This window comes from Mesorhizobium sp. CA15, from assembly GCF_020165215.1.
Taxonomy (GTDB): domain Bacteria; phylum Pseudomonadota; class Alphaproteobacteria; order Rhizobiales; family Rhizobiaceae; genus Mesorhizobium.
This window is the reverse complement of the sequence record NZ_JAIUHQ010000001.1, coordinates 619281-675618: the sequence shown is the minus strand read 5'-3', so window position 1 is coordinate 675618 and position 56338 is coordinate 619281. Positions and strand designations below refer to the sequence as shown.

The 56338-nt window shown below is 64.0% G+C and carries 54 protein-coding genes and 1 riboswitch (1 of these 55 running past the window's edge); of the genes, 28 read left to right on the top strand and 26 right to left on the bottom strand.

Annotated features, from left to right (window positions below):
* The 3 genes from LB515_RS03235 to recJ all read left to right on the top strand — a co-directional run.
* On the top strand, nt 1–1239 hold the 3' portion of the coding sequence (locus tag LB515_RS03235; protein ID WP_095765056.1) for a homoserine dehydrogenase. 75 nt of this gene lie to the left of the window's left edge; 1239 of the gene's 1314 nt are visible here — the last part of the coding sequence; its start codon lies off the left edge, out of view; its stop codon occupies nt 1237–1239.
* Nucleotides 1240–1381: 142 nt separating this feature from the next.
* Complete coding sequence (glpX, locus tag LB515_RS03230) at nt 1382–2365, top strand: class II fructose-bisphosphatase (protein WP_224706726.1); 984 nt, start codon at nt 1382–1384, stop codon at nt 2363–2365.
* Nucleotides 2366–2501: 136 nt separating this feature from the next.
* Nucleotides 2502–4286, top strand: a complete 1785-nt coding sequence (gene recJ, locus LB515_RS03225) for a single-stranded-DNA-specific exonuclease RecJ (protein ID WP_224706725.1) — start codon at nt 2502–2504, stop codon at nt 4284–4286.
* Nucleotides 4287–4312: 26 nt separating this feature from the next.
* Here the strand turns inward: recJ and LB515_RS03220 are convergent, their stop codons facing one another.
* The 3 genes from LB515_RS03220 to folE all read right to left on the bottom strand — a co-directional run bounded on the left by LB515_RS03220 (nt 4313) and on the right by folE (nt 6497).
* Nucleotides 4313–5278 (bottom strand): patatin family protein, encoded by a 966-nt coding sequence (locus LB515_RS03220; RefSeq protein ID WP_140840548.1) that lies wholly within the window; start codon nt 5276–5278, stop codon nt 4313–4315.
* Nucleotides 5279–5362: 84 nt separating this feature from the next.
* Nucleotides 5363–5821 carry a phosphoribosyl-AMP cyclohydrolase gene (gene hisI / locus LB515_RS03215; RefSeq protein WP_224706724.1) on the bottom strand — a complete coding sequence of 153 codons (459 nt, stop codon included), beginning with the start codon at nt 5819–5821 and terminating at the stop codon, nt 5363–5365.
* Between the two features lie 43 nt (nt 5822–5864).
* On the bottom strand, nt 5865–6497 hold the full coding sequence (gene folE, locus LB515_RS03210) for a GTP cyclohydrolase I FolE (protein ID WP_095765060.1): 633 nt from the start codon (nt 6495–6497) through the stop codon (nt 5865–5867).
* Nucleotides 6498–6734: 237 nt separating this feature from the next.
* Here folE and LB515_RS03205 point away from each other — a divergent pair, with 237 nt between their 5' ends.
* Nucleotides 6735–7181 (top strand): iron-sulfur cluster assembly scaffold protein, encoded by a 447-nt coding sequence (locus LB515_RS03205; protein WP_140627330.1) that lies wholly within the window; start codon nt 6735–6737, stop codon nt 7179–7181.
* Between the two features lie 9 nt (nt 7182–7190).
* On the opposite strand, the gene LB515_RS03200 is transcribed toward LB515_RS03205, so the two are convergent.
* On the bottom strand, nt 7191–8096 hold the full coding sequence (locus LB515_RS03200; RefSeq protein WP_224706723.1) for a LysR substrate-binding domain-containing protein: 906 nt from the start codon (nt 8094–8096) through the stop codon (nt 7191–7193).
* 92 nt (nt 8097–8188) lie between these two features.
* Between LB515_RS03200 and LB515_RS03195 the strand changes: the two genes are divergently transcribed.
* From LB515_RS03195 to LB515_RS03175, 5 genes are all read left to right on the top strand, one after another.
* Nucleotides 8189–8392, top strand: coding sequence for a hypothetical protein (locus tag LB515_RS03195; RefSeq protein ID WP_224706722.1), 204 nt, complete (start codon nt 8189–8191; stop codon nt 8390–8392).
* 16 nt (nt 8393–8408) lie between these two features.
* Entirely contained in the window at nt 8409–8789 is a 381-nt protein-coding gene (yidD, locus tag LB515_RS03190) for a membrane protein insertion efficiency factor YidD (RefSeq protein ID WP_224706769.1), read from the top strand.
* A gap of 145 nt (nt 8790–8934) precedes the next feature.
* Nucleotides 8935–9747 carry a class D beta-lactamase gene (blaOXA, locus tag LB515_RS03185; protein ID WP_224706721.1) on the top strand — a complete coding sequence of 271 codons (813 nt, stop codon included), beginning with the start codon at nt 8935–8937 and terminating at the stop codon, nt 9745–9747.
* Nucleotides 9748–9912: 165 nt separating this feature from the next.
* Nucleotides 9913–11886 (top strand): threonine--tRNA ligase, encoded by a 1974-nt coding sequence (thrS, locus tag LB515_RS03180; RefSeq protein WP_224706720.1) that lies wholly within the window; start codon nt 9913–9915, stop codon nt 11884–11886.
* Between the two features lie 83 nt (nt 11887–11969).
* A complete protein-coding gene (locus LB515_RS03175) occupies nt 11970–12911 on the top strand; it encodes a lysophospholipid acyltransferase family protein (protein ID WP_224543704.1) in 942 nt (313 codons plus the stop codon).
* Between the two features lie 9 nt (nt 12912–12920).
* On the opposite strand, the gene LB515_RS03170 is transcribed toward LB515_RS03175, so the two are convergent.
* On the bottom strand, nt 12921–13886 hold the full coding sequence (locus LB515_RS03170) for a hypothetical protein (protein WP_095765067.1): 966 nt from the start codon (nt 13884–13886) through the stop codon (nt 12921–12923).
* A gap of 162 nt (nt 13887–14048) precedes the next feature.
* Between LB515_RS03170 and LB515_RS03165 the strand changes: the two genes are divergently transcribed.
* Nucleotides 14049–14633, top strand: a complete 585-nt coding sequence (locus LB515_RS03165) for a nitroreductase (protein ID WP_095765068.1) — start codon at nt 14049–14051, stop codon at nt 14631–14633.
* 76 nt (nt 14634–14709) lie between these two features.
* Nucleotides 14710–15384, top strand: coding sequence for a methyltransferase family protein (locus LB515_RS03160; protein WP_224706719.1), 675 nt, complete (start codon nt 14710–14712; stop codon nt 15382–15384).
* A 2-nt stretch (nt 15385–15386) separates the two neighbouring features.
* On the opposite strand, the gene LB515_RS03155 is transcribed toward LB515_RS03160, so the two are convergent.
* Both LB515_RS03155 and LB515_RS03150 read right to left on the bottom strand, forming a co-directional pair.
* Complete coding sequence (locus LB515_RS03155) at nt 15387–16268, bottom strand: HpcH/HpaI aldolase/citrate lyase family protein (RefSeq protein WP_224706718.1); 882 nt, start codon at nt 16266–16268, stop codon at nt 15387–15389.
* Nucleotides 16268–16720 carry a MaoC family dehydratase gene (locus LB515_RS03150; RefSeq protein ID WP_224602701.1) on the bottom strand — a complete coding sequence of 151 codons (453 nt, stop codon included), beginning with the start codon at nt 16718–16720 and terminating at the stop codon, nt 16268–16270. The genes LB515_RS03155 and LB515_RS03150 overlap by 1 nt, the downstream gene beginning before the upstream one ends.
* Before the next feature lie 153 nt (nt 16721–16873).
* On the opposite strand from LB515_RS03150, the gene LB515_RS03145 reads away from it, so the two are divergent.
* Nucleotides 16874–17995, top strand: coding sequence for a DUF2336 domain-containing protein (locus LB515_RS03145; RefSeq protein WP_224706717.1), 1122 nt, complete (start codon nt 16874–16876; stop codon nt 17993–17995).
* A gap of 16 nt (nt 17996–18011) precedes the next feature.
* Here the strand turns inward: LB515_RS03145 and LB515_RS03140 are convergent, their stop codons facing one another.
* The 3 genes from LB515_RS03140 to parE form a co-directional block, all read right to left on the bottom strand.
* Nucleotides 18012–18449 carry a VOC family protein gene (locus LB515_RS03140; RefSeq protein ID WP_224525367.1) on the bottom strand — a complete coding sequence of 146 codons (438 nt, stop codon included), beginning with the start codon at nt 18447–18449 and terminating at the stop codon, nt 18012–18014.
* An 81-nt stretch (nt 18450–18530) separates the two neighbouring features.
* Nucleotides 18531–20612: an FUSC family protein gene (locus LB515_RS03135; RefSeq protein ID WP_224706716.1), complete on the bottom strand. Its 2082-nt coding sequence runs from the start codon at nt 20610–20612 to the stop codon at nt 18531–18533.
* Between the two features lie 42 nt (nt 20613–20654).
* A complete protein-coding gene (parE, locus tag LB515_RS03130) occupies nt 20655–22709 on the bottom strand; it encodes a DNA topoisomerase IV subunit B (RefSeq protein ID WP_224706715.1) in 2055 nt (684 codons plus the stop codon).
* Between the two features lie 255 nt (nt 22710–22964).
* Here parE and cpaB point away from each other — a divergent pair, with 255 nt between their 5' ends.
* The 9 genes from cpaB (at nt 22965) to LB515_RS03085 (ending at nt 32254) form a co-directional block, all read left to right on the top strand.
* Entirely contained in the window at nt 22965–23879 is a 915-nt protein-coding gene (cpaB, locus tag LB515_RS03125; protein ID WP_224706714.1) for a Flp pilus assembly protein CpaB, read from the top strand.
* Nucleotides 23880–23908: 29 nt separating this feature from the next.
* A complete protein-coding gene (locus LB515_RS03120) occupies nt 23909–25348 on the top strand; it encodes a type II and III secretion system protein family protein (RefSeq protein ID WP_224706713.1) in 1440 nt (479 codons plus the stop codon).
* A 4-nt stretch (nt 25349–25352) separates the two neighbouring features.
* Entirely contained in the window at nt 25353–25625 is a 273-nt protein-coding gene (locus LB515_RS03115) for a hypothetical protein (protein WP_224706712.1), read from the top strand.
* A 13-nt stretch (nt 25626–25638) separates the two neighbouring features.
* Complete coding sequence (locus LB515_RS03110) at nt 25639–26853, top strand: CpaE family protein (protein ID WP_095765078.1); 1215 nt, start codon at nt 25639–25641, stop codon at nt 26851–26853.
* A complete protein-coding gene (locus tag LB515_RS03105) occupies nt 26850–28271 on the top strand; it encodes a CpaF family protein (protein ID WP_140840376.1) in 1422 nt (473 codons plus the stop codon). Before LB515_RS03110 ends, LB515_RS03105 begins: the two co-directional genes overlap by 4 nt.
* 4 nt (nt 28272–28275) lie before the next feature.
* Complete coding sequence (locus LB515_RS28245) at nt 28276–29241, top strand: type II secretion system F family protein (RefSeq protein WP_095765080.1); 966 nt, start codon at nt 28276–28278, stop codon at nt 29239–29241.
* A gap of 1 nt (nt 29242) precedes the next feature.
* Nucleotides 29243–30205 (top strand): type II secretion system F family protein, encoded by a 963-nt coding sequence (locus LB515_RS03095; RefSeq protein ID WP_224631835.1) that lies wholly within the window; start codon nt 29243–29245, stop codon nt 30203–30205.
* A 228-nt stretch (nt 30206–30433) separates the two neighbouring features.
* Complete coding sequence (locus LB515_RS03090) at nt 30434–30907, top strand: hypothetical protein (RefSeq protein ID WP_095765082.1); 474 nt, start codon at nt 30434–30436, stop codon at nt 30905–30907.
* A 174-nt stretch (nt 30908–31081) separates the two neighbouring features.
* A complete protein-coding gene (locus LB515_RS03085; RefSeq protein ID WP_224706711.1) occupies nt 31082–32254 on the top strand; it encodes a GGDEF domain-containing protein in 1173 nt (390 codons plus the stop codon).
* Between the two features lie 7 nt (nt 32255–32261).
* Here the strand turns inward: LB515_RS03085 and gcvP are convergent, their stop codons facing one another.
* The 4 genes from gcvP to LB515_RS03065 all read right to left on the bottom strand — a co-directional run bounded on the left by gcvP (nt 32262) and on the right by LB515_RS03065 (nt 36985).
* A complete protein-coding gene (gene gcvP / locus LB515_RS03080) occupies nt 32262–35072 on the bottom strand; it encodes an aminomethyl-transferring glycine dehydrogenase (RefSeq protein WP_224706710.1) in 2811 nt (936 codons plus the stop codon).
* 16 nt (nt 35073–35088) lie between these two features.
* Nucleotides 35089–35457: a glycine cleavage system protein GcvH gene (gene gcvH / locus LB515_RS03075; protein WP_095765085.1), complete on the bottom strand. Its 369-nt coding sequence runs from the start codon at nt 35455–35457 to the stop codon at nt 35089–35091.
* Nucleotides 35458–35464: 7 nt separating this feature from the next.
* The gene (gcvT, locus tag LB515_RS03070) at nt 35465–36565 is read right to left on the bottom strand and encodes a glycine cleavage system aminomethyltransferase GcvT (protein ID WP_224706709.1); all 1101 of its coding nucleotides are present in this window, start codon (nt 36563–36565) and stop codon (nt 35465–35467) included.
* Nucleotides 36566–36714: 149 nt separating this feature from the next.
* Nucleotides 36715–36801, bottom strand: a riboswitch (glycine riboswitch).
* Nucleotides 36802–36829: 28 nt separating this feature from the next.
* Nucleotides 36830–36985 carry a hypothetical protein gene (locus LB515_RS03065; protein ID WP_224706708.1) on the bottom strand — a complete coding sequence of 52 codons (156 nt, stop codon included), beginning with the start codon at nt 36983–36985 and terminating at the stop codon, nt 36830–36832.
* Between the two features lie 38 nt (nt 36986–37023).
* Here LB515_RS03065 and LB515_RS03060 point away from each other — a divergent pair, with 38 nt between their 5' ends.
* Nucleotides 37024–38028, top strand: coding sequence for a hypothetical protein (locus LB515_RS03060; RefSeq protein WP_224706707.1), 1005 nt, complete (start codon nt 37024–37026; stop codon nt 38026–38028).
* On the opposite strand, the gene LB515_RS03055 is transcribed toward LB515_RS03060, so the two are convergent.
* From LB515_RS03055 to LB515_RS03020, 8 genes are all read right to left on the bottom strand, one after another.
* Nucleotides 38025–38456, bottom strand: a complete 432-nt coding sequence (locus LB515_RS03055) for a GNAT family N-acetyltransferase (RefSeq protein WP_224706706.1) — start codon at nt 38454–38456, stop codon at nt 38025–38027. The two genes, LB515_RS03060 and LB515_RS03055, sit on opposite strands and share 4 nt — an antisense overlap.
* Nucleotides 38456–39247 (bottom strand): molybdopterin-binding protein, encoded by a 792-nt coding sequence (locus LB515_RS03050; RefSeq protein ID WP_095765089.1) that lies wholly within the window; start codon nt 39245–39247, stop codon nt 38456–38458. Before LB515_RS03050 ends, LB515_RS03055 begins: the two co-directional genes overlap by 1 nt.
* A 1-nt stretch (nt 39248) precedes the next feature.
* Nucleotides 39249–40121, bottom strand: coding sequence for a cytochrome b/b6 domain-containing protein (locus LB515_RS03045; RefSeq protein WP_224706705.1), 873 nt, complete (start codon nt 40119–40121; stop codon nt 39249–39251).
* Nucleotides 40122–40219: 98 nt separating this feature from the next.
* Entirely contained in the window at nt 40220–40891 is a 672-nt protein-coding gene (locus tag LB515_RS03040) for a DUF1345 domain-containing protein (protein ID WP_095765091.1), read from the bottom strand.
* 26 nt (nt 40892–40917) lie between these two features.
* On the bottom strand, nt 40918–41385 hold the full coding sequence (locus LB515_RS03035; RefSeq protein WP_224706704.1) for a YaiI/YqxD family protein: 468 nt from the start codon (nt 41383–41385) through the stop codon (nt 40918–40920).
* Between the two features lie 65 nt (nt 41386–41450).
* A complete protein-coding gene (gene gfa, locus LB515_RS03030) occupies nt 41451–42020 on the bottom strand; it encodes an S-(hydroxymethyl)glutathione synthase (RefSeq protein ID WP_224511451.1) in 570 nt (189 codons plus the stop codon).
* 23 nt (nt 42021–42043) lie between these two features.
* Nucleotides 42044–42304, bottom strand: coding sequence for a hypothetical protein (locus tag LB515_RS03025; RefSeq protein WP_224706703.1), 261 nt, complete (start codon nt 42302–42304; stop codon nt 42044–42046).
* Nucleotides 42304–43431, bottom strand: a complete 1128-nt coding sequence (locus LB515_RS03020) for an S-(hydroxymethyl)glutathione dehydrogenase/class III alcohol dehydrogenase (RefSeq protein ID WP_224706702.1) — start codon at nt 43429–43431, stop codon at nt 42304–42306. Before LB515_RS03020 ends, LB515_RS03025 begins: the two co-directional genes overlap by 1 nt.
* A 268-nt stretch (nt 43432–43699) precedes the next feature.
* On the opposite strand from LB515_RS03020, the gene LB515_RS03015 reads away from it, so the two are divergent.
* Nucleotides 43700–45712 carry an acetyl/propionyl/methylcrotonyl-CoA carboxylase subunit alpha gene (locus LB515_RS03015; RefSeq protein ID WP_224706701.1) on the top strand — a complete coding sequence of 671 codons (2013 nt, stop codon included), beginning with the start codon at nt 43700–43702 and terminating at the stop codon, nt 45710–45712.
* Between the two features lie 113 nt (nt 45713–45825).
* A complete protein-coding gene (gene dnaE, locus LB515_RS03010) occupies nt 45826–49350 on the top strand; it encodes a DNA polymerase III subunit alpha (protein WP_224602670.1) in 3525 nt (1174 codons plus the stop codon).
* Between the two features lie 146 nt (nt 49351–49496).
* Here the strand turns inward: dnaE and LB515_RS03005 are convergent, their stop codons facing one another.
* A complete protein-coding gene (locus LB515_RS03005) occupies nt 49497–50384 on the bottom strand; it encodes a DMT family transporter (RefSeq protein WP_224543741.1) in 888 nt (295 codons plus the stop codon).
* A gap of 180 nt (nt 50385–50564) precedes the next feature.
* Here LB515_RS03005 and LB515_RS03000 point away from each other — a divergent pair, with 180 nt between their 5' ends.
* Nucleotides 50565–51068, top strand: coding sequence for a hypothetical protein (locus LB515_RS03000; RefSeq protein ID WP_224706700.1), 504 nt, complete (start codon nt 50565–50567; stop codon nt 51066–51068).
* Between the two features lie 4 nt (nt 51069–51072).
* Here LB515_RS03000 and LB515_RS02995 read toward each other — a convergent pair whose 3' ends face one another.
* Nucleotides 51073–52401, bottom strand: a complete 1329-nt coding sequence (locus LB515_RS02995; RefSeq protein WP_224706699.1) for a DNA polymerase IV — start codon at nt 52399–52401, stop codon at nt 51073–51075.
* 65 nt (nt 52402–52466) lie between these two features.
* Here LB515_RS02995 and LB515_RS02990 point away from each other — a divergent pair, with 65 nt between their 5' ends.
* Nucleotides 52467–53042 (top strand): GNAT family N-acetyltransferase, encoded by a 576-nt coding sequence (locus tag LB515_RS02990; RefSeq protein ID WP_224706698.1) that lies wholly within the window; start codon nt 52467–52469, stop codon nt 53040–53042.
* Between the two features lie 127 nt (nt 53043–53169).
* Nucleotides 53170–54747, top strand: a complete 1578-nt coding sequence (locus LB515_RS02985) for a hypothetical protein (protein WP_224706697.1) — start codon at nt 53170–53172, stop codon at nt 54745–54747.
* Between the two features lie 9 nt (nt 54748–54756).
* On the opposite strand, the gene LB515_RS02980 is transcribed toward LB515_RS02985, so the two are convergent.
* Together LB515_RS02980 and LB515_RS02975 are read right to left on the bottom strand one after the other, a co-directional pair.
* Entirely contained in the window at nt 54757–55410 is a 654-nt protein-coding gene (locus tag LB515_RS02980) for a hypothetical protein (protein ID WP_224706696.1), read from the bottom strand.
* On the bottom strand, nt 55407–55706 hold the full coding sequence (locus LB515_RS02975) for a DUF3572 domain-containing protein (protein WP_224543752.1): 300 nt from the start codon (nt 55704–55706) through the stop codon (nt 55407–55409). The genes LB515_RS02980 and LB515_RS02975 overlap by 4 nt, the downstream gene beginning before the upstream one ends.
* Before the next feature lie 240 nt (nt 55707–55946).
* Between LB515_RS02975 and LB515_RS02970 the strand changes: the two genes are divergently transcribed.
* On the top strand, nt 55947–56318 hold the full coding sequence (locus LB515_RS02970) for a response regulator (protein ID WP_027166515.1): 372 nt from the start codon (nt 55947–55949) through the stop codon (nt 56316–56318).
* The last annotated feature ends 20 nt before the right edge of the window (nt 56319–56338 follow it).

Sequence of the window (56338 nt, the reverse complement as noted above, 5' to 3'; positions counted from 1 at the left end):
AAGGCGGCCGAGCTTACCCGGCAGTGCGGTCGCGACATCGTCGTGACCGCCGTTTCGGCCCGCGATCCGAAACGCGACCGAGGTATCGATCTTGGCGTCGCCAAATGGTTCGATGATCCGGTCAAGCTGGCCGAAAAGGCCGATATCGACGTCTTCGTCGAGCTGATCGGCGGTGACGAGGGGCCGGCGCGGCTATCGGTGAAAGCGGCGCTCGAGGCCGGGCGCCATGTCGTGACCGCCAACAAGGCGCTGCTTGCCAAGCATGGCGTGGCGCTTGCCGAGATCGCTGAGAAGAAGGGTGTGCTGCTCAACTACGAGGCGGCGGTGGCCGGCGGCATCCCGGTCATCAAGACGATGCGAGAGGCAATGGCGGGCAACGCGGTGACCCGCGTCTTCGGCATCCTCAACGGCACGTGCAACTACATCCTGACGCGCATGGAGGCCGAAGGCATCTCCTTCGACGTCTGCCTGAAGGACGCGCAGCGGCTGGGCTACGCCGAAGCCGATCCGACCTTCGACATCGAAGGCCATGACACGGCGCACAAATTGTCGATCCTGACCAGCCTTGCGTTTGGGACGAAGATCGCCGCCGGCGACATCTATATGGAAGGCATCGCCAACATCACCCAAGCCGACATCCGCGCGGCGGGCGATCTCGGCTACCGCATCAAGCTGCTCGGCGTCGCGCAGCGCACCGATAGCGGCATAGAGCAGCGTGTCCATCCGACCATGGTGCCGACGGCGTCGGTCATCGCGCAGGTGCATGGCGTCACAAACGCGGTGGCGATCGAGACCGATATTCTGGGCGAGCTCTTGCTCTCGGGTCCTGGCGCGGGCGGCAATGCCACCGCCTCGGCGGTCGTCGGCGACATCGCCGACATCGCCAAGAGCCGACCGGGCTTCCAGCATGGCCCGGTCTTCGGCTGGCCGGCGAAGGAATTGAAGCCTTACAAGAAAGCGCAGATGCGCAGCCATGCCGGCGGCTATTTCATCCGGTTGACCGTGCATGACCGCACGGGCGTCTTCGCGGCCATCGCCAAACGCATGGCCGACAACGACATCTCGCTGGAATCGATCGTCCAGCAGGCGGCCGGCGCGGAAACGCAGGCGCAGAAGACGGTCATCCTCGTTACCCACGAGACGACGGAAGCGGCGGTGCGCAAGGCCGTCGAAGGCATCACCAAGGACGGTCATCTGACCGACAAGCCGCAGGTGATCCGCATCGAGCGGGCGGAATAAACCAAGTCCGGTTTCGTCTTCAATCGATTGATTTTGCTGTCATTTCAAAAATTGACGGGGCAAGTCTTGCCGTTGTCATGGAGCTTTGTCAGAAGAAGCCCACCTCTGGCGGGAGGTTGAGTTTCACGAGGAATTTCTCTCCATGAACATAGCCCAGGACATCACCGCCGGTCTCGACCGGATCCTTACGATGGAAGTCGTGCGCGTCACTGAACGGGCCGCCGTCGCGGCGGCAAGGCTGCGCGGGCGCGGCGATGAGAAGGCTGCCGATCAGGTGGCGGTCGACGCCATGCGCCAGGAGCTCAACCGGCTGGCCATCAAAGGCACGGTGGTGATCGGCGAGGGCGAGCGCGACGAGGCGCCGATGCTCTATATCGGCGAGGAGGTCGGCACCGGCAAGGGTCCGGCCGTCGACATCGCGCTCGATCCGCTCGAGGGCACGACGATCTGCGCCAAGAACCTGCCCAACGCGCTTGCCGTAATCGCAATTGCGGAAAAGGGCAGCCTGCTGTTCGCGCCCGATGTCTATATGGACAAGATCGCCATCGGCCCCGGCTATCCCGAAGGTCTGATCGACATCGACGCCTCGCCGGCCGAAAACCTCGCCAATCTGGCCAAAGCCAAGGGCGTGGGCGTCTCCGATATCACCGCCTGCATCCTCGACCGGCCGCGTCACGCCAAGCTGATCGACGCCGTGCGCGCCACGGGTGCGGCGATCCGGCTGATCGGCGACGGCGATGTCGCGGGCGTCATCCACACCACCGATCCGGACGAGACCGGCATCGACATCTATCTCGGCACCGGCGGCGCGCCGGAGGGCGTGCTGGCGGCGGCCGCACTTCGCTGCACCGGCGGACAGATGCAGGGCCGGCTGATCCTCGACACGCCGGAGAAGGTGACGCGCGCGCACCAAATGGGCATTTCCGACCCGAAGCGGATCTATCGCGCCCAGGACATGGCGCGGGGCGACGTGCTGTTCGCGGCGACCGGCGTCACCGACGGCAATTTGCTCGACGGGGTGAAGTTCGGCCGCACCTTCATCACCACGCACACCATCGTGCTGCGCTCGTCCTCGCGCACCGTGCGCGAGATCAAGGCGCGTCACCAGGATCTGGATAAGTTCTGATTTCGCTTCGTCCGGGCGTTTTGCCGCAATTCGAGGAAGCGTTCCACACCTTTCCCGGTTTGCCCGCTTTCCCGCAATTGCTCCGGCCGTCGCATGTTGATATCTGCGCAATGATGATGTGCAGACGGCGCGTCGCATGACGGGCGAGAAACGGTTCTTCCTCGATGTCAGGCAGTCGGCGACCGGTGTTTCCTGGGAACACCGGCTGACCGAGCGCCAGGACATGGCCGCCTTGGCCATGGCGCAGGGCCATGGCGTGCCCGACATCGTGGCGCGGGTGCTTGCCGGGCGCGGCGTCAGCGTGGAGCAGACCGCGCGCTTCCTCGATCCGACCATTCGCGAGCTTCTGCCGAATCCAGCATCGCTGACCGATATGGAGAAAGCGGCGGCGAGGCTGGCCGATGCGGTCGTCGCCCACGAAAAAGTGGCGATCTTCGGCGATTACGATGTCGACGGCGCGGCCTCGTCGGCGCTCATCAAACGCTTTCTCACGCATTTTTCGGTGTCGTCGGAAATCTACATCCCGGACCGCATCTTCGAAGGCTACGGGCCCAATCCGGAAGCGATGCGGGACTTGATCTCGCGCGGCGCGAAGCTGATCGTCACCGTCGACTGCGGCACCAACAGCGCGACGTCGATCGACGCGGCCAGGCAAGCCGGCGCCGATGTCGTGGTGCTCGATCATCACCAGGTCGGCGGTCCGTTGCCGGCGGCGGACGCCGTGGTCAATCCCAATCGCGAGGACGACCTGTCGGGGCAGGGACATCTGTGCGCCGCCGGGGTCGTCTTCCTGTGCCTGGTACAGACGGCCAAAATGCTGCGCGAGAGGCTGCCGAATGCCGCACCGGTCGACCTGCTTTCGATGCTCGATCTGGTGGCGCTGGCGACGGTCTGCGACGTGGTCCCGCTCACCGGCGTCAACCGCGCCTTCGTCGTCAAGGGGCTGCAGGTGTTGCGCCAGCAGAAGAATGAGGGGCTGGCGGCACTGGCGCGGGTCTCGCGCATCGGCGAGCCGATCAACACCTTCCATCTGTCCTTCCTGATCGGCCCTCGCATCAATGCCGGCGGCCGCATCGGCGATGCCGCGCTCGGCAGCCGGCTTCTGGCCACCGACGATCCCGTCGAGGCGGCAGGCATTGCCGAGACGCTGGACCGGCTGAACCAGGAACGGCAGCAGATGGAACAGGAGATGCTGGCGCAGGCGCGCGCCGAGGCCGATGCGGAACTTGCGGGCGGCAACGGCCCGGCAGTCATCGTCACCGCCAGCAACAGCTGGCATCCGGGCATCGTCGGACTGATCGCCTCGCGGCTCAAGGACTATGCGCGCCGGCCGGCCTTCGCCATCGCCTTCAATTCGACCGGCATCGGCACAGGTTCCGGCCGTTCGGTGACCGGCTTCGACCTCGGCCGGCTGGTGCGCGAGGCTGCCGAGGCCGGGCTGATCGTCAAAGGCGGCGGCCACGCGATGGCTGCGGGCATCACCGTCGAGCGCGCCAAGCTCGGCGAACTGCGCGCCTTCTTCGAGGAGCGCGCCGCGGCCGACGTGTTCCGGCTGCAGAATGAGGAGAGCCTGGCGATCGACGGCGCCTTGGCCGCCGAGGGCGCCACGATCGCGCTGCTCGACGCGCTGGAGAAAGCCGGGCCGTTCGGGGCCGGGCACATCGCGCCGGTGTTCGTGCTGCCGCGCCATCGGCTGACCGACGCGCGCGCGATCGGCACCAACCACATCCGCGTGGATCTGCAGTCGCAAAGCGGCGGCAACATCCAAGCCATAGCGTTCCGTGCGGTCGACACCGCGCTCGGCGAATTCCTGTTTAAGAACAGGGGCAGGACCGTGCATATCGCCGGTTCGTTATCGGGCAATTACTGGAACGGCAACCGCATGGTGCAGTTCCGCATCAGCGATGCGGCACTCGCCTGAATCTCAACACAACTCAAGGATTGCGATCAGACCAGGACGGACTGCAGCCGGGTCAGTTCGTTGATCTGGGACTTCGTCGCCTGATAGCCGAGGCTGATCGCCTCGTCGGCGCGATGGAATTCCGTCAGGCCGATATGGCTGAGTTTGGGCTGCAGCGACATGTCCGGCGGATCGCCGGCAAGCCTGGCGCGCGAAATCCGGTCCTGGATGATGTTGAAAGCCTCGACCATGACGCCGGTGATGCCAAGGCGGGTATGATGGGCCTGATGCTCGGGCTGGCCGAGTCTCGGCGCGTCATTCTCCACGACCAGTTCGCCGGCGCTGTGCTTTATCACGGCGGCGCGGCCGAACAGGTCGTAGTGCAGGTTGACGGCGACCACGAGCGGCTGCTCATAGGCGCGGCAGACCGACACAGGCACCGGATTGACCAGCGCGCCGTCGACCAGAATGCGGCCGTTGCAGTTCACCGGCTCGAAAACGCCGGGCAGCGCGTAGGAGGCGCGCATGGCGGTGATCAGCGAGCCATTCGACAGCCAGATCTCATGGCCGGTGCGAATTTCCGAAGTGACGGCGACAAAGGGCTTCGACAAGTTCTCGAAGCGGACGCCGGCCAGATGCTCGCGCAGCCGCGCGTCGAGCTTCATGCCGCCGAACAGGCCGCTGCCGCGCAGATTGAGATCAAGAAGGCCGAAGATGCGCCGCTTGGTCAGGCTTCGGGCAAACTCCTCCAGCTCGTCCAGCTTGCCGGCAAGGTAGCAGCCGCCGACCAGCGCGCCGATCGAGGTGCCGGCAATCATCGATACTTCGATGCCGGCCTCGTCGAGCGCGCGCAGCACACCGATATGGGCCCAGCCCCTGGCGCAACCGCCGCCGAGCGCCAGCGAAATGCCGATTTTCTTCTGAGAGGTCGGGTCAGACGCGCCGCCGGACGATGCCGGGCCATTGGCCTCCCGAACGTCAGGTCTGCTGCGCAATGACGCCCATTCGAGCATCATGATCTCCCTTGTCCCATATCCCTTCTACCAAAAGGATATTTGAGAATAGTGAATCTGAATGGTTTGTGAATATCGAATGGTTCACACCGGCTTCCGATACGTCTGGTCCGCATCGAACAGCGGCTTGCTGCCATCGCCGACAAGCACCGCCTTGCCGTCGCTGAGCCCCACCGTCCGATAAAAACAAGAACGCCGTCCGGTGTGGCAGGTTGCGTCGTGGCCCAACACTTTGACGCGCAACCATATCGCGTCTTGGTCACAATCCGTGCGCATCTCGACGACCTGCTGGAAATTCCCCGAGGTCTCGCCCTTCTTCCACAGCGCTTTGCGCGAGCGCGACCAGTAATGAGCAATGCCGGTCTCAAGCGTCAGCGCCAGCGCCTCGGCGTTCATATGTGCGACCATCAAGAGCATGCCGTCGCCGGCATCGGTGACGACGACCGTGACGAGGCCGGCCGCATCGAAGCGCGGAGAAAGGACGGAGCCTTCCTCCAAGGCTTTCTTGTCGGATGGGGCTTTGGGGAATTGCAGTGCCGACATCGCCGGTCGCTCTTTCTTTCTAGAGGCCGGCGACGGCCGGCGATCAGCCGCCGGCGCGCACCATGGTGACGAAGCGGACCTGCTCCTCGGGCGTGTCCTTGAAGACGCCGGTGAAGGTCGAGGTCAGCGTGGTCGAGTCCTGCTTGCGGATACCGCGCATGGCCATGCACATATGCTCGGCCTCGAGCATAACGGCGACGCCGCGCGGGTTGAGCACGTCCTGGATGACGCCTGCGATCTGCGCGGTCATGGCCTCCTGCGTCTGCAGGCGGTGCGCGAAGATGTCGACGACGCGCGCGATCTTCGACAGGCCGACGACCTTGCCGTCAGGCAGATAGCCGACATGCGCCTTGCCGATGATCGGCACCATGTGATGCTCGCAATGCGAATGGAATTTTATGTTCCTGACGATGACGAGATCGTCATAGCCGGCGACTTCCTCGAAGGTGCGGCCAAGCTCGTCGGCCGGGCACATGTCATAGCCGTTGAACATTTCGCGGAAGGCTTTGGTGACGCGCTTGGGCGTGTCGATCAGGCCTTCGCGGTCCGGATTGTCGCCGGTCCAGCGCAAAAGCGTGCGCACGGCGGCTTCGACCTCGGCTTCGCTCGGCCGGTCGGTGACGGGCTTTTCCAAATATTCGGACGGGGGCATGATTTTCTTGATGACGGCATCCATAAAGGCGTCTCCCGTAGTCCCACTCAAAGGTGGAACGAGTTGAACGGACCACGACCTTTTGGGTGAAAATCGCCCATTTCCATCCCGCAAGCGGCGTGAACAGATGAGCAGGGACAACGGCTTTTTCGTCGCCTTGTCGATGCCCGACTGCGACCATTATATATGGTTCGAGCGGCGCGAAAGGAAGACGCGAGAGCGGCAAAGCCTGTTCGCTTGGCGCCGACGGATTGGAAAAATATGATCGACGACGTCTACAATGCGAAAATTCTCGGTTTCGCCGGGAATATAGGGCGGATCGGCCGGCTCGACGATGCCGACGCGACGGCCAGGGCGCATTCCAAATTGTGCGGGTCGACCGTCACCGTCGACCTCAAGATGGACGGCGACGTGGTGACCGATTTCGCCCATGACGTGAAGGCCTGCGCGCTCGGCCAGGCCTCATCTTCGATCATGGCCCAGCATGTGGTCGGCGCCAGCGCCGACGAATTGCGCGCCGTGCGCGAAACCATGCTGAAGATGCTGAAGGAGAACGGCGCGCCGCCCGAAGGCCGTTTCGCCGACCTCAAATATCTGGAACCGGTGCGCGACTACAAGGCGCGCCATGCCTCGACCATGCTGACCTTCGACGCGGTGGTCGACGCGATCGGCCAGATCGAGAAGAAGCGCGCCGAACAGGCGGCTTGAGCGCAGCGGTCAGGCCGCTCCCCTGGTCACAGCGAACTCGCTTCGTATCCAGTCGGCAAATGCCTTGGCGGGTTCCGGCAGAGTCCGCAAGTTCCTGGCCACCAGCCAGTAGGCGCCGGAAGCGACATCGATGTCGAACGGCTTGATCAAAGTGCCCGACGCGAGCTCCTGGCCGACCTGCAAAAGGTCGCCGAGCGCCACGCCATGTCCGAGCAGCGCGGCCTGTTTCGACAGCGAGATGTCGGCCAGCATCGGGCCACGTGCGGGCACTGCGTCGGCGGGCACGCCGGCGGCCTGGAACCAGCGCGCCCAACCCTGGCGGTTTTCCTCATGCAGCAGCGTGTAATGGCGAAGGTCGATCGGCTTTTCCAGCGGAGGGCCGGAGGCGAGCAGCGCCGGCGACAGGACCGGTGAATCGACAGTCGAGGCCAGGCGCTCGGCCTCGGCACGCGGCCATGACGTGGCGTGGGCGCTAAAACGCAAGGCGAGCTCGGGCTGATCGCTGCGGAACTCGATCAGGCGCGGATCGACCTCTAGCGACACATCGATATCGGGCCGCAATTGGCGGAAGCGATTGAGCCGCGGCACCAGCCATACGGCGGCAAGCGACGGTTCGACGCTGACGCGGACAATCGCCTCCGCGGGCGAGGCTGTGAGCTCCGAAAGCACGCGATCGATGTCGTCGAAGCTTCTGACCAATCGGTCGAGCAGCAGATGTCCCGCATCCGTCAGCTCGACGCGGCGATGGAGGCGCAGAAACAGCGGTCTGCCCAAAAAGGTCTCGAGCTCTCGTATCTGCCGGCTGATCGCGGCCTGCGAGACGTAAAGCTCCTCGGCCGCACGGCTGAAGCTCAAATGCCGGCCGGCAGATTCGAAACTCCTGAGAGCCGTCAGCGGCAGCCGGCCACGCTTCATTCGCATAACCTCAGGTTATCCGAAGCGGAAATTATACTCGTTTGAGAGGGAAGGCCAGTGGCAGTCTAATCGGTGCTCAAAGGAGCACTGCCATGAATCAGTTCCTGGCCATTCTGAGCGACGTCATGCTGATCGCGACGTTTCAGTGGCGCGACACGAGCCGGCACCCCGGCTGGTGCGAGGAAAGGACCGGCAGTTCCATGCGCCAGTGGCCGACCGGCATCCTGTCCGTCGCCGCAGGCCATGAGGGGAAAGGGCGTTGCGTTCGAGGTCGGAAGGACACATCTATCGCGTAGCAAAACAACCGTGGAGATGCGGGTGGGCGACCATCCCGGACATACGCATGCCGGCCGGCCAATCCAGCGCGGGCGCAACTGGCCGGGGCCTTGGCGCAAAACGCCCGGGCGCATCCTGGGGACCTCGCTCGTGCGCCTCTACCAGCTGACGCTGTCCGGCTTTGTCGGCAACAGCTGCCGGCATCTGCCGACCTGCTCCGAATATGCGCATGAGGCGATTGCCCGCCATGGCCTGTGGGCGGGCAGCTGGATGGGACTGTTCCGGGTGCTGCGATGCGGGCCGTTCGGGACGCATGGCATCGACCGCGTGCCGGAGGTGCTTGCCCAGCGCTATGTCTGGTTCATGCCCTGGCGCTATTGGCGGATCGGCAAAAGGCACAGCGAGCCCGAAATCTGATCGCTTCGCCGTCCCGCGCGACGCGGATTTTAACGATCCGGTAGGGTTAACGCGAAGCTGCACGAACACTGCGAATTTGAGACAAAATCGAGACAAGTCGCCTCGCTAAGCCGCTCCTGCAATCTCATTCCGGAGTGACTTCGCCATGCGCCAGATGGACCGCTATCCTTTCATTTTCGCCATCGTCCTTTTCCTGCTGGCCTGGATGCTGGGCTTGCCGGTGCGGGCGCAATCGGCGCCGCTCGGCGACATCCACTGCACGCTGATCCAGGACCAGCAAAGCGGCGCAACACTTTACCAGGACGGCGTCTGCGAGCAGCGCGTCAGCCCGGCTTCTACCTTCAAGGTGCCCCTGGCGCTGATCGGCTACGATGCCGGCATCCTGAGCGACGAGCATACGCCGAGCTGGGAGTACAAGCCGGAGTTCAAGGCGGCGAAGCGCGACCAGAAGACCGTCGATCCGACGATCTGGGAGCGCGATTCGATCGTCTGGTATTCGCGCGAGATCACGCGGCGTCTCGGCGCCGAGAAGTTCGCCGGTTATGTGGCGAAATTCGGCTATGGCAACAAGGACGTCTCGGGCGATGCCGGCAAGGACAACGGGCTGACGCAATCCTGGATCAATTCCTCGCTCGAAATATCGCCGGTCGAGCAGACGGCGCTTCTGCGCCAGTTGCTCGCCGGCAAGATGCCGTTGTCGGCGAAGGCGCATGAGATGACCAGGGCGATCCTGCCGACCTTCGCGGCAGGGGACTGGACGGTGCAAGGCAAGACGGGCAGCACCAGGCTCGGCCAGGACGGCAAGCGCTCGCTCGGCTGGTTCGTCGGCTGGGCCGAGAAGGGGAGCCGCCGCATCGTCTTTGCAAGATTGGTCGTCGATGCCAAGCGTACCGGAGAGCCGAAGGGTCTCGCGACGCGGGCGGCGTTCCTGAAGGATTTGCCCGACCTCATCAAATAGAACAGCCTATCAAATAGATGGCTGGCGGCTTTACGGCGGCGGAAACTCCTCATAAAAGACTGCCGCGCCGGACGCCTCCGGCTAACCCTCTGCAAGCCGCAACGCATCCAGCGACATGCATTTCACCACCCGCGCTCGTTTGCGGGACTGGATAGGAGAACCCTGATGCCGAATTCCGTTTCCCTGACATTTCCCGATGGTTCGGTCCGCGACTACGACGCGGCGCTGACCGGCGCCGGTCTTGCCGAATCGATCTCCAAGTCGCTGGCCAAGAAGGCTGTCGCCTATAGCCTCGACGGCACCATTCGCGATCTTTCCGATCCGCTCGGCACGTCCGGCAAGGTCGAGATCATCACCCGCGAGGATCCGCGCGCGCTGGAGCTCATCCGCCACGATGCGGCGCATGTGCTGGCAGAGGCCGTGCAGGAGCTGTGGCCGGGAACGCAGGTGACGATCGGGCCGGTTATCGAGAACGGGTTCTACTACGACTTTGCCAGGAACGAGCCATTCACGCCGGACGATTTTCCGGTGATCGAAAAGAAGATGCGCGAGATCATCCAGCGCAACAAGCCGTTCACCAAGGAAGTGTGGTCGCGCGAGAAGGCCAAGAAGGTCTTCGCCGAGAAGGGCGAGCGCTACAAGCTCGAACTGATCGACGCCATTCCAGAGGACCAGGACCTCAAGATCTACGCTCAGGGCGACTGGTTCGACCTGTGCCGCGGTCCGCACATGGCTTCGACCGGGCAGATCGGCAATGCCTTCAAGCTCATGAAGGTGGCGGGCGCCTATTGGCGCGGCGACTCGAACAATCCGATGCTGACGCGCATCTACGGCACAGCCTTTGCCGACCAGGCGCAGCTCGATGCCTACCAGACCCTGCTGGAAGAGGCCGAGAAGCGCGACCACCGCAAGCTCGGCCGCGAGATGGACCTGTTCCATTTCCAGGAAGAGGGACCGGGCGTCGTCTTCTGGCACGCCAAGGGCTGGAAGATGGTGCAGAACCTGATCAACTACATGCGCCGCCGCCTCGACGAGCACGGCTATCAGGAAGTCAATGCGCCGCAGGTGCTGGACAAGAGCCTGTGGGAGACGTCGGGACACTGGGGCTGGTATCGCGACGCGATGTTCAAGGTCACGGTCGCCGGCGACGACACCGACGACGACCGCGTCTTCGCGCTGAAGCCGATGAACTGTCCGGGCCATGTGCAGATCTTCAAGCATGGGTTGAAGTCATACCGCGAACTGCCCGTAAAGCTTGCGGAGTTCGGCAATGTGCATCGCTACGAGCCGTCGGGCGCGCTGCACGGGCTGATGCGCGTGCGCGGCTTCACGCAGGACGATGCGCATATCTTCTGCACCGAGGAGCAGCTCGCGGCCGAATGCCTGCGCATCAACGACCTGATCCTGTCCACCTATGCCGATTTCGGCTTCGAGGAGGTCAGCGTGAAGCTGTCGACCCGGCCGGACAAGCGCGTCGGCACCGACGAGGCCTGGGACCATGCCGAGGCGATCATGAGCAACGTGCTGGAGACGATCCGCACGCGCTCCGGCAACCGCATCAAGACCTCGATCAATCCGGGCGAGGGCGCCTTCTACGGGCCGAAGTTCGAATATGTGCTGAAGGACGCCATCGGCCGCGAATGGCAATGCGGCACCACGCAGGTCGACTTCAACCTGCCGGAGCGCTTCGGTGCCTTCTATATCGGCTCGGATTCGGAGAAGAAGCAGCCGGTGATGGTGCATCGCGCCGTCTGCGGCTCGATGGAGCGCTTCCTCGGCATCCTGATCGAGAACTATTCCGGCCATTTCCCGCTGTGGTTCGCACCGCTGCAGGTGGTGGTGGCGACGATCACCTCGGATGCGGACGAGTACGCCTTGAATGTGGTCGAGCGGCTGAAGGCCGCGGGGCTACTCGCCGAAGCCGACCTGCGCAACGAGAAGATCAACTATAAGGTGCGCGAGCATTCGCTCGCCAAGGTGCCGGTTATCCTCGTCTGCGGCAGGCGCGAGGCGGAAGAGGAAACCGTCAATGTCCGCCGGCTCGGCTCCCGCGACCAGGAATCGCTGAGGCTCGACGACGCGGTGAAGCAGCTTTCCGACGAGGCGGTCTCGCCCGACCGCAAGCGTCGCGCAGCCTGACTTACCAGCGCTTCCTTGAATGGCGGTGGCGTGTCCACCGCCATTTTCATATGCCTGTCACGCCAGCCTTGTAACGAGCCGCCATGCTCAAGTTGAAACTGCGGGAAAGACGGTTTCCCGAGCTTTCCTACGCCAACCCGCATCAACCGGTGCTGACGCGCTGGTTCATCCATTCGGTCGAGGGCCTCTCGGGGCGCGACCGCTTCGCCGTGCTCTACGATTTCTGGCGCCGCCAGGTGGTGCCGACAGGCGACCGCGTGTTCAGCCGCATGCTGGAATTGATCGACGTCAAGGTCCGCAACGCCGTGCAATGGCCGCCGCCAGCGCTGCCGGACACGCCGCTGGTCATCGTCGCAAACCATCCCTTCGGCATCGGCGACGGCATTGCGGTGCTGTCGCTGGCCGAGCAGCTCGGCCGGCCGTTCCGGGTCATGATCCACAAGGATCTGCTCAGGATCCGCGAGATGGAGCCCTATTCGCTGCCGATCGATTTTTCCGAGACCAAGGAAGCGTTGAAGAACAACATGGCGGTGCGCCATGAAGCGGTGCGGCTGTTGAAGGAAGGCGTCACCATCGTCGTGTTCCCGGCCGGCGGCGTCGCCACGGCGCCGAAGGGTTTCGGCCGCGCCATCGACCTGCCGTGGAAGATGTTCCCGGCCAAGCTCGTCCAGGACGCCAAGGCCTCGGTCATTCCGATGCATTTCTCCGGCCAGAACGGCCGCCTGTTCCATCTAGTCAGCGGCCCGATGAACATGGCCGAGCGCGACAACCGCGTGGCGAAGTTCATCGGCAAGGCGTCGCTGACGCTGCGCACCTCCTTGCTTATCCGCGAATTCGCCCGACTGTCGGGCAAGGCGATCGAGGTGCGCATCGGCGACGTGCTGAGATGGAGCGACCTCGAGCCGCTGCGCGACCGCAAGGCGCTGCTCGATCGCCTCTATCGCGCGGTCTTCGATCTGGCGACGCCTTCCGCGCAGCGTGGCCGCGTGCCGTTCCTGCCGAAGCGGATGCGCAAGGCGGCCTGATCAGCCCGATCAGTCCGCGCCTTCCTCGGGGTCGATGGCTGAGGATTCGTTGGCCACGACCTCGATTTCCTGGTTCTGGCCGGCAACGACCGTGAAATCCTTCTGGTAGATACGGTCGCGGTTCTTGGCGATGATGGTGTATTGGCCTTCGGCCAGCACCATCGAGGCGAAGGCGCCGACCGCTTCCTTGATCGGATCGCCGCTCTCGTTGAGCAGCGACCAGGACGTGTCGGCGATGGCCTCGCCGCCGGGCTCGCGCACCAGCTTCATCGTCATCTCGGCAGCGCGGTGCTCGACGGTCGCCTCCGTCAGCTTGCCGGCCTCGACGCGGATGTCGGAGCGGATCACGGCGTTGACCGCGCCATAGGTGGAGACGACATGATAGGTGCCGGCGTTCAGCCGCACAACGGTGTTCGGCGCGACGTCGGGGGCGATCAGCGCCCGGTCGCCATTGGCCGCGGCCTGGCCTTCATAGATCGAGAAGCGCAATTTCTTCGGCGGGATGGGCGCGCCGCCCGACGTCACCGCGTCGAGCTTCAGGCCGCCGGCGTCGAGCACAAGGCTTTCGCGCTTTGCCTCCTTGCCGACCGTGATGCGTTTGGTGGCGCCGGCGCGTCCGTAGGAGGCATGGACAAGATAGCTGCCGGGGTCGAGCTGGAACACGGCTGTGCCGCCATGGGCGGATGCTACCATCGGCAGTTTGCCATCACTGGCGGGCTGCGGCCTGAAAACCCGCCAGACGATGCCGCGGGTGATGTCGGCGCCCTTGTCGGTCAACTGCGCCGACAGCGTGATGGCGCCGCCGTTGCCGAGCGCCAGCGGCGTCCCGGCCTTCGGCGTTGCGTAGCTCGAAATGCCTGGAAGCTTGATGTCGCCGATGTCGTTGGCGTTCTGGGCCAGCGCGAAGGAAACCGGCACCGCGAACAACGCAGCGACGAGTGCGATCACGAAAAGGCGCAAGATCCCCTCAAACATGCCTTGCGTTGAAGCCCAAGGCGGTGGCAATTTCAAGGCCTAGAAGCGCGCCGCCCGGCGCGGCGGCTTCTTATCAGGCGCAAAACGCCACCGCCCGAGCCGCCCGACCTCCCGATGGCGTGCTTCAGCTCAAAATCGAATGCCTTCAGGAGACTTGCGCCCATGGCGTCGCCGATCATCGACTTCCTGCTCACCCGCAATTCCGCGCCGATACCCGATCTCAAGGAACCGGCGCCGAGCGATGCCGAGATCGCGACGATGATCGCAGCCGCCTCGCGCGTTCCCGACCACGGCCGGCTCGAGCCATGGCGGTTCATCCTTTATCGCGGCGAGGCGCGTATCGAGATCGGCAAGAAGCTGGCGGCGCTTGCCGAACAGCGCGAGGGACCGCTGCCGGAAGGCCGGCGCAACCAGGAACTGGCGCGCTTCTCGCGCGCGCCGCTGGTGATCGGCGTCGTGTCGGTGCCGAAGGAGAACCCGAAGATCCCGCAATGGGAGATGTTCCTGTCGGGCGGCATGGCGGCTATGAACCTGATGATCGCGGCGAACGCGTTGGGCTATGGCACCAACATGATCAGCAACTGGTATTCCGACGTTCCGGAGGGCAGGGCAATCCTCGGACTGTCGCCGCAGGAGCGTGTCATCGGCTTCGTCCATATCGGCTCCTATCAGGGACCGGCGCCGGAGCGGCCGCGGCCCGATCCGGCAAAGCTCTATGGCGATTATGCTGGTCCCTGGGCCGGTTAGGACCTTTTGCGGGTTTTCGGAGGAACGGCGGCAGCGGGCGGCCAATAGTGGTGGGGGACGTCACGGAAGGTTGGTCATGATCTCGAGATTGGTTTTCCAGACATTCGTATGGTTCGGCATCATGGGCGTGCTGCTGTTTCTGTCGGCCGGCACGCTGCACTGGACCGGAGCTTGGGTGTACATAGTCGTGATGGTCGGGCTGAGCCTTACGATGGGCGTGGCGCTCGCCCGGCGCGATCCAGGCCTGATGAATGAGCGTCTCCGCCCGCCGATCCAGAAGACCCAGACCACGGCCGACAAGATCTTGCTGAGCATATTGCTGCTCGGCATCTTCGCCTGGCTGGCCCTGATGGGGCTCGACTTCCGTTTCGGCTGGTCGGCAGCTCCCGTGTGGGTACGCGTGGTCGGCGCGCTGGTCCTGCTCGTCGGGATCTGGATCTGCTATCTCACGATGCTGGAAAACAGTTTCGCTGCGCCTGTCGTGAAGATCCAGGACGAACGCGGACAGAAGGTGATCACGACAGGCCCCTACAGTTATGTCCGCCATCCGATGTATGCCGGCGCCATACTCTATTTCGCCGGCACGGCGCTGCTGCTTGGTTCCTGGTGGGGACTGGCGTCGGTGCTTGTCTTCATCGTCCTGCTCGGCATCCGCACCTTCATCGAGGAAAAGACGTTGCGAACCGGCCTGCAGGGCTATGACGACTACGCCGCGCGCGTGCGCTACAAGCTGATCCCGATGGTCTGGTAAGCTCAGGCAAGGCTGCCCGCCGCCCTGGCGCGGGCCAATAAACGCTCGGCCAGACGCAAATGCGGCCTGTCGTACATCTTGCCGTCGATGCCGACGACGCCGGGATTCCCCGCCGCCGCGAAGGCATCGACGATCGCCCGCGATCGCGCGACCGCTTCGGCGGACGGCGTGAAGGCGGCATTGATGACCGGCACCTGCGCCGGATGGATCGCCATCTTGCCGGTGAAGCCGTCGCGCTCGGCCTCGCGGCATTCCTCCTCGAGGGCGGCCATGTCGCGGAAATCGGGAAAGATGGTGTCGATGGCGGCGACTTCGGCCGCGCCGGCCGCCAGAATGGTCGTGGTGCGCGCCAGACGAAACACGTCGGTGTAGCGGCCGCTCTCGTCGCGGGTCGCGCGCGCGCCGATCGCCGCGGACAAATCCTCCGCGCCCCAGGTCAGGCCGGCAAGCCGCGCGCTTGCGCCGGCATAGCTCGCCGCCGCCAGCACGCCCGCCGCGGTCTCGGTGATGATCGGCAGGATTCCTATGGCGCCGTCCGGAAGCCCGTTCTCGGCCTCGTGCACGCGCAGCTTTGCCGCCAGCTGCTGGACGTCCTGCCCGCTGTTCGACTTCGGCAGCATGATGCCGTCGGGCTTCGCCACGACGAGCGCCGCAAGATCGTCGTCGGTCAGGCCGGTGGAAAGATCGTTGACCCGCACATAGATGGCCGAACCCGTCCGGTCTCTTTGACTCGAGATGAACCCGGCCGCGGTCGCGCGCGCCGCCGCCTTGCTGGCGGCGGCAACGGAATCTTCGAGATCGACGATGACCACGTCGGCGCCGGCCTCGAATCCCTTTTCCAGCTTGCGTTCGGAATCGCCGGGCACGAACAGCAGCGAGCGCATCAGGCCGCCTTCCTCAGCATCATCGCCTGCCTGGTGCATTTGGCGACAAGAATGTCGTTCTGATTGTAGGCGCGGTGCTCGAACTCGACGATGCCGCGATCGGGTTTCGACTTGGAGTCGCGCACGGAGACAACCGTGGTCTCGACCCGGATGGTGTCGCCGTGGAAGACGGGATGCGGGAATACCGTTTCCTTCATGCCGAGATTGGCGACCGTGGTACCGACAGTGATGTCGTTCACCGAAATGCCGATCATCAGGCCAAGCGTGAACAGCGAATTGACCAGTGGCTTGCCCCATTCGGTTTTCGCGGCAAAGTCGAAATCGATGTGCAAGGGCTGCGGGTTCAACGTCATTACCGAAAACAGCATGTTGTCGCTCTCGGTCACAGTCTTGCGCAGCGTGTGGCGGAAGACATGGCCGACGACAAACTCTTCCAGATAAAGCCCGGCCATGGTTCGATTTCCTCCGATGTCCTTGCTTGATAGGCGTTAGCTGCGCCCCCATCAAGCCGGTTAAGAAACATGGTGAACCGTTCGTAAACCATTTGCAGCCTACCGTTCACAACGGGGCCGGGACCTTTCCGGCAAGGGCGCAGCTGGTCGGTAATGGTTGTTTCGCATTTTCTAAAGTGGATTGATACGGCAAGGGTTTCCGAGCGTGCCGCCGCCGCGAGCGCGCTGGCGCGCGCCTATATCAATTCCGATCTGCCGTTCGAGGATCGCTGTGCCGCCGAGGCGGCGCTGACGCTGCTTCTGGACGACGCTTCGTCCAAGGTGCGCCTGGCGCTTGCCGAGGCGCTGTCGATGAGCCATCACGCGCCACCGCAGGTGATCAGCGCTCTGGCCGCCGACCAGCCGGAAGTGGCGGCGCTGGTGCTCGCGCGTTCGCCGCTGCTTACCGATGCCGATCTGGTCGAGCGCGTCGCCTGCGGCCAGAAGGTGACGCAGAAGCTGATCGCCAACCGCCCGGTCGTCTCGATGTCGCTGGCGGCGGCGATCGCCGAGATCGGCGAACCGGAAGCCTGCGCCGCGCTGATCGGCAACAGCGGCGCCGAGATCGCTTCGCTGAGCTTCCGCCGCATGGCTGAGCGGCACGGCCACCTGCCGCTGGTGCGCGAGGCGCTGATTGCCGATCGGCGCCTGCCGGCCGACTGCCGGCACATGCTGCTGGTCAAGCTCGGCGAGACCCTGAAAGGTTCGCCGCTGGTGCTGGCGATGATGGGGGCGGCGCGCGCCGATCGCGTCATGCGCGATGCCTGTATGAAGGCCTCGGTCACGCTGATCGAGGGAACGCGCATAGAGGAGCATGCGGCGCTGATCGAGCATTTGCGGCTGCGCGGCGACCTCACCGCCGGTTTCATCATCCGCACCATCGCGCATGGCAAGGTGGACTTCTTCGGCTCGACCCTGGTGGCTCTAGCCCGACAATCCGAGCAACGGGTGACGGCACTTCTCGCCGGCGGGCACGACGTTGCGCTGCAGGCGCTGTTCCGCAGCGCCGGGCTTGCGCCGGCCACGCATGGCATCATCCTGAGGGCGCTGAAAGTCTGGCGCGAGGTCGCCAATGGCCGGCGTGTCGCCGGCGTGCAGGAAGTGAGCTGGCTGATGCTGAAGGAACTCGGCGGCCAATCGGCAGAGGGCGATCTCGCAGGGCTGGTGAAGTCGATCCATCTCGACGCGCTGCGCGAAAACGCGCGTGGGCACGCGCTGGCCATCGCCGCCGCCTAAGGACACATATCACGTCTCAGCTGAGTTCCTGGGCGAGGCCGATGAGAAGGCCTTCAGGTCCACGGATGTAGCAAAGGCGATACGCGTCCTTATACCGGACGACTTCGCCGACGAGCTCAGCGCCGCGCTTGCGGAGCCTCTCCAGCGTGTCGTCGATGTCGTCCACGGCGAACATGATCCGGAGATAGCCCAATGCGTTCACCGGGGCGTTGCGGTGATCCGCGATGACAGGCGGCCTGAGAAAGCGGGACAGCTCGAGGCGGCTGTGGCCGTCCGGCGTGCGCATCATGGCAATCTCGACATGCTGGTCGCCGAGCCCAGTGACACGCCCGGCCCACTCTCCTTCGATCGCGGCACGCCCTTCGAGTTCAAGGCCGAGCTCGCGAAAGAAATCAACCGTGCTGTCGAGGTCATCGACGACGATTCCGACATTGTCCATCCGCTTGAGCGCCATGTGTCCAACCTAAAAGTTGTCGACCAGTCCAGCAAGGACCTATGCCCGGAAAGGGCCCAAACCAGACACGTCCCGAGGTGGTTAGGCGCGACCCCTAGCGAAGAAATCCGGGTAATCTTCCATCGCCGCGGCAATGATGCGCAGCGAGGCGGCGATCTGCAGCATTTCGAGCCGATCGCTGCGTTGGGCGATGCTGGCCGCGTATTGCCTCGCCACCGCGATGGTCGCGGTCTGCGGCTCGCCCGGTTGCCGAAACAGCAATTCGCGCGCCAGGGCGCGCAGGAAATTGCCGATGGACTCGACTGTTTCATGCGGAACGGCGGAGTTCAGTTGCGCGTGGCGCAGCCGCAGCACTTCCAGTCCGACGGTGACGGCCGCGATGCTTCCGCCGAGAATGGGATCGCCCTTGCGGCCCGTCCGCTGGACCTGCGGCATCAACTGATTGATCCGGTCATAGGCGAGGCTTTCGAAGGCCGAACGGCGGGGAATGCGCTCATGCAGGCAAAGCCGGGCCAGGTCCTCGCGCATCGCCTGCGAGATGCGCTCCACGGTGACCCAGGGATCGGCGGGCAGCACGACAATGAAGACGCCGATGGCAATCAGGATGCCGACCAGGATCGAGGCCGAGCCGGCGAAGAACGGCCCGGGGTCGTAGATCATCTGCTGATGCGGGCTGAGGAAGGCGAGGAAGTTGATGGCGAAGGCGGTGGCGACGCCGACATGGCGCGGATTGGCCATGCCGAGCGCTGCGGGCACCAGGATCGGCACGACGAAGAGGGTGAACCAGCCGAAGCCCGGCAGCGCCGGCAGCGCGACCTGGCCGACAAGGAAGGCAAAAGGCAGCGCGATCAGCGTGCCGGTGAAAAAACCCCAGGCGGACTGCACGGGATCCGGGCGCGATGCGAACAAGCTGGAGACGACGGCGACCAGGATGACGGTGCCGGCGGCTTCCGACCATCTGGTCGTCAGCCAAAAAATCGCCACGAGCAACGTCGCCAGCGCTGCGCGCACGGCATTGCGCCATGCGGCCTGGTAGTCGCGGTGGACAACCAGCGCCGGCTGGCCCCGCTCGCTCGATTTGCTGGAGACAGGCGAGCGAAGCGCCTCCAGCCCGCGTATCACCTGCTTCAGCGCCTCGGCGAAATCGCCGGCGATGGTCAGTCGGGTGATGGTGCCGACCTTGTCTTCGCCGTTATCGTTGGAGCCGGTATCGTTGGGCAGTTCGGGCATCTCCCTGGCCTTGCTCGCGATCGCGTCGAGCCTTGCCACCCATGGCCCTGTGTCATCGAGCGCGCCGGGCGTCGCCGCCAGTTCACCGACGAAGGCTTTCAATTCGCTGCGCATGGGAATGAGCGCTGCGTTCTTCGGCCTGCGGTGGCTGTGCAATGCGCGCGCCGCCGAAAGCGCCCACAGAAGTTGACCGATCGTGCGCCGCACCGGATGGGCGCGGGTGGCGAAGCTCGGCGCTTCCAGCCGCGCATAGGTGCGCATCTCGGCGAGCGTCTGGGCATCGGCGATCAGCTTGCGCTGGAGCGCGGCGAGGCTCGCCGGGTCGCCGCCGGAAAAGGCGCCGCCGGCATATTCGGCAAGGTCGAGGATGCTGCGCTTCAACCTGGAAATGATAGCGTCGGCCGCGAGCTTTGGCAGGATCAACCGGCTGGTGACGCCGGCGCAGACGATGCCGAGCACGATCTCCGCGCAACGCGCGACGGCGAGGTCGACGACAATATGCGGTTGTCCGAGGGCCGGCAGGCTGATGATCATCGCCGTGTAGCCGGCAAGCGCGGCGCCGTAGGCTTCCGGATTGCGCAACAGCGACGAGACCAGCGTGCAGACGCCGATCCAGAGCGCCAGCACGGTGACAAGCAGCCACGGGTCGGCGCCGAACAGTGAAGTGATGCCGACTGCGGCGAGACCGCCGGCCAGCGTGCCGAGCAGCCGGTAGAAGCCCTTTGCCAGCACCATGCCGGCGACCGGCTGCGCGACGATGAACACCGTCATCATCGCCCATTGCGGATGATCGAGCTTCAGCGCATAGGCGGCAAGCAGCGCGACCAGTCCGGCCGAAACCGTGCGTAGGGCAAAAATCCAGTCCGAACGGGTCGGCTGCGTCAGACCGCTTAAGGGCCTCTCGACAAGCTCTTTAAACCGCGTCCAGGTCACACCGGTTCTCCGTGCCGGAGCCTGTTATGGACCGGACGGCGTTCAGATATCCAGCACGTCCGTCTCGGCGAATTCGGCGCGCTCCTGGATGAAGCGGAAACGCGCCTCGGGCTTGGTGCCCATCAGCGCGTCGACGGCATCCTTGGTGGCCTGCTCGGCGTCGATCACGTCGACCCTCAAAAGCGTGCGCTTCCTCGGATCCATCGTGGTCTCCTTGAGCTGTGAGGCCATCATCTCGCCCAGGCCCTTGAAGCGGCCGATCTCGACCTTGCCGCGCCCGGTGAACTCGGTGCGCAGCAGTTCGTCCTTGTGCGCGTCGTCGCGGGCATAGCCGACCTTGCCGCCTTGCCGGATCGAATAGAGCGGCGGCACGGCCATGTAGAGGTGGCCGCCGCGGATCAGGTTCGGCATCTCCTGATAGAAGAAGGTGATCAGCAACGAAGCGATGTGCGCGCCGTCGACGTCGGCGTCAGTCATGATGATCACGCGGTCGTAGCGCAGATCCTCGTCGCGATATTTCGAACGCGTGCCGCAGCCGAGCGCCTGGATGAGATCGGAAATCTGCTGGTTGGCGGCAAGCTTGTCGTTGCCGGCGGAAGCGACGTTGAGGATCTTGCCGCGCAGCGGCAGCACTGCCTGGCTGGCGCGGTCGCGCGCCTGCTTGGCCGAGCCGCCGGCCGAGTCGCCCTCGACGATGAAGATCTCGGCACCGGCGGCGGCGTTCTGCGTGCAGTCGGCAAGCTTTCCCGGAAGGCGCAGCTTGCGCACCGCGCTCTTGCGGGAGACTTCCTTTTCCTGGCGGCGCCGCACGCGTTCGTCGGCGCGCGCGATGACCCAGTCCAGAAGCTTAGAGGCTTCCTGCGGATTGTCTGCCAGCCAGTGGTCGAACGGGTCGCGAAGGGCGTTTTCGACGATGCGCATCGCCTCGATCGTCGCCAGCCTGTCTTTGGTCTGGCCGACGAATTCCGGCTCGCGGATGAACACCGACAGCATGCCGGCGGCCGAGATCATCACGTCGTCGGTGGTGATGATCGAAGCGCGCTTGTTGCCGATGAGGTCGGCATAGGCGCGCAGTCCGCGCGTCAGCACGTTGCGGAAGCCGGCCTCATGCGTGCCGCCTTCGGGGGTCGGAATGGTGTTGCAATAGGAGTTGAGGAAACCGTCGCCGCCGAACCAGGTCACAGCCCATTCGAGCGAACCGTGGCCGCCCTGCTTGTCGCTCTTCCCGGCGAAAACCTCGCGCGTGACCTGGAATTCGTCGCCCAGCGTCGCCTTGAGATAGTCCTTCAGGCCGCCGGGGAAATGGAACTCGGCCTTTGCCGGCGTCTGATCCTTGTCCTTGATCAGCGACGGATCGCAGGTCCAGCGGATCTCGACGCCGCCGAACAGATAGGCCTTCGAGCGCGTCATGCGGTAAAGGCGCGCCGGTTCGAAGGCGGCGCCCTTGCCGAAAATCTGCTCGTCAGGATGGAAACGGGTCTTCGTGCCGCGGCGGTTGTGGACCTCGCCGAGATGCTCCAATCCACTGACCGGGACGCCGCGCGAAAAACGCTGCCGGTAGAGCTGACGACCCCGCGCGACCTCGACCTCGAGGTGGTCGGACAGCGCATTGACGACCGAGACGCCGACGCCGTGCAAGCCGCCGGAGGTCTCATAGACCTTGGAGTCGAACTTTCCGCCCGAATGCAGCGTCGTCATGATGACTTCGAGCGCCGGCTTCTTGAATTTCGGATGCGGATCGACCGGGATGCCGCGGCCGTTATCGGTGACGGTCAGGAACCCGTCGGCGGAAAGCTCGACGTCGATGAAAGTGGCGTGGCCCGCTACCGCTTCGTCCATCGAATTGTCGATGACCTCGGCGAACAGGTGATGCATCGCCTTGTCGTCGGTGCCGCCGATATACATGCCCGGACGGCGGCGCACCGGCTCGAGCCCTTCCAGCACCTCGATATCGGCGGCGCTGTAGCCCTCGCTGCCGTCGCGGGCGGCGGTCGTACGCTTCGCGGCCTGCACCAGCGGATCGGCGGGCCGCGAGGGCGCGCGCACCGGCTGTGCCGGCTTTTCCATCTTGCCGAAGAGGTCGTTGCTGTCGTCCATGCTGGGCCTAGCGTCCGGTAATGCGAATCATTCCTCGATACTGCCACGCTTTTGGCGGGCGAACGAGTTCCTGTTCCGTTCAGGGATTCAAACTGTCTCTTATTCCAAAACCATTCGATAACCAAGCCGGCCGAAATAGGGCGATCGGCGGGTCGTGGGATTCCTGATTCTTTAACATTAACGCCTAGCGTGAGACCCAACTAACAAAAGACCACGGGCGTCAGGGGTTCCATTGTGAGGGGCAAGGCCATAACCATGATCGGCATCGCCGCCGTTTTCGGCGCGATCTCGATCTTTGCGGCGGATTTCTGGGTCAAGAGCCAGGCGAAGGCTCAGGCCGAGGTCAAGGTCGTCGTGGCGCCGCAGCAGCCGAAGGTCGAGTTCAAGACCATCGTGGTGGCGCAAGCGCCGCTGCGCTACGGCATGGAGCTTGGACGGCCGCAACTCGCCGAGATTCCGTGGCCGCAGGATTCGCTGCCGCAGGGCGCTTTCCCGACGATCGACAAGCTGCTTGCGGACGGCAGCCGGGTCGTGCTGTCGCCGATCGAGGTCAACGAACCGGTGCTGCTCACCAAGCTGTCGGGACCGAACGGCCGCGCCACGCTTTCCAACATGCTGTCGGCGGGAATGCGGGCCGTCACCATCCGCACCGACGAGATCGCCGGCGTCGGCGGCTTCATCACGCCGGGAGACCGCGTCGACGTCGTGCTGACGCGCGATGCTGGGGACATCCAGGAAGTGTCCAAGAATGCTCAAGGGGCTGCCGGCTCGACCGTTACGTCCGAGATCGTTGTCTCCGATGCCAAGGTGCTCTCGGTCGGACAGGGCGCCGATGAACGCAAGACCGAGCCGCAAGTCGCCAATTCGGTGACCATCGAGGTGACCAACGACGGGGCGCAGAAGGTGGCGCTTGCCCGCACCGTCGGCACGCTGTCGTTGTCGCTGCGGTCGGCCGCCGACGCAACTGCCAGCAATGGCGGGCTCACGACCATCTCGTCCTTCGGCGGCTCGGTTGCCGCAAATGCGCAGGCGAGCGCCGCCTCGCTCGTCAATGCGGTGACGAAGGACCAGGACGAGCCGAAATTCAAGACGGTGATCGTGACGCGCGGCGACAAGGTCGAGGAATACAAGGTTCCTTCGCGGCAGCCGCCGCAGGAACTGCAGCAATAGCCGGTGGGGACCGGCGGGGACGGGGCAAGATGTTCGGGTTTGATGCATTTCGGCCGACCGGGGGATGGCGTCTTCTCGGCGTGATTGCGCTGGCGGCGACAGTGCTTGGCGTCGCCGCGCCGGCAAGGGCTGGCAATGACGTCGTCTATGTCTCGGCGAACAAGAACGCCTCGATCAAGGTCGCCAAGGGCAAGCCGAAGACGATCATGACGAGCGCCGCCTTCTACCAGATCGTCATCGGCGACCCGGAGATCGCCAACGTCAACCCGCTGACCGATAAATCCTTCTATGTGCTGGGCAACAACCTGGGTACCACCGGCATTGCCCTGTTCGACCAGAACAAGCAGCTTGTCGGCACCATCGACATCGAGGTGACGCTGGATACCGACCAGTTGGCCAGCACCATCCGCGCCAGCGTGCCCGACGCCAAGATCAAGGTTGGCTCGGCAAACGGGCGCGTCGTGCTGTCGGGCGAAGCCGATGATGCTGTCGCCGCCGACAAAGCCAGCAAGATCGCGTCACGCTTTTCCGGCAATGAGGAAGTCATCAACTCGGTCAACATCTCGTCCTCGCAGCAGGTGCAGCTCAATGTCCGCTTCGTCGAGATCAACCGCCAGGCGGGGCAGGATCTCGGCGCTAAATACGCAGCCAATTTCGCCTATGGCATCGGCAACCGCAAAGTCGTGCTGAACCCGGATGGAGGAGACCTGACGGCTGCGGGAACAGGCGAGATCATCGGCAGCCTGCTGTCGAACGGCGTTTCCATCGACATCGCCATCAAGGCGCTGGAGGAACGCGGTCTGGCGCGGCGGCTGGCGGAGCCGAACCTGATCGCGCGTTCGGGCCAGACGGCGAGCTTCCTTGCCGGCGGCGAATTCCCGATCCCGGTTTCCGAAGACAATGGCAAGATCAGCGTCACCTACAAAAAGTACGGCGTAGGCCTCGATTTCACGCCGACGGTACTGAAGGACGGGCTGGTCAGCCTCGACATCGCGCCGGAAGTGTCCTCGATCGACCCGTCCGCTTCCATCCAGGTCAGCAGCGGCATTTCCATTCCGGCCTTCATCGTGCGCCGCGCCAGGACATCGGTCGACCTCAAGAACGGCCAGAGCTTCATGATCGCCGGCCTCCTGCAGTCGCAGAACGACATCACGACATCGCGGGTGCCGGGGATCGGCAAGCTGCCGGTGCTCGGCCCGCTGTTTTCCTCGAAGTCCTATCAGCGGCGCGAAACCGATCTGGTGATCATCGTCACGCCTTACCTGGTCAAGCCGGTCGATCCCTCGAAGAAGATGGTCGAGCCGACCGACGGTACCCAGCCGGCAAGTCCCGCCGACTATTTCCTGAACAATACCGAAGAAGTGAACGCCTCGGCGTCAAAGCGTCCGGTGGCGCTGGCAGACGGCAGCGTTGCCCGCCCGGTGGCTGCCGCCACGTCCGGCCACTTCCTCGATCTGCCAAAGGATTAAGGCCATGCGCATCCCCCTTTGCATCGCTCTGCTGCTCGCCGGTTTCGCCGGCGGTTGCACTAGCGACGACTATGTACGCGCCGAAGGGGTGACCTTGGCGGCCGGCAACGCGCAGGCGTCCAACACCGCCATGCAGATGGTCGATCCCTGGAAGTACGGCGTTCAGAACACAAGGCTTCTGGTGCCGGCCCAGCGTCCGGGTTCCGAGAGCGCTGCCGTTGGTGCGAAGGCCGGCTCCGTGTCGTCGCCGACGACATCATCAACAACATCGAACTGATGGGCTGGCGAGGATGGCATCTGGTAGCAAGACCAAGAAGATCCTGCTCGTTTCGACGGACAGGACGTTCTTGCAGGACACGCGGACGGCTTTTGCGGCCTCCGAGGTCATCGAGCTTCTGACGCTGGAAAAGAGCGTCAACGAACTGCGCGGCGAGATCCTCGAGGCGGACTTCGGCACGGTCATCGTCGACATGGATGCAGCCAAGCTCGAGGAAATCGAGTCGCTGCAGCGCGTCATGCGGCGGCTGGAAGGCAGCGTTCCGGTGGTCGTCGTCACCCAGGAATTCAACGCGGCGGCGGTACGGATCCTGGTGCAGCTCAAGGTCGCCGATTTCCTGGTCAAGCCGATCACCACGGCCGACCTCGTGCGTTCCGTCATCCGTGCGCTGCAAGGACCGGGGCGGGAAGAGAATACCGAATCGCACATCTATACGTTCATGCCGGCAGCCGGCGGCGTCGGCACCACCACGCTCGCCTTGCAGACGGCCTTCCAGCTGCATCATTCGGTGATGCGAGGCGCCTCGACCTGCGTCGTCGACCTCAATTTCCAGCAAGGCGCCTGCGCCGAATATCTCGACCTCGAACCGCGCTTCGACATCACTGAAATCGAGAACCAGCCGGAGCGCCTCGACCGGCAACTGCTTGACGTGATGCTGTCCAAGCATGCGAGCGGGCTGTGCGTGCTTGCCGCGCCGACGCGACCCTCGGACATGCGCTCGTTCAAGACCGATGTCGTGGTGCGCATGCTCGACCTCGTGGCGGCCTATTTCGACAATGTCGTCATCGACATGCCGCGCACCTGGTTCCCCTGGACCGAGACGGTGCTGCTGGGTTCCAACAAGCTCTATATCGTCGCCGAGATGACGGTGCCCTGCCTGCGCCATACGCAGCGTCTCATCCAGGCGGTCTACGAGACCGCCGGCAAGGAAGTGAAGCCCAATGTCATCGTCAACCGCTTCGAGCAGAAGATGTTCGACAACGGCATCAAGCAGGCCGACGTTCAGGAGATACTCGGCGAGCATTTCGTCGGCGGCATCTCCAACAATTACCGGCTGGTGCGCGAGGCGGTCGACCGCGGCGTACCGCTGCACGCCATCGACCCCAACGCCAATGTCGTCAACGACCTGAAGAAGATCATCCTGCCCGAGGAGGCCGTCCAGACGATCGCCAAGTCGAGGTCGCTGTTCGGCCTGGGCAAGGGCTTGCTGAAGAGGAAGGCAGGATGACCAGCCGCTTCTCCAACCTGCAGAGCCGCGACGTCCGCCCGCAGCGGGCGCCCGAACCCGCGCCGGTCACGCACAATGCAGTGATCATCCCGACGACCCGCAAACCGGCGCCGCCCAGGCCTGAGGCAGCCCCCGCAAAGAGCGCCAACAAGGTGCTGGACGCACGCGTGCGCATCCATCGCATGCTGCTCGAGGAGATCAACCTCGTGGCGCTGGAGCGGCTGCCCCGGGATGAAATGCGCCGGCAGGTGCATGATTTCGTCTCGGAAAAGACGCGCCAGGAGCGGATGGCAATCAACAATGCCGAGCTCGACGCCCTGGTCGACGACATCGTCGACGAGATGGTCGGCCTCGGCCCGCTGGAGCCGCTGCTCAAGGACCCCGAGATCAACGATATCCTGATCAATGGCCACCAGAACTGCTTCGTCGAAAAACGCGGCAAGCTGCAGCAGGTCCACATCCCGTTTAAGGATGAGGCGCATCTGCTTAGAATCATTAATAAAATCGTCGCCGCAGTCGGCCGCCGCGTCGATGAATCGCAGCCGATGGTCGACGCCCGGATGCTCGACGGCTCGCGCTTCAACGCGGCGATCCGCCCCGTCGGCGTCGACGGCCCGCTGGTGTCGATCCGCAAGTTCTCCAAGAACAAGCTCGGCCTGCACAAGCTCGTCGAATTCGGCGCCATTACCCAGAACATGGCCGAGGTGCTGGCGGCGGCGGTGCATGCCCGCAAGACCACGATCATCTCCGGCGGCACCGGCACGGGCAAGACGACGATGCTCAACGCTTTGTCGGCCTTCATTCCGGAAGACGAGCGCCTGATCACCATCGAGGACGCGGCCGAGCTGCAATTGCAGCAGCCGCATGTCGCGCGCATGGAGACGCGTCCGGCCAACATCGAGGGCCAGGGCGAATTGAAGCAGCGCGACCTGGTTAAGAACGCGCTGCGCATGCGCCCCGACCGCGTCATCCTCGGCGAATGTCGCGGCGAGGAAGCCTTCGACATGCTGCAGGCGATGAACACCGGCCATGAAGGCTCGATGGCCACCATCCATGCCAACACGCCGCGCGATGCCATCTCGCGTCTGGAACAGATGCTCGGGATGACCGGCATGCCGATGACCGTGCAGTCGATCCGCAGCCAGATCTCCAGCGCCATCGACATCATCGTCCAGCTGACGCGCCTTTCCGACGGCAAGCGCAAGGTGACCAGCGTCGCCGAAGTGACCGGCATGGAAGGCGACGTCATCCAGATGCAGGAGATATTCCGTTTCGTGCGCACCGGCATGGAGGCGGACGGAAAGATCCTCGGCCACTTCGAGGCGACCGGCATCCGCCCGCGCTTCCTCGAGGATCTGCGCAACATGGGCATCGAATTCCCGGGCAAGTATTTCGAACCCGGCCGGCCGCAGGACTAGGCCGGTGTTCGAGGGATTCAGCCCGGTCTACGTAGTCTACGCCGCGGCGGCGCTCACCGGCATCATGATCGCCGAGGGCCTTTATCTGCTCTATGCCGGGCGCAGCGACAAGCGCACGGCCATCAACCGCCGCATGAAGCTCGCGGAGAACAAGATCAGCCAGGAGCAGGTGCTGATCCAACTGCGCAAGGAACGCGGGATCGACGGCGGTACCTCCATCTTTTCCCTCGACCGCTTCCGCGCCCTGCGCACGCAGTCCGGCATAAGCACGCCGCTGCCGAAATTCCTGACGATCACATCGGGGATCGCTCTCGCCCTGGCGCTCGTGGCGATCTGGAAGGGCTTGCCGCTCCTGTTCGGCCTTATCCTGCTTCTCTTGCTGTTGCCGGTGTTGCCGGTCATGGCATTGCGCTGGATGCGCAAGCGCCGGCACAAGCGTTTCGGGATGCAACTGCCTGAGGCGCTTGAATTGATCACGCGCGGGCTGAAGGCAGGCCATCCGGTGCCGGTGGCGATTGCCATGGTGTCGCGCGAGATGGCCGATCCGATCGGCACCGAGTTCGGCGTCGTGGCCGACGAGGTGACCTACGGCTCCGACCTGGTCTCGGCGTTGAACAATCTTTTCGACCGGGTGGGGCATGAGGACTTGCCGCTGTTCGTCACGGCGGTCTCGATCCAGAGCAGTTCGGGCGGCAATCTGCGCGAGATCCTCGATGGCCTGTCGGCGACGATCCGCGACCGCGGCAAGCTGCGCCGCAAGGTGCGCGCCATTTCGACGGAAGGGCGCATGTCGGCTTACATCCTGACCGCGGTGCCAGTGCTTCTGTTCACCGCCATCATGGTGCTGATGCCGCAGTTCTATCAGGATGTCTGGGACGTGCCGAAGACCTGGTACATGATGGGCGGCTCCATCATCTGGCTGCTGCTCGGCAACGCCATCATGTTCAAGATGTCGAATTTCAGGTTCTGAGATGGAAGACGTGATCCGCTTCCTCGCCTCGCTCGCGCCGACCTCGCTGGTGCCGTTCGCGGTGCTGCTCCTTGTGCTGGGCGGCGGCGCCGTCGCCTGGCCGCTGGTGCTCGCTAAGGGCGATCGCGGCGAGGTCAAGCGCCGGCTGAAGGTGGAGACATTGCAACCGGCCGAGCAGGCGGAGCCCGCGCCCAAGAAGAGCACCAATGCCGTGCGCGAGAAGGCGGTGAAACGGGCACAGGAGTTCTACGCCAAGAGCGATCCGGAAAATGTCGCGCGGCTGCGCCTGAAGCTCATCCAGGCCGGCTACATGGAACCGCGCGCCGTCGGCATGTTCTTCCTCATCCGTTTCGCCGCGCTGGTCGGCGCGGCGCTCGGCGCATTCTTGGTCAATCACTGGGCGGCAAGCGCCGAATCGACCATGACCAGCCGCTGGACCTTCATTATCCTGTCGGCTGCCGGCGGCTATTTCCTGCCTGGCCTGGTGCTGATGCAGAAAATTCGGGAAAAGATGCGCGAATACCGCAACGGCTTTCCCGATTTCATGGATTTGATGATCGTCTGCTCCGATGCCGGCATGAGCATGGAGGCCGGCATCGAGCGGGTCTCCAGGGAGCTTGCCAGGACCTATCCGTCGCTCAGCCAGAACCTGATCCTGGTGTCGCTGGAGTTGCGGGCCGGGCGCAGCCTCGACGACGCGCTGAAGGCGCTTGCCGACCGCCTCAGCCTCGACGAGGTTCGCTCTTTTGCGACGCTGCTGCAGCAATCCAAGGAGCTCGGCACCAGCCTGTCGGGCTCGCTGCGTGTCTTTTCCGACGAAATGCGGCACAAGCGCATGTCGCTGGCCGAGGAGAAGGCGCATGCCCTGCCGGCCAAGATGTCGGTCCCGGTGACGGTCTGTATCCTGCCGGTGGTGCTGATGATCGCCATCATTCCGATCATCGTGAAGCTGACCGCGCATTGAGTATTCAGCTGAGGCCGGTTTGCAAACGGCAGCTTCCTGCGCTCCGCCCCGGTTCTCGGAATCCGCCATTTTCGACTCGGCCTGACCTGAATCCAGGACATAGCCGTGGTTAACGCATCCTTGGCGCGCAACCGAATTTTATCTGCATTTCGGCACCGAAGCTTAATCGCTGTCCTGTATCGTTTTTCCTGAAGAACGACCCGGCAAATCGGGCGATGGGGCAGGGGCATGCGTCAGAGACTTCCCAGGGCAGCGGCGGCATTGGCGGCCGTCTTGATGATTACCGGCTGCACGACGAACAACGATGTCGACACGACCAAGACCACGGCGATCCAGCCGGTGGCCAAGGACGTCAGCGCCAACGACCTCGTTGAAGGCAAGGCGCAGTTCCGCGAGGCGAATTTCGGCCTTGCCGAACAGCATTTCCGCAAGGCGGTCGAGCTCAAGTCCGACAATGCCGAGGCCTGGATGGGGCTTGCCGCATCCTATGACGAGCTTGGCCGCTTCGACTTCGCCGATCGCGCCTATATGCAGCTGTTGAAGGTCGCCGGGCGCAAGCCGCAGATCGTCAACAATATGGGCTATTCGCAGCTTCTGCGCGGCAACAAGAAAAAAGCGCGCGCGCTGCTGCTCGAGGCCAAGGCCGGCATGGCCGATCAGACAGTGGTCGATGCCAATCTGGCGCTGCTCGACAAGGGCTGATCCTGCTCCCGCTTCGCGTATTCCGTGTGCCGTCATGGGATTTCGCCTCACATGTCGACGCTTTGTAAACCCTGTGTCGAGGTAGCATTGGGTGTCCGCCGAAAACGGTTTGCGCCGGGCGCCGCCAGTCTACATTGAGGAGCGACGGGCACCCGCTAGAGGCAGTTCTTCAGGATGTTGGATTTCAGTTCGCTCCTGCTCGCGGCGGCGCTGTCGGGTACATGCCTCAGCATCACTATGTTTGCGATCTGGCTCGCCACACCGAGGGCGCGCTTCGTGCTCACGGTCGCCTGCGGCATCCTCGTGCTCGTCGCCCATGTCGTCGCGTTCTGGCGCTATACCAAGAATGCCGATCCCTGGCTGTGCCAGGTCGTGCTCGCGCTGCTGACCCTGGGTTTCCTGGTCCTCTGCCTGTCGGCGATGCAGTATCTCGGCTTTCGCGACTACCGCCGCGCCATCGTGCCGACGCTGGCCGCGATGGCTGCCTGCGCGATCTTCACCTTTCTCGGTTTCGACGGCATCGGCTTTCAGATCACCTATGCGGCCGTGACGGCGTTGCTCGCGGCGATCGGGGCGATGTTCTGGATGAAGGGGGATCACGACCGCCGGATATTGCTCGTCGTTTCGTTCCTCAGCGGCGCCTGCGGCTTGTCCTTCGCGCTGTGTGGCCTGGCGTTGCTGACGCAGGGGCAATGGGCTCTCGGCGCCGCGCCCGACAATTGGGCGGAGCGATTGAACTCCGTTGTCGCGGTCGCCTGCATGACCGGCCTCGGCGCGCTGACGCTTTCACTGCACCATCTACAGGCGCAGATCGAGCTCAAGGCCGAAACCATGACCGATCCGCTGACCGGCCTGATGAACCGCAGGGCGCTCACCGAGCTTTACGGCGAGCGCAGCTTCGGTCCGTTCATGGCGATCGCCATGTTCGATCTTGACCATTTCAAGATGACCAACGACCTCTTCGGTCATCCCGTTGGCGACCAGGTGCTTTGCCGCTTCGCGGCGGTGATCAGGAAATATGGCAGGACAGGGATCGACGCGTTCCGGCTGGGCGGCGAGGAATTCGCGCTCGTCATGTCGCGCATGACGCCGGAAAAAGCGCATGACATTGCAAGCCGGATCGGCGTCGCTTTCGGCACCGAGGTCGTCGCGACCCATCGCGGGCCGCTGCGCAGCAGCGTCAGCGGCGGCATGGGTTTCGGGTCAATCGCGGGCCGTCCGCTCCATGAGGTGCTGGCGCAGGCCGACGCCGCGCTTTATGCGGCCAAGCGTGCCGGGCGCAACCGTGTCGTCGTTCAGGACGGAGCGGTCCAGCCCGATGCCGGGCCGGCCCTGAAGTCTGCCTGAGCAGACGCTACTCGGCCGCGCCGAGATATTCCGACAGCGGCGGACAGGAGCAGACCAGGTTGCGGTCGCCGGCGACGTTGTCGATGCGTGAGACCGGCGGCCAGTATTTCGCCGCCAGATCGGCGTCGCCCGCCGGATAGGCCGCCTCCAGTCGCGAATAGGGATGCTTCCATTCACCGGCAAGCGCTTCCGCCGCGGTGTGCGGGGCGTTGACCAGCGGGTTGTCGCTGGACGGCCACTCGCCCTTCGCCACTTTCGCCGCCTCGGCGGCGATGGCGATCATCGCCTCGCAAAACCGGTCGAGCTCACGCTTGGGCTCGGACTCGGTCGGCTCGACCATCAGAGTGCCGGCAACCGGGAACGACATCGTCGGCGCATGAAAGCCATAGTCGATCAGGCGCTTGGCGATATCGTCGACGCTGATGCCGGCGCTATCCTTGAGCACGCGTGTGTCGAGGATGCACTCATGGGCGATGCGGTCGCTTCTGCCTTTGTAAAGCAGCGGGTAGTGTGGCGCGAGCCGTGTCGCCACATAGTTGGCCGAAACGATCGCCGTCTCCGTCGCTTGCTTCAGGCCGGTGCCGCCCATCATGCGGATATACATCCAAGTGATCGGCAGGATGGAGGCGCTGCCGAAGGGCGCCGCCGCCACGGCATGCGCCGAGCCTTCGGTGACATGGCCCGGCAAATAGGGTTTCAGATGCGCCCTGACGCCGATCGGACCGACGCCCGGGCCGCCGCCGCCATGCGGGATGCAGAAGGTCTTGTGCAGGTTCATGTGGCAGACGTCGGCGCCGATGTCGCCGGGACGGGCGAGGCCGACCAGGGCATTGAGGTTGGCGCCGTCGAAATAGACCTGGCCGCCATGCTCGTGGATCAGCGCGCACAGATGACGCGCGCCTTCCTCGTAGACGCCATGCGTCGAAGGGTAGGTGAACATCAGCGCCGCGAGGTTCTTGGAATGCTCATTGGCCTTGGCGCGCAGATCGTCCATGTCGATATTGCCGTCGTCCAGGCAACGCACGACGACGACGCTCATGCCGGCCATCGCGGCGCTTGCCGGATTGGTGCCATGCGCGGAAGACGGGATCAGGCAGATGGTGCGGTGGCCTTCGCCGCGCGCGCGGTGATAGGCGCGAATGGCGAGCAGGCCGGCATATTCGCCTTGGCTGCCGGCATTGGGCTGCAGGCTGACGGCGTCGAAGCCGGTGATTTCCGACAGCCATGCCTCCAGGTCGGCGGCCATTTTGCGATAGCCCGCCGAATGGCCGGCCGGCGCGAAGGGATGCAGATTGGCGACGTTCGGCCAGCTCACCGGCATCATCTCGGCGGCGGCGTTGAGCTTCATGGTGCAGGAACCGAGCGGGATCATCGTGCGGTCGAGCGCCAGGTCCTTGTCGGCCAGCCTGCGCAGGAAGCGCATCATCTCGGTTTCGGAATGATTGTCGTGGAAGACCGGCTGGGTGAGGAATTCCTTGCCGCGCGGCTTGCCCGGCATGGAGCTGCCTTCAGCCGCGCCGGGCTTGGCGCCAAACAGGGCAGCGATCGCCTCGATATCGGCTTCCGTCGAGGTCTCGTCGAAGGCGATGCTGACATGGTCGGCATCGATGACGCGCAACAGCCGGCCGCTCTTCTCGGCGGCTTGCGCGATCGAAGCGGCCCTGCCCTTCACCTCGGCCGTGACCGTATCGAAGCGCCTCGCGCCGAGCACCGAAACGCCGGCTGCTTTGAGGCCCGAGGCGAGGCGGCCGGCCAACGCGTGGATCTGCCCGGCAATTGCCTGCAGGCCGGCTGGGCCGTGCCAAATCGCATAGGCGGTGGCCATGTTGGCCAGCAGCGCCTGTGCGGTGCAGATGTTCGAGGTGGCCTTGTCGCGGCGGATATGCTGCTCGCGCGTCTGCAGCGCCAGCCTGTAGCCCGGGCGGCCCTTGGTATCTGTCGACTGGCCGACAAGGCGGCCTGGCATCAGGCGGGTCAGCTTGTCGGAGACGGCGCAATAGGCGGCGTGCGGGCCGCCGAAGCCCATCGGCACGCCGAAGCGCTGCATCGGACCGACGGCGATGTCGGCGCCGAGCTTCGCCGGCGCATCCGTCAGCGTCAGCGCCAGCGGATCGGCGATGAAGACGACCAGCGCGCCGGCGGCGCGGGCCTTCTCGATCGCCGCCTTGTGGTCGCCATAGACGCCGAACGTGTCCGGCCAGGAGACGAGCAGGGCGGCGGTGTTGTCGTCGATCGTCTCGCCGTCGACCTCAATGTCGAGCGGCTCGGCGCGGGTGCGCACGACGTCCAGCGTCTGCGGATGCGGCGTGCCGGCAAGCGCCACCTTGGTGCGCTTGTCGCGGTGGTGGCGCAGCGCAATGCCGACGGCTTCGGCGACGGCGGTCGCTTCATCGAGCAGCGAGGCCGACGCCACCGGCAGGCCGGTGAGCTCGGCGACCAGGGTCTGGAAGTTGAACAGCATCTCCAGCCGGCCCTGGCTGATCTCGGCCTGGTATGGGGTGTAGGCCGTGTACCAGGCCGGGTTCTCGAACAGGTTGCGCTGGATGACCGGCGGCACGAAGACGCCGTGATAGCCGGCGCCGATGAAGCTCTTCAGCACCGTGTTCTTCGCCATGATCGCCGACAATTCGGCCAGCGCTTCGGCTTCGCTCGCCGGAGCGGGCAGGTTGAGCGGCAGGTCGAGGCGGATCGATCTCGGCACGGCCTGGCTGATCAACGTTTCGACGGATGGAACGCCGATGACGGCGAGCATTGCCCTGACGTCGTTGACGCCTGGGCCGATGTGGCGGGCCGAGAAGGGAATAGGTGCTGCGGTCATTTCCAGGATCCTGATATCAGCCAATATGGGCTTTGTAGGCGGCTTCATCCATGAGGCTGTCGAGCTGGCTTTCGTTGGCCAGCCTCATCTTCCAGAGCCAGCCGTCGCCGGTCGCGGCCGAATTGACCAGCGAGGGGTCGGCCGACAGGGAGGCGTTGGCTTCGGTGATCTCGCCGTCGACCGGCGCGTAGACGTCCGAGGCCGCCTTGACGGATTCGACCACGACGGCGGTGTCACCCTTGGCGAGCTTGCGGCCGATTTCCGGCAGCTCGACGAAAACGAGATCGCCGAGCTGTTCCTGCGCATAATCGGTGATGCCGACCGTAGCGACGCCGCCGTCGACGCGCAGCCACTCATGGTCTTCCGTGAAATAGGTCTTTGCCATCTGAAAATCATCCTTTGCGGTAGCGATGTGGGGTGAAGGGCAGGGGCGTGACGTCGACCGGGATTTTCGTCCCGCGGACATCGGCAAAGAGCTTCGTGCCGGCCTTGGCCAGCGCGGTGTTGACATAGCCCATGGCGACCGGGTGGCCCGCCGAGGGGCCGAAGCCGCCCGAAGCGACATGACCGGCCGGATGGCCGTCGGCGTCGATCAATGCGGCGCCCGAGCGCACCGGCTGGCGTCCATCGGGCTTCAGGCCGACGCGCTTCTGCGACGGCCCGCGCTCGATGATCGAGCGCAGCGCGTCGGCGCCGATGAAATCACCGGAAGCGCGAACTTCCTTGGGAATTGCCCACATCAGTCCGGCGCTTGCCGGGTCGATTTCCGGCGTCAGGTCCTGGCCGTGCAGGCAAAGCCCGGCCTCGAGCCGCAGGCTGTCGCGGGCGGCAAGGCCGATCCACTGCACGCGCTCGTCCCCCAGCAGCTTCGCGACCAGATCCCGCGCGTCCGCTTCCGGCAGGCCGATCTCGAATCCGTCCTCGCCGGTGTAGCCGGAGCGGCTCATGAACCAGTTTTGCTGGGGCTCGACCCCATGCATGAAGAGCAGCGAGCCGGTCTCGATGCCGGCCCGCGCCAAAGCTGCCCAGGCGTCCGGCCCCTGGATCGCCAGGAAGACGCGGTCGAGCGGATCGACCCTGGCATCGAAACCGGCAGCAAGCGCGCGCAGATGCTTCTCGTCCTCCACCGCGTTGCCGGCATTGGCCACCACCATGAACCGGTTATCGCCCAGGCGCGTCACGATCAGGTCGTCAATGATGCCGGCAGCCTCGTTGAGGAAGAAGGTGTATTTGGACTGCGAGATTTCCAGCGCGCCGGCATCGAGCGGACAGGCGCGGTTCAACAAGGCAGTGGCTCCCGGACCGGAGACCTCGAACAGCTTCATATGCGAGATGTCGAACAGGCCGGCATGCTCGCGTGTGTGAAGATGCTCCTTCATCACGCCGGGCGGGTAGGTGAGCGGCATCGACCAGCCGGCGAAGGCGCCGAAACGCGCGCCCGCGGCCTGATGCAAATCCTCAAGGGGGAGGTGTTTGGTGTCTTGGCCTGTCATGTCTTCTCCAGAGTCGCACGGCGATCGACCGCCATTGGCGGCCTAGTCGTGCCCCTCTGTCTGAAGCCTGAGAGACTCGCGCCCCGTAACTCTGTCGGCAGCGCTTACACCTTCGGCGCGGGAAGATTCCCGACTTTCCAGAGTTGTCTTTCCCGTCCACGGTTCTTTTGCCTGAGAGATTTCGGGCGATTTCCCCTTCGGCGACAGCTTGCGCTGCTCTCTCCCGCAAACAGGTAGGACTCAGTCGCCTAAGTCCTCGACGTGTCATCCATAGCCCGTCGGCGACACCTTGTCACCTCCCAGCGACATTTTAAGCGCGCCCTGCTTTTCAGCGACATGGATTGCCGACAAGGCTTCGCTAACCACGCCGTTTGCCGGTTTCTCAAGACAATGCTGATAAAGCTTGGCGGGGTAACGCACTCAGTTCGCCGGCAACGGGCGACGGGCAGGGACGGCAAATGGGCGAATTGATCATGAGCGCTCCGGTGGCGGGGCTGATCTCGAAGAACAAGATCACGGTCGAAGACGTGACGATGCTGCGGCGCGAGGCCTTCGCCGACGGCGTGGTGAGTCGCGGCGAGGCGGAGGCGCTGTTCGCGCTCGACCAGACGGCGCGCGACAAATGCGGCGAATGGGCGCCGTTCTTCGTCGAGGCGGTGACCGATTACATCGTCCACCAGGAAAAGCCGGAGGGCTATATCTCCGAGCAGAATGCCGACTGGCTGGTCCGAACCGTCTCGCGCGACGGCATGGTCGACGGCCGCACCGAGCTTGAACTGCTGGTGCATGTGCTGGAGGAAGCGAGGTCCTCCCCCAGCGAGCTCTCGGCCTATGCGCTGGAACAGGTCGCGCATGCGGTAATAGACGGCAAGGGTCCGCTGATGCATGGCGGCAGCCTGGTTCCGGGCCATATCGTTAAGGCCGAGGTCGATCTGCTGCTGCGCATCCTCTATGCCTATGGCGGCGACGGCAACATCGCCATCAGCAAGGCCGAGGCGGAGGTCCTGTTCAGGATCAACGACCGGACCGCGACAGCCGACAACGATCCGTCCTGGAGCGACCTCTTCGTCAAGGCGATCGCCAACCACGTCATGTGCTCGACCGGCTACGAGCCGCCGACGCGGGAAGTGGCGCTGCGCCACGAGAACTTCCTCGACGAGGCGGCGCCGACGCTTGGCGGCTTCTTCAGCCGGATGGTCTCGGGTGGTTTCGCGGCGATCCTCGAAGCCTATCATTCGCCCGGCGATATCGAGGCCGAATGGGAAGCCAGGAACCGGGCCGCCGAAGCGCTTGCTCGCCGCGCCGAGACGATCGACGCCAGCGAGGCCGAATGGCTTGCCGAGCGTGTCGGCGGCGGCCAGCGGCCGCTGCGCGACAACGAGCGCGCGCTGCTGACGCTGATCAAGCACGCGGCGCCGGAAATCCATCCGACGCTGAAACCGCTGCTTGAGAAAGTGGCTTAGGCGTTTCCTGCAATCGTCTTGCAAAGAATGATGTTGGAATGGCCTTCGGGCCAGCCGGTCAATTCGGCCCTGCGCTCGAAGCCGGCCTTTTCGTAGAGGCCAGGCGCCTGGAAGTCGTGGGTCGAAACCCATATCCGCAGCGAGCCGCGAGCGGCGGCTTCCGCGACGAAGGCATCGAGCAGCTTCCTGCCGAGGCCAAGGCCTCGATAGGCTTCGTCGACCCACATCAGCGTGAGCTCGGCAATGCCGGCCCAGGAATACCCGGCGGCCGCCCCGACGGCGCGGCCTTGCTCATCCCGCAGCGCAAAGACCAAAGCACGGTCGTCGCCACGACCGGTCAGCCGCCGGTTGTCTTTGTCGAGACGCTCCTCGACGGCACCAAGCTCGGCGGCTGCTAGACTATGCTCGGCCTGCAGGCGAGGGGCCATCAAATCCCGCCATACCAGTCGTAGCCATTGTCCTCCCAGTAGCCGCCGCGGCCGCCGCCGACATTGGCGAAACTGTCGACCAGCTCGATCTTGTAGATGTATTTCGGCATCTTGTAGCCGAGCTGGCGCTCGACCCGCACGCGCAGCGGCGCGCCGTTCTCGACCGGCAGGGGCTTGCCGTTCAGGCCGTAGGCAAGAATCGTCTGCGGGTGGCGGGCGTCGATCAGGTCGATGGTGCCGTAATATTTTATGTCGCCGGACAGGCTTTGCTCGATCGTGTCGAGGCAGTGGAACATGACATAGCGGGCCTGCGGCTTGACCACGGCCTGGTCCAGCACCAGCGACAATGGCGTGCCGGTCCATTTGGCGATGCAACTCCAGCCTTCGACACAGTCGTGGCGGGTGATCTGCGTGCGGCTCGGCATGTTCTGAAGCTGCTCGCGGGTCAGCGAAAGCGGCTTCTCTACGAGGCCTGAAACCTCGAGGCGCCAGTCTGCGAAATTGTTGGCGAGCAGGCCCTTGTAGGTGTCGTCGTCCGGCGCTGTAACGCCGTTCGGCCGTTGCGGCTGGCGGATATCGGCCTCGGTGAATTCCGGCGCCAGCGCGTCCCGCCCGGCAAGCAGGCGCTGCGCGCGCCAGGTCAGGCTATTGGCGTTTTCGAGGAAGCTGCGCAGGCCGCCGCCGATGCCGAGGCCGCTGTCGAATACGTCGCAACCAGACAGCGCGATGCCGGACAGGCCGAGGCTGGCGGAGGTGAGGAACTTGCGGCGGCTGATCTGGAATTTTGCCATGTCAGGCGCTCCTCTCGGTCGGCTCAACGTGCTTCGCAGGCGGGTCGGTGCGGTACCAGCCGGTGATGATCGAACGCAGCTCGTTGATCGGGCCGGCGGCGAGGATCATCAGGATGTGGACGATGAAGAAAAGCACGAGCAGCACCATGACGGTGAAGTGGATGGTGCGCGCCGTCTGCCTGCCGCCGAGGATCTCGTTGAGCCAGGGCAATACCGAATTCATGCTCGGCGACATTGCGAGGCCTGTGACGATCATCAGCGGCAAAAGCACGAAGAGCACGCCGCCATAGGCCATTTTCTGCAGCGTGTTGTATTCGCGCGTGTGGTGGAACTTCAGCTTCGCATGATCGACGATGTCGCGCGGCAGCTTGCGCAGGTCTGACACGCGAGGGGCAAGATCGCGACGGATATGGCCGTTGACCAGGCTGGCGATCAGCCAGATGAGCAGCGTCGTGGTCAGGATCCAGGCGAAGAAGAAATGCACCACGCGGGCGGTGCCGAGGTCGTAATAGGACGGGATCGTGGCCCAGGAAGGGAAGGCGCGGGGCGTCTCTTGTCCCGGGGGACCCGACCAGCCGAGCACGCCGGCTGTGTCGAAGCGATGGCCGAAGATTTCAGTGAAGCCGCGCGGACCGTTGGCGGTGTTTTCGGCGCCGATCTGGAGGATCGTGTTGTTGAACTCGAAGCCGGACTGCTTGCCGACATAGAGCTGCGGCCGCGCGTTGAAGATCTGCAGGCCGGAAAGCAGCATGAAGAACAGCGAGAAAGCCCAAATCCAGTGGGTCAACCGCGTCCAGCGCGATTGCCGGTAGATGAGGGTCGTGTCCTTGCCGTCCGCCTCGACGGCGGAATGGTTGTTGGCAACAGTGTCCATCTTGCCTCCGGCCGCCTCAAGCAAGCGGCTTCTCAGGTCATTGTCTCCCCCTCAATACGTCGCCGCACAAGGCAATGTTTCATGCGATCACGGATTTATTACGGAGAGCCCAGGCTGACCGCGAGATTGACTGCCGCCGCGACGATCACCGTGTTGAAGAAAAAGGTCAGGATCGAATGAACAAGCACGACCAGCCGCATTTGCGAGGTGGTGACGGCCGTGTCCGCCGTCTGCGCCGTCATGCCGATGACCGTCGCGAAATAGAGGAAATCCCAGCCTTCCGGCCTTTTGCCGCCCGGAAAATCGAGGCCGCCGACCGGCATCTTCTTGTGGGTTTTCTCGTCGATCCCGTCGCCATCCTTCCAATAGACGTGCGCGTAGTGCAGCGACGCCATAGCGTGGATTGTGAACCAGCCGAGCGGGATCGACAATATGGCGAAGGCGAGTTGCAGCGGATGCGCGGCATCCTTGCGATTGATCAGCAGGAACAGCGAGACGATGGCCGCGCCGACGACAAAGAGCGTGACGGCAAAGATCAGCAGCACGGGCAGGTCGGTCGCGCGCGCATTCTTTCGGAGATAGCGGCCGGTAAGGCTCGGCATCAGGGTCAGCACCAGGGCGATATAGCTTGCAAAGAACACATTGGCGCCGATCGAGTAGGGGAGCGGCCAGCGCAGCAACAAGGCAAGCAGCAGTGCCACGATACCGATGGCCGCGGCGAGGGCGAACTGCATGTGCCGATGCATCGGCGTCTTGAGATCGTCACCCATGGCCCGAGGCCCTTGAAGACGTTGGATCAGTCCGGTGTGACGGATTTGAGCGCGCGCCGCAAGATGCGGTCGAGCTCGCCCAGAAACTGCGAACGGTCCTTCGGTGTGAAGGAGGCATTGAAGCCCCGGCTTTCGCCGGTCTCGCGCAGATGCTGCTTGAGATCGCGCATCGCCACCGCCATGCCGATGGTTTCCGGGGTGAAGGGGCGGCCGGTAGGGCCGAGCACATGCGCACCTAGCGCCACCGTGCGCGCGGCAAGCGGAATGTCGGCCGTTATCACGACGTCGTTGGGCCTGGCGTTCTCGGCGATCCAGTCGTCGGCCGCATCCGCGCCTTTGGAGACGACGACGTTGCGGATCATCGGATCGCGCGACGGCCGCAGGCCGCCATTGGAGACATAGGTGACGACGACGCCGTGGCGCTCCGCGACCTTCTCGACCTCGGCCTTGACCGGACAGGCATCCGCGTCGACATAAATGATGGGGGCAGGCAACCTTATCTCCAAATGTACGAAAGGGCCGACATAAGCCGGCCCCGTCGCATGAAATTTCGCAATTGTCAGGCCGCCAAGGCTCCCGACTTCTTGGCTGTCCAAGTGGCGATATAGTCCATCAGGCCGGGGCTGAGGCAGTCATAGGGCTCGAGTCCGATCGACTTCAGCTGGCCGCGGATGCCGTCCATGCGGCTCGGATCGACGCCGGATTCGATGATCGACGACACGAAAGCGGCGAAGCCCGGCGGCGACCAGCCATCCTCCTCGAAACGTTCGGGATGGATGAAGGACAGGCCCTTGAAGGGATGGTCGCGCTCGACCGGGCCGTACATGTGGACGCCGCAGCTTGTGCAGGCATGGCGCTGGATCAGCGCCGAGGGGTCGACCACCTTGAGCTTGTCGCCGTTTTCGGTGACGGTGACGTCGCCGGTGCCGGCAACGGCCACCACCGAGAAGATGGCGCCTTCCGGCTTCCAGCACTTGGTGCAGCCGCAGGCATGATTGTGGGCGATCTGGCCCTTGACCTTCACCTTCACCGGATTGCTGGTGCATAGGCAAACCAGCGTGCCGCCGGAGAAGGATGCGCTTTCCCTCGGCAAGCCATTGTCGATCGAATGATGCAGTTTTTCAGCCATTCCCGTTTCCTCCCATTTTTTGGTCATGCCGACCCTGTGTCGATGACCACCTCACCTTCCATGAAGTGCACCTTCAGCAGTCGGTGCACCTCGCTCAAGCTCCTCCTCAAGAACCTGCTATGCACGAGATAGGCGATTTCGTCTTTCGCGCGATCGATCTCCTCCAGGTCGATTTCGACGTGCTTGTTCTCCCGAAAACTGCGCCACAGATCCTCGCCGAAGTTCTGTATCCGATGGATCGTCGACTTCTCGTGGTCGATGAAGCGAATTCGAAGTTCCTTCACTAGTAAACCACGACGCTGCGGATCGACTTGCCCTCATGCATGAGGTCGAAACCCTTGTTGATGTCCTCCAGCTTCAGCGTGTGCGTGATCATCGGATCGATCTGGATCTTTTTCTCCATGTACCAGTCGACGATCCTCGGCACATCGGTGCGGCCGCGCGCGCCGCCGAAGGCGGTGCCCATCCAGGTGCGGCCGGTGACCAGCTGGAAGGGCCTGGTCGCAATCTCCTGGCCGGCGCCGGCGACGCCGATGATGACCGACTTGCCCCAGCCGCGATGCGAGGCTTCCAGGGCCTGGCGCATCACCTTGGTGTTGCCGGTGCAGTCGAAAGTGTGGTCGGCGCCGCCGATCTGGTCGGCGCCGCGCTTGGTCAGGTTGACCAGGTAAGGCACGATGTCGCCGTCGATCTCCTTCGGATTGACGAAATGCGTCATACCGAACTTCTCGCCCCAGGCCTTCTTGTCGTTGTTGACATCGACGCCGATGATCATGTCGGCGCCGGCAAGGCGAAGACCCTGGATGACATTCAAGCCAATGCCGCCGAGGCCGAAGACCACGGCGGTTGCGCCTTGCTCGACCTTGGCGGTGTTGATGACCGCGCCGATGCCGGTGGTGACCCCGCAGCCGATGTAGCAGATCTTGTCGAAGGGAGCGTCGGGATTGACCTTGGCCACCGCGATCTCGGGCAGCACGGTGAAGTTGGAGAAGGTCGAGCAGCCCATGTAATGAAACAGCTTGTCCTTGCCCATCGAGAAGCGCGAGGTGCCGTCGGGCATCAGGCCCTGTCCCTGCGTAGCGCGGATGGCGGTGCACAGGTTTGTCTTCCGCGACAGACACGACGGGCACTGCCGGCATTCGGGCGTGTAGAGCGGGATGACATGGTCGCCCTTCTTGACCGAGGTCACGCCCTTACCGACATCGACGACCACGCCGGCGCCCTCATGACCGAGGATGGCCGGAAACAGCCCTTCCGGATCGGCGCCCGACAGCGTGAACTCGTCGGTATGGCAGATGCCGGTCGCCTTGACCTCGACCAGCACTTCGCCTTCGCGCGGCCCCTCGAGGTCGACCTCCATGATCTCCAGCGGCTTTCCGGCGGCGACGGCGACTGCGGCACGCGTTTTCATCAGGCGTTTCCTCCCAAGGCAATCAGTAAGTTTCAGGTTACGGCAGGCCGCCGTTCCCGCTTGGCGGGACGAAATCTCTGCCCGCCGTTTGTTTCTCCGAGCCCATCGACCACCTTATCGCTTTCCTTGCTGGCGGCCAACTTCCCTTGCGACGTTTTTCGCCGCGGCAGTCGCAATTCGAGCAAGTCGGATGCGCACCGGCCGGCCACTTGAGACATGGCGGGATTGTCCATAGAACTGGACCGCTTCGCCGGAGGACGACATCCGAATGTTCAAGAAAATCCTGATCGCCAATCGCGGCGAGATCGCCTGCCGCGTGATCAAGACGGCGCGCAATATGGGCATTGCCACCGTTGCGGTCTATTCGGATGCCGATCGCGATGCCATGCATGTCGAAATGGCCGACGAAGCGGTGCATATCGGGCCTCCGCCGGCGGCACAGAGCTATCTGTTGCCTGAGAAGATCATCGCCGCCTGCAAGCAAACCGGCGCGGAAGCCGTGCATCCGGGCTATGGCTTCCTGTCGGAGCGCGCCTCTTTCTGCGAGGCGCTCGAGAAGGAGGGTATCGTCTTCATCGGGCCGAAACCCAAGGCTATCAAGGCCATGGGCGACAAGATCGAATCGAAGAAGTTCGCCAACGAGGCCAAGGTCTCGACCGTGCCCGGATGGCTGGGCGTCATCGAAGACGCGGACCATGCCGAAAGGATCGCCGGCGAGATCGGCTATCCGGTGATGATCAAGGCCTCGGCCGGCGGCGGCGGCAAGGGCATGCGCATCGCCTGGAGCAAATCGGAGGTGCGCGACGGCTTCGAGCGGGCGCGTTCAGAAGCGAAAAGCTCCTTCGGCGACGACCGCGTCTTCATCGAGAAGTTCGTTGTCGATCCCCGCCATATCGAAATCCAGGTGCTGGCCGACGCGCATGGCACGGCACTCTACCTTGGGGAGCGCGAATGCTCGATCCAGCGCCGCAACCAGAAAGTGGTGGAAGAAGCGCCGTCGCCGTTCCTCGATGCCAAGACCAGAAAGGCGATGGGCGAGCAGGCGGTGGCCCTAGCCAAGGCCGTCGACTACCAGAGCGCCGGCACCGTCGAGTTCATCGTCGACAAAGACAAGAATTTCTATTTCCTTGAAATGAATACGCGATTGCAGGTCGAGCACCCGGTGACCGAGCTGGTCACCGGCATCGACCTGGTCGAACAGATGATCCGCGTCGCCGCCGGCGAGAAGCTCGGCATCAAGCAGAGCGACGTGAAGCTCAACGGTTGGGCGGTGGAGAGCCGCCTTTATGCGGAGGATCCCTTCCGCAACTTCCTGCCGTCGATCGGCCGGCTAATGCGCTATCGACCGCCGGAGGAGGGTACGTTCGGCGGCACCGTCATCCGCAACGACACCGGCGTCACCGAAGGCTCGGAAATCTCGATGTTCTATGACCCGATGATGGCCAAGCTCTGCACCTGGGCGCCGACAAGGCTGGAAGCCATCGACGCCATGTCAGAGGCGTTGGACAGGTTCATCGTCGACGGCATCGAGCATAACATCCCGTTCCTTTCGGCGTTGATGCAGCATCCGCGCTGGCGCGAGGGGCGGCTGTCGACAGGCTTCATCGCCGAGGAATATCCGGACGGTTTTGCGCCGGCCGCGCCGGATGGCGAGGAGAGGGCGGTATTCGCCGCCGTCGCAACGGCGATCGAACTGCTGCGCCGCGACCGGCTCGACCGCCTCAGCGGCCGGCTGGCGCCGCATTCCGGCCATCTCAAGCGCGATTGGGTGGTAAAGATCGGCGCTGACTATCTGCCGGTCGAGATCGTCGACGGCATGATTTCCATCCCGACGGAGGTCGATCTGTCGATCGATGGCGGCAAGCCGCTGACCGTCGCCTCGGACTGGCGGCCGGGCGACGCGATCTGGCAGGGCACGATCGGCGCCGACAAGGTCGCGGCGCAGATCCGTCCGACGCTGAACGGTTTGCGCATCGCCTGGAAAGGCATGTCGGTGACGGCACGCGCCATGCTGCCGCGGATCGCTGAGCTCGAAAGGCTGATGCCGGAGAAGCTGCCGCCCGACACCTCGAAGATGCTGCTTTGCCCGATGCCTGGTCTCGTCGTCTCGATCGCCGTGGCGGAGGGGCAGGAAGTCAAGGCCGGCGAGACGCTGGCCGTGGTCGAGGCGATGAAGATGGAAAACGTGCTGCGCGCCGAACGCGACCTCACGATAGCCAAGCTCAACGCGAAGCCCGGCGACAGCCTGGCGGTCGATGCGGTGATCATGGAGTTTGCCTGACAAAGGGCGGTGCGGGACGCAAGCCTGTGTCGCGGTCGATTGTGCTGGACTGGCATGGCCCCGTCCGGGACAATACATCTGCACCGATGAGTCTTGGCACAGCGTGAAAAAACATGGCGGATGAACGACTTCCACGCGATCCTTTGCAGCGCGAAGCGGCAGTGAAGGCCAGCCGGCCCGAAACGCCGGCGCGTAGGTTCATCCATCTGCGCGTGCATTCGGCCTATTCGCTGCTCGAAGGCGCGCTTCAGCTTGGCGCGATCGTCGGCCATGCGGTCAAGGACGAGGCGCCGGCGATCGCGGTCACCGATACCAATAACCTGTTCGGCGCGCTCGAATTCGCCCAGAAGGCGGTCAAGGAAGGTATCCAGCCGATCATCGGCTGCCAGATCGATCTGGCCTTTTCCGGCGAGGTGAGCGACGGCCAGCGCGACCGCCGCCGCCACGGCCCGGACATGTCGCCGGTCGTTCTGATCGCCGCCAGTGAGGACGGCTACAGCAATCTCGTGCGGCTGATCAGCAAGGTCTATCTGGAGACGCCGCCAGGCGAGCCGGTGCATCTGACCAGCGCTATGCTGGAAGATCAGTGCGACGGGCTGATCTGTCTGACCGGTGGGCCGCGCGGTCCGATCGGCAGTGCGCTCAAAGCGGACCGGCGCGACCTCGCTGAACAGCGGTTGCTGTTCCTCAAAGGCCTGTTCGGCGACAGGCTTTATGTCGAGCTGGAGCGGGTCGCCGGCTACGACCGCATGGTCGAGAAATCGACCGTCGACCTTGCCTATACGCATGACCTGCCCCTGGTCGCAACCAACGAGGCCTTCTTCTCCAAACGCGAGGATTACGAGGCGCATGACGCGCTGATTGCGATAGCCGAAGGCTCGGTGGTTGCCGCCGACAACCGCCGGCGGCTTTCGCCTGACAATTTCCTGCGCGGGCAGGCAGAGATGGCGCGCCTCTTTTCCGACTTGCCCGAAGCGATCGACAACACGGTCGAGATCGCAATGCGCTGCTCCTACTATCCGAAGACCCGCAGCCCGATCCTGCCGCGCTTTACCGGCGCCGATGCCGCCGACAAGGACGCAGCCGAGAAGGCGGAGGCGGCCGAGCTTGCCCGGCAGGCGCGCGAAGGTCTGGAGGCGCGGCTGGCCGCGCACGGGCCGACGCCCGGCTACACGGTCGAGCAATATCGCGAGCGGCTCGAATTCGAGCTCGGCATCATCGAGAAGATGAAGTTCCCGGGTTACTTCCTGATCGTTGCCGACTTCATCAAATGGGCGAAGGCGCAAGGCATTCCCGTCGGGCCGGGGCGCGGTTCGGGCGCCGGCTCGCTGGTCGCCTATTCGACCACCATCACCGACATCGACCCGCTGCGTTTCTCGCTGCTGTTCGAGCGCTTCCTCAATCCGGACCGGGTGTCGATGCCGGACTTCGACATCGACTTCTGCCAGGACCGGCGCGAGGAAGTCATCCGCTACGTCCAGCAGAAATACGGCCGCGACCAGGTCGGGCAGATCATCACCTTCGGAACGCTGCAGGCGCGCGCGGTGCTGCGCGATGTCGGCCGCGTGCTGCAGATGCCTTACGGTCAGGTCGACAAGCTCTCCAAGATGGTGCCGCAGAACCCGGCCAATCCGGTCAAGCTGGCGGACGCCATCGCCAACGAGCCGCGCTTCGCCGAGGAGGCGGAGAAGGAGCCGATCGTGCAGACGCTGCTCGACACGGCGCAGAAGCTCGAAGGCCTCTACCGCCATGCTTCGACGCATGCCGCGGGCATCGTCATCGGCGACCGTCCGCTGTCCGAACTGGTGCCGATGTACCGCGATCCGCGCTCGGACATGCCGGTCACCCAGTTCAACATGAAATATGTCGAGCAGGCGGGGCTGGTGAAGTTCGACTTCCTCGGCCTGAAGACGCTGACGGTGCTGGAAACGGCAGTGAAGCTGATACGGCGGCGCGGCGTCGACATCGATCTCGCCAAGATACCGCTCGACGACCCCGACACCTACGCGATGCTGTCGCGCGGCGAGGTGGTCGGCGTGTTCCAGGTTGAAAGTGCCGGCATGCGCAAGGCGCTGATCGGCATGCGGCCGGACTGCATCGAGGACATTATCGCGCTGGTGGCGCTCTATCGCCCCGGCCCGATGGAGAATATCCCGACCTACAACGCCAGAAAGCATGGCGAGGAGGAGATGGCCTCGATCCATCCCAAGATCGACCATCTGGTGAAGGAGACCCAAGGCGTCATCGTCTACCAGGAACAGGTGATGCAGATCGCGCAGGAGCTTTCCGGCTATTCGCTCGGCGAAGCCGACCTCCTGCGCCGCGCCATGGGCAAGAAGATCCGCGCCGAGATGGACAAGCAGCGAGAGCGCTTCGTCACGGGCGCGGTCGAGCGCGGCGTCTCAAAGCCGCAGGCCGATTTCATCTTCGACCTCCTGGCCAAGTTCGCCGACTACGGCTTCAACAAGTCGCACGCCGCGGCCTATGCGGTCGTTTCCTACCAGACCGCCTATCTCAAGGCGCATTACCCGGTCGAGTTCCTCGCGGCGTCGATGACGCTCGACATGAGCAATACCGACAAGCTGGCCGATTTCCGCCAGGACGCCATGCGCCTCGGCATCGAGGTGGTGCCGCCGTCGGTGATGTCGAGCTTCCGTCCCTTCGAGGTCGGCGAGAACAAGATCTTCTATTCGCTGGCGGCGCTGAAAGGCGTCGGCGACGCGGCGGTCGAGCACATCGTCGAGAAGCGCGGCGAAAAGCCGTTCAAGAACCTTGCCGATTTCTGCGAGCGGGTCGATCCCAAGATCGTCGGCAAGCGCGTCTTCGAAAGCCTGATCATGGCGGGCGCGCTGGATTGCTTCGGCCACGACCGCGCGCAGATGATGGCCGGCGTCGAGCGGATGATGGGCCTGGCGTCGCTGGCGCAGCAAAACGCCATCTCCGGCCAGGCTGACATTTTCGGCGCTTCGCTTGGGAGCCAGTCGCAGGCTCTCAACCTGCCGGCGACCGATCCGTGGCTTGCCGCCGACAAGCTGCACCGTGAATTCCAGATCGTCGGCTTCTATCTTTCGGCGCATCCGCTCGACGAGTACAAGTCCGCGCTGCAGAAGATGCGGGTGCAGAACTGGGCGGAATTCTCGGCTGCGGTCAAACGCGGCGCCGCCGCTGGGCGTCTTGCCGGCACGGTCACCTCCAAGCAGGAGCGCAAGACCCGTACCGGCAATAAGATGGGCGTGGTGCAGTTTTCCGACACGACGGGACAGTATGAGGCCGTACTGTTTTCCGAAGGCCTGGCGCAGTATCGCGACATGCTGGAACCCGGCAGTTCGGTGGTGATTATGGTTGCGGCCGAAGACAGGCCTGAGGGCGTGAACCTGCGCATCAACTCGGTGCAATCACTGGACGATGAAGCCAGCCGCATCCAGAAAGCGCTGCGCATATTTGTCAGGGATGATGGACCATCGTCGATCATTCAATCGCAGCTCAAACAGCGTGGCGACAGTCAAGTCAGCATCATCGTTCTCAAGGGAGAGGCGCAGGGCGAGATTGAGATCGGCCTGGGTAATTATCGCGTCTCGCCGCAGATCGCCTCCGCCATGCGCGCGGTGCAGGGCGTGGTGGACGTGGAGTTGGTCTAGGTTGTGTTGATATTCAGGTGATGCCAGCCTGCAAATGCTGGTTTTCTGCGCTTCCGGTGCTCACGGATCCGAATGTCCGCTCCGCTCCGGTTCTCGAAAGCCACCATTTTCGGCTTGGCCTGACCTGAATCTCAACACACCCGAGCTCAGGGCGTTGCCGCCTCCGCCTCTGCCACCCGCGGCGTCTTCTTCTGCAGGTTGAGCAAATTGCCGGCGAGGATCAGGGCCGCGCCGCCGGCGGTGAAGACGTCGATCTGCTCATGATAGAGCAGCCAGCCGACCAGCGCCGTCAGCGGCACGCGCAGGAAGTCCATCGGCGAGATGATCGTGGCATCAGCATGGACCAGCGCACGGGCCAGGCAGAAATGCGACGACATGCCGGTAAAGGCGATGACGAAGATCCACGGCCAGAGCCCTGGCGAAGGGTTGTGCCAGCTATAGAGAGCCGGGATCAAGCCAACCGCCGACTGGATGATCAGCATCCAGAAGATGATGCGCACCACGCTTTCGGTTTTGGTCATCGACTTGACCAGCACCATCGAGATGCCGAAGCAGACCGCGGCGCCTAAGACGACGAGGTGGCCGGGATCCATCGAGCCGGCGCTGGGGCGCACGATGACGACCACGCCGATCAGGCCAAGCACGATCGCCGTGAGTTTCGACCGGGACAGTCTTTCCCCCAGAAAGCTGACCGCCAGGATCGCCGTCCAGATCGGCGTGGTGAACTCGATCGAGATCAGCACGGCGAGCGGAATGAGCGTCAGCGCGTAGAGCCAGGCGGCCTGGCCGGTATAGTGGATCATGTTGCGGGCAACATGGGCGAACGGGCGCTCACTGCGCATCGCGGCAAAACCGCCGCTCATCATCACCAGCGGCAAAAGGATGAAGAAACCGATCACCGAGCGCAGCTCCAGCACCTGGAAGACATTGAGCTCGGCCGTCGTCTCGCGGCCGGCAACCGACATCGCCAGCATCGAGGCGATTGACAGAGCCATCCAGAACGCGGCTTTTGGGATCGAGGGAGCGGACGCCATTTGGGGCCCTATTTCGCAAGCCCGGCCCCGGGCCGCAACCGTTAGTGGCGTCATTCCACTGGGCCAGCGGAGCGGGCGTCAAAAAACCGTCATCGCGGCGGCGGAACCTGGCGGCTGGGCATCCGTTAAGACCACGCCTTCCGTCGGAGGGGCGCATGATCGCGAGAGGGAAACGTCTTGATGAAATCGACCGCCGCTTTGCTGGCCGCCGCCTGTCTTTTCTGCACGACGGGCGCGCATGCCGACGAGGCGGCCTTCCTGCGATCGCTGCAGGGGAAGTTCGCCGGCAAGGGGACGGTCAGGATCAGAACGAACACGCCGGTGATGAACATCAACTGCAACTTCACTTCGGACGCGACGGCGGACTCGCTCTCGCTTGACGGCACCTGTCGTGCGTTGTTGATCATGTCGCGGGAAATCCGCGCCGACCTGAAGGTCGACGGGGCGAGCTACACTGGCACTTACATAGGTTCGCGCAGCGGACCTGCCGGGCTCAGCGGAAGCCGCAAGGGCGACGCAATCAACCTCGATATCCACTGGGCGAAAGTCGTCAATGGCGACCGCAATGCGGAGCTGACCGTAGAAAAGATCGGGCCGGACAATATGCGCATGACGGTGACCGACATGGATCCGGCAACCGGCAAGATGGTGGTGACGAGCCGGATCGACCTCAAGCGGACCTGACCCTTCAATCTTCCAGCGGCTCGGGCGGATTGGCGGCGCGGCCCTTGCCGAATGTATAGCCGGTCTCGACGGCTTTCCTGCCGAACTTGTCGCGCAGCGTGTCCATCGCGCCTTCGGCAAGCGCGCGCTTGCGCGACTGCACGTCGACCAGATCCGGCGGATCGGCCTTTTGGTCGTCGGAGAGGTCGCTGACGCCGATTCCGAGCAGGCGGAATTTTGTGCCGTCGGCCTCGCGGCGCAACAGGTCGAGCCCGGTCTGGAAAATGCGGTCGGCCAGGCGCGTCGGGTCGCCGAGCTGGCGGTTACGGGTGCGGGTCTTGAAATCCTGCGTCTTCAGCTTCAGCACCACGGTGCGGCCGGCGATGCCGGATTTTTTCAGCCGGGCCGAGACCTTTTCCGACAGCCCGCGCAGCACCGGCACCAGCTCCGCCAGGGCTCCGATGTCGTTGTCGAAGGTGGTTTCGGCCGAGACGCTCTTGGCATCGCCGCCGGGATCGACCGGGCGGTCGTCCTCGCCTCGCGACAGGCGGTAGAGCCGGTCGCCCATCACGCCATAGCGGCGCATCAGGTCGCCGCGCTCCATGCGCTGCAGCTGCCCGATCATGCGGATGCCGTCGCGCTCCAGCGTCGCGGCCAGCGCCTTGCCGACACCCCAGATCATCGTCACCGGCTGCGCGGCGAGGAAGCTTGGCGCCTCGGCTTCGCCGATCACGGAAAAGCCGCGCGGCTTGCGGAAGTCCGAGGCAATTTTCGCCAGGAACTTGCAGTAGGAGAGGCCGGCCGAAACGGTGATGCCGAGCTCCTTTTCGACCGTCTGCGCGAAGCGGCCCAGCACCAGCGCCGGCGGCATGCCGTGCAGCCGCTCGGTGCCGGCGAGGTCGAGAAAGGCCTCGTCGATCGACAGCGGCTCGACCTGCGGCGTCAGCGCCAGCATCAACGCGCGCACCTGGCGGCCGACGCCGACATATTTTTCCATGTCGGGCGGGATCACCACCGCTTCGGGGCAGAGTTCGAGCGCCTTGAACATCGGCATGGCCGAGCGGACGCCCTGGATGCGGGCGATATAGCAGGCGGTGGAAACGACGCCGCGCCGGCCGCCGCCGATGATGACAGGCCTGTCCTTCAGCGCCGGGTTGTCGCGCTTTTCGACCGCCGCGTAGAAGGCGTCGCAATCGATATGGGCGATCCGCAGCCGGTAGAGCTCGGCGTGACGGACAAGGCGCGGGCTGCCGCAGCGATCGCAGCGACGCGTCTCGCCGCGCTGGAGCGCCAGGCAGTCACGGCAAAAACCGTGTTCGGGATTGTTGACAGGAGCCGCCATCGCTGCGAACATAAAGAGAACAAATGCAATGGTACGACAGCGCAAGGCTGGCAACAAGCTTGGCCTGGGGAGAACGCATGAGCACGACCATCGCACCGCTGACTCCTGAACGCTGGCCCGATTTCGAGGACCTGTTCGGGAAGCAGGGCGCCTGCTACGGCTGCTGGTGCACGCATTTCCGGTTGTCGCCGGCGGAGCGCCGCGCCAGCGACAAAGAGCGCAACAAGGATCTCATCAAGGCGCGAATCGAAACGGGCCCGCCGCCGGGACTCTTGGCGCTCGAGGACGGCAAGGCCGTCGGCTGGATGCAGGTCGGCCCGCGCGCCGACATCCCCGAGTGGAACAATCAGGGCAGGGGCTCGGCCCCGGTCGATCCCGCCGATGCCGGCGACCCGGCCGTCTGGGCGATCTCCTGCTTCTTCATCCGCGCCAGGGCGAGGGGGCGGGGCATCACGCATCGCCTTGTCGAGGGCGGCATCGCTTTCGCCCGCGAGAATAAAGCCAGGCTGCTGGAAGCCTGCCCGATCGATCTGTCGCGCGATTCGCGCTCGATCGGGCTTTTCGTAGGCTCGTCGCGGGTGTTCGAGAAGGCCGGCTTCGAGAGGCTGGTGGAGCGCAAGCCCGGCCGGCCGCTGATGCGCTTGGTGCTTTAGCCGCGCCGATGCGCCTGGCGCTTTAGCCGAATGAGCTTTTGGCCTACAGTCGGCGTCTTGCGGCTGTTACGCTTCTTGCCTACCAGAAGCATGAATATTTCGTCTTCCGAAATCACGGAGAACTGACGTGAAGCGTATTTTGCCATTTGCCTTTGCCCTCGCGCTCAGCGCGCCGGCTTTTGCCCAGACCGTCGACAATCAAGGCGCCAAAGATCTGTCCGACAATCTGGCGCGCTATTTTGGCAAGCAGGCGTTCGACAAGGGCGTGCTCAAGGTTTCGGTCGAGGGCGACGCCTACAAGATTGCGCTTGACGTCAAGGCGCTCGTCAATGCGCTGCCGGAACAGAAGCTCCTGAAATTCAACATGGCGCCATACGCGCTGATGGTGAAGCCGCGCAGCGACGGATCCTGGGACGTCTCGTCGAATTTCTCGCAAGGCGCATCCTTCGAGTTCGAAGGACCGGAAGGCCGTCAGAGCATGGAGTTCACGATCAAGGACGGCAAGCTGACCAGCATCTACGATCCGGCCCTCGCCGCCTTCACCAGCGCGACCAGCTCATTGGCCGGAATGACCGTGACGTCGCGGCAAGCCAAGCAGCAGGCAGATGTCTCGACTGGCGCCGGCACCGCCACCGTTAACGCGACCAAATCCGCCAATGGCGGCGTCGACTTCACGGCCACGCAGAAAGTCTCGGACTTCGTCGAGATGATCAAGGTGAACGACCCCGACAGCGGGATGAATTTTCCGCTCACCTTGAAAACGCCGGAACTTTCGGTGGACGCAAACGGCAAGGGCGTGCGGACGAAGCCGCTGCTCGATCTGCTTGCCTTTGCCGTGGCCAATGAGGATGAAGCCGAGCTTAAGGCCAACCAGGCTGAGCTCAAATCGTTGATGCTGGCCGCGCTGCCCATCTGGGAAAGGATCGACGGCAATTACGGATTCAAGAATTTCGAGGTCGACAGCCCTGTCGGCAAGTTCGCCGCCACGCAATTCAGCACCGCATTCGGCATCGACGGCATCTCCCAGAACGGAAAGGTCGATTACGCGATCAAGGCTGCCGGTCTGACGATCCCGCATCAGACCCTGCCGGAATGGACCGCCCCCTTGCTGCCCACCGATATCGACCTGCATTTCGGCGGCGCCAATATCGATCTCGATACGATGGCGAAAAAGGCGATCGAAGGCTTTGATCTCAATAAGAATCCGCCGCTGTCGGACGAATTCGGCAAAGCTTTGGTCGCCGATTTCAAGGCCAAGAATCCGAAGGTCGTGATCGGGCACAGCACGGTGAAGAACGGCGCCATCGAAGTCGCGCTGGAAGGCGAGATGACCTTTCCCGGCGAGAAACCCGATGCGACCGTGACCGTCGATGTCGCCGGCTATGACAAGATCGTCGATGCCTTGAAGGAAGCCGCCAAAAGCGATGAGCAGATGGCGCAGGCCTTCCCCTTTGCCCTAGCCGTCAAAGGCTTTGGCAAGACGCTGCCGGATGGCCGGCTGGAGTGGACGATCAACACCAAGGCCGATGGATCAGTCACGGTCAACGGCGCGATGCTGAAGGGACCGGACGCCGCCCAGGACGACAGCGCGGGTCAGGATGACAACTCAGGCGATGACGGCGCAGACGGAACGGATGATTCCACTGGCGGAGACGATTCGGACGGCGGCGACAATGGTGGGGCCGGAGCGAAGCTGAAGCCTTGAGTGCTTGAGTTAAAGCCCGAGCGCGGCTGCGATCTTTGGCGCCCCATCGCGCCAGTCGTCGACCGAGATAATGTCTTCCGGCGTCGGCGGCAGGAAGGCGCGCAGCGAGTTGTCAGCCATCAAATGGAAGAGATGGGCATCCGCCACGGAGTTGCGCGCCGAAACAAGGTTGGAAGGCTGGTCGTCGACGAAGGCGACAGGCCGGCCCCCGACGCCGCGCAGTTTCGCGATGGCGGGTCCCTTGGCCATTTCCGTCGTCAGCAGCGGGTAATTGAGCCCCAGCGCATCGAGATGCGCACGGCGCACGGCGCGGTGCTTGTGCGGCATGGCAGTCAGCAGGACGATCTCGGCGCTTCGGCCGAGCATCGCCAGCGCGTCCGCCGCACCCTCTGCGATGCTTTGCCAGTCCGCCTGGGCGTCGAAGAAATCGCCGAGCAGCGCCGTCACTTCCGGCTGCTCGATCAGCCGCCCGCTCGCCGTCTCGGCGATGTTGCCGGTGAGGCGGAAGGAAGCCAGCGTCAGCCCGAAGCCGCGCGACTTCAGGAAATGCGGGAAGGGCCGGACGAATTCGAGCACGACATCGTCGACGTCGAGCACCAGCAGCGGCCGGTCATCCGCGGCAAGCTCTTCGATCTGCCGCGCCGTCTCGGGATCGTCGCTCATGTCGAGCGCTCGTGATCGTCGTCGCCGAGCGGAAGGGCGCGCAATGCCTTGCCGACGGCGGCTGGCGGCGTGCCGGTTTCCTCGGCGAAGCGCAGAAGCGTCGGCTCGTGTGCCAGGATGAATTGCAGAACGCCGGCAAGGAAGCCCGGCTCAGCTGCGGCCCTGCGGATCGAGTTCGCCTCGATGCCCGTGATCGCCAGAAAGCGGGGCAGAAGCTCCGGGTCGGCGGCGACGAAGGCCAGGGCCTTGACGGCAATGGTTTCCGCTTCCTCGCGCATTGACGCTGCGTTCGCCATCGTTACCTTTGTAATGGTGGATTTTTTCGAGCCTCCTTCCGCAGTAACGGCAAGCGTCGCTTGCGGCAAGCCTCCGCTCTTTCCCATGCAACGTCCGAAGGTGGAATTGGTGCAGCTTTCCAACCTCCGGTTTCCGTTTCGTCAATCATATTGGGCTAGAGTGGAAATGGGTTGGGTGCGGTCCGAAGGGGACGCATTGCGACGGCCTTCGGCTTCGAGGGCGGTCGGGACGGGAAACTGATGGCTAAGAAGGTGATGATCGTCGAGGACAATGAGCTTAACATGAAGCTCTTTCGGGACCTCATCGAAGCCAGCGGTTACGAAACGGTTCGCACGCGCAATGGCCTGGAGGCGCTCGACCTCGCGCGCCAGCACCGGCCGGACCTCATCCTGATGGACATCCAGCTGCCGGAAGTGTCCGGCCTGGAAGTGACCAAATGGCTGAAGGAAGACGACGAATTGCATTCGATCCCCGTTATCGCCGTCACCGCCTTCGCTATGAAGGGCGATGAGGAGCGCATCCGCCAGGGCGGCTGCGAGGCCTATATTTCCAAGCCGATCTCGGTGCCGCGCTTCATCGAGACGATCAAATCCTATCTGGGCGACGCCTGATGCCCGAGACCAGCAGAACC

Coding starts and splice junctions, on each gene's coding strand:
- glpX (WP_224706726.1), top strand. CDS start 1,382: ATGAACATAGCCCAGGACATCACCGCCGGTCTCGACCGGATCCTTACG.
- recJ (WP_224706725.1), top strand. CDS start 2,502: ATGACGGGCGAGAAACGGTTCTTCCTCGATGTCAGGCAGTCGGCGACC.
- LB515_RS03220 (WP_140840548.1), bottom strand. CDS start 5,278: ATGCTCGAATGGGCGTCATTGCGCAGCAGACCTGACGTTCGGGAGGCC.
- hisI (WP_224706724.1), bottom strand. CDS start 5,821: ATGTCGGCACTGCAATTCCCCAAAGCCCCATCCGACAAGAAAGCCTTG.
- folE (WP_095765060.1), bottom strand. CDS start 6,497: ATGGATGCCGTCATCAAGAAAATCATGCCCCCGTCCGAATATTTGGAA.
- LB515_RS03205 (WP_140627330.1), top strand. CDS start 6,735: ATGATCGACGACGTCTACAATGCGAAAATTCTCGGTTTCGCCGGGAAT.
- LB515_RS03200 (WP_224706723.1), bottom strand. CDS start 8,096: ATGAAGCGTGGCCGGCTGCCGCTGACGGCTCTCAGGAGTTTCGAATCT.
- LB515_RS03195 (WP_224706722.1), top strand. CDS start 8,189: ATGAATCAGTTCCTGGCCATTCTGAGCGACGTCATGCTGATCGCGACG.
- yidD (WP_224706769.1), top strand. CDS start 8,409: ATGCGGGTGGGCGACCATCCCGGACATACGCATGCCGGCCGGCCAATC.
- blaOXA (WP_224706721.1), top strand. CDS start 8,935: ATGCGCCAGATGGACCGCTATCCTTTCATTTTCGCCATCGTCCTTTTC.
- thrS (WP_224706720.1), top strand. CDS start 9,913: ATGCCGAATTCCGTTTCCCTGACATTTCCCGATGGTTCGGTCCGCGAC.
- LB515_RS03175 (WP_224543704.1), top strand. CDS start 11,970: ATGCTCAAGTTGAAACTGCGGGAAAGACGGTTTCCCGAGCTTTCCTAC.
- LB515_RS03170 (WP_095765067.1), bottom strand. CDS start 13,886: ATGTTTGAGGGGATCTTGCGCCTTTTCGTGATCGCACTCGTCGCTGCG.
- LB515_RS03165 (WP_095765068.1), top strand. CDS start 14,049: ATGGCGTCGCCGATCATCGACTTCCTGCTCACCCGCAATTCCGCGCCG.
- LB515_RS03160 (WP_224706719.1), top strand. CDS start 14,710: ATGATCTCGAGATTGGTTTTCCAGACATTCGTATGGTTCGGCATCATG.
- LB515_RS03155 (WP_224706718.1), bottom strand. CDS start 16,268: ATGCGCTCGCTGCTGTTCGTGCCCGGCGATTCCGAACGCAAGCTGGAA.
- LB515_RS03150 (WP_224602701.1), bottom strand. CDS start 16,720: ATGGCCGGGCTTTATCTGGAAGAGTTTGTCGTCGGCCATGTCTTCCGC.
- LB515_RS03145 (WP_224706717.1), top strand. CDS start 16,874: ATGGTTGTTTCGCATTTTCTAAAGTGGATTGATACGGCAAGGGTTTCC.
- LB515_RS03140 (WP_224525367.1), bottom strand. CDS start 18,449: ATGGCGCTCAAGCGGATGGACAATGTCGGAATCGTCGTCGATGACCTC.
- parE (WP_224706715.1), bottom strand. CDS start 22,709: ATGGACGACAGCAACGACCTCTTCGGCAAGATGGAAAAGCCGGCACAG.
- cpaB (WP_224706714.1), top strand. CDS start 22,965: ATGATCGGCATCGCCGCCGTTTTCGGCGCGATCTCGATCTTTGCGGCG.
- LB515_RS03120 (WP_224706713.1), top strand. CDS start 23,909: ATGTTCGGGTTTGATGCATTTCGGCCGACCGGGGGATGGCGTCTTCTC.
- LB515_RS03115 (WP_224706712.1), top strand. CDS start 25,353: ATGCGCATCCCCCTTTGCATCGCTCTGCTGCTCGCCGGTTTCGCCGGC.
- LB515_RS03110 (WP_095765078.1), top strand. CDS start 25,639: ATGGCATCTGGTAGCAAGACCAAGAAGATCCTGCTCGTTTCGACGGAC.
- LB515_RS03105 (WP_140840376.1), top strand. CDS start 26,850: ATGACCAGCCGCTTCTCCAACCTGCAGAGCCGCGACGTCCGCCCGCAG.
- LB515_RS03095 (WP_224631835.1), top strand. CDS start 29,243: ATGGAAGACGTGATCCGCTTCCTCGCCTCGCTCGCGCCGACCTCGCTG.
- LB515_RS03090 (WP_095765082.1), top strand. CDS start 30,434: ATGCGTCAGAGACTTCCCAGGGCAGCGGCGGCATTGGCGGCCGTCTTG.
- LB515_RS03085 (WP_224706711.1), top strand. CDS start 31,082: ATGTTGGATTTCAGTTCGCTCCTGCTCGCGGCGGCGCTGTCGGGTACA.
- gcvP (WP_224706710.1), bottom strand. CDS start 35,072: ATGACCGCAGCACCTATTCCCTTCTCGGCCCGCCACATCGGCCCAGGC.
- gcvH (WP_095765085.1), bottom strand. CDS start 35,457: ATGGCAAAGACCTATTTCACGGAAGACCATGAGTGGCTGCGCGTCGAC.
- gcvT (WP_224706709.1), bottom strand. CDS start 36,565: ATGACAGGCCAAGACACCAAACACCTCCCCCTTGAGGATTTGCATCAG.
- LB515_RS03060 (WP_224706707.1), top strand. CDS start 37,024: ATGGGCGAATTGATCATGAGCGCTCCGGTGGCGGGGCTGATCTCGAAG.
- LB515_RS03055 (WP_224706706.1), bottom strand. CDS start 38,456: ATGGCCCCTCGCCTGCAGGCCGAGCATAGTCTAGCAGCCGCCGAGCTT.
- LB515_RS03050 (WP_095765089.1), bottom strand. CDS start 39,247: ATGGCAAAATTCCAGATCAGCCGCCGCAAGTTCCTCACCTCCGCCAGC.
- LB515_RS03045 (WP_224706705.1), bottom strand. CDS start 40,121: ATGGACACTGTTGCCAACAACCATTCCGCCGTCGAGGCGGACGGCAAG.
- LB515_RS03040 (WP_095765091.1), bottom strand. CDS start 40,891: ATGGGTGACGATCTCAAGACGCCGATGCATCGGCACATGCAGTTCGCC.
- gfa (WP_224511451.1), bottom strand. CDS start 42,020: ATGGCTGAAAAACTGCATCATTCGATCGACAATGGCTTGCCGAGGGAA.
- LB515_RS03020 (WP_224706702.1), bottom strand. CDS start 43,431: ATGAAAACGCGTGCCGCAGTCGCCGTCGCCGCCGGAAAGCCGCTGGAG.
- LB515_RS03015 (WP_224706701.1), top strand. CDS start 43,700: ATGTTCAAGAAAATCCTGATCGCCAATCGCGGCGAGATCGCCTGCCGC.
- dnaE (WP_224602670.1), top strand. CDS start 45,826: ATGGCGGATGAACGACTTCCACGCGATCCTTTGCAGCGCGAAGCGGCA.
- LB515_RS03005 (WP_224543741.1), bottom strand. CDS start 50,384: ATGGCGTCCGCTCCCTCGATCCCAAAAGCCGCGTTCTGGATGGCTCTG.
- LB515_RS03000 (WP_224706700.1), top strand. CDS start 50,565: ATGAAATCGACCGCCGCTTTGCTGGCCGCCGCCTGTCTTTTCTGCACG.
- LB515_RS02995 (WP_224706699.1), bottom strand. CDS start 52,401: ATGTTCGCAGCGATGGCGGCTCCTGTCAACAATCCCGAACACGGTTTT.
- LB515_RS02990 (WP_224706698.1), top strand. CDS start 52,467: ATGAGCACGACCATCGCACCGCTGACTCCTGAACGCTGGCCCGATTTC.
- LB515_RS02980 (WP_224706696.1), bottom strand. CDS start 55,410: ATGAGCGACGATCCCGAGACGGCGCGGCAGATCGAAGAGCTTGCCGCG.
- LB515_RS02975 (WP_224543752.1), bottom strand. CDS start 55,706: ATGGCGAACGCAGCGTCAATGCGCGAGGAAGCGGAAACCATTGCCGTC.
- LB515_RS02970 (WP_027166515.1), top strand. CDS start 55,947: ATGGCTAAGAAGGTGATGATCGTCGAGGACAATGAGCTTAACATGAAG.